Here is a 56,390-nt window from a genome sequence, read left to right as displayed (position 1 = left end):
ACGGCGGCGGCATCGACGGCACCTACAGCGCCCGCGTCCAGCAGTCCGTCACCGAACTCAACGCCAACATGGGACTGAGCGCGGTCTATCCGGGCAGCGCCCTGTGGCCGAAGGTCATCAAGGGCCTGTTCAACATGGACGCGTACGTCACCGTCAGCGGTGGGTCCAGCGTGGTCCGTTCGGTGCAGCAGTGGCTCAACGGCCAGTACGTCCTGCGCAAGGACTTCTACGTCATCCCCTGCGACGGCCACCACTCGCGCGACGTTGCCAAGTCGATGCTCTTCGCCGTCCAGTACGAGATCGGGATGGCGGACGGGGCCGCCAACGGTGTCTTCGGCCCCGGCACCCAGTCCGGTCTCAAGTCACACACCCTGTCGGTCGGCAGCTCCGGCAACTGGGCGCGGCTCTTCACCGGCGCGATGATTCTCAACCAGCGGCCGGTCGCCTTCGGCAACTTCACCAGCGCGGTCTCCACCGCCGTCCAGAGCTTCCAGTCCTTCGCGAAACTCCCGGTCACCGGCAAGGGCGACTTCTCCACCTGGGCCTCCCTCCTCGTCTCCTACGGTGACCAGAGCCGCAACGGCGAGGCCTGCGACGGCGTCACCAAGATCACTGACGCTCGCGCGGCCAGCCTGAAGGCCGCCGGGGTGAAGTACATAGGCCGCTACCTCACCAACCCCAGCGCCACCTCTCTCCCCGAGAAGGCCATCCAGCCCGGCGAGTTGGCCACCATCGCCGCCAACGGCCTGCGCTGCTTCCCGATCTATCAGACGTACGGCCGGGACGCCGACGGCTTCAACTACGCCGCCGGACGGGCCGCCGGCCAGGCCGCCGCCAACGCCGCCGTCGACCACGGCTTCAAGTCGGGCACGCGGATCTTCTTCGCCGTCGACTTCGACGCGCTCGACCACGAGGTGACGTCGAACGTCCTGCCGCACTTCAAGGGCATCGTGGACGCGCTGGCCGCCGACGGCGGACGGTTCGAGGTCGGTGTGTACGGGCCGCGCAACGTCTGCACCCGGGTCGGCGAGGCCGGGCACTCCACCGCCTCGTTCGTCTCCGACATGTCCTCCGGCTTCTCCGGGAACTTCGGCTACCCGCTGCCCGCCGACTGGGCGTACGACCAGATCGTCACCCGGACCGTCGGCTCCGGCGCCGGTGCCATCGAGATCGACGTCAACATCGCCTCCGGCCGCGACACCGGCCAGGCTTCCTTCAACGCGCCCCGGCCACCGCGCCCCGACGTCGCCTTCGACGGCTCCTTCCTCAACGCACTGCACGAGGACCTCAGCCGCTACATGCGCAGCATCGGCTACGAGGACGACGGCGGCACGGGCGCCGACGCCCGCCTGTTCACCCACACGCAGTGCTTCGAGACGATCATGTCGCACGACGCGCAGACCACTCAGCTGTCCCGTGCGTACACCATGCGCAAGGCGATGATCCAGACCTCCGCGTACTGGGAAATGCGGCACTACGACCTGATCGACCAGGGAGTGGACCACCAGGTCGCCTCGTACCACCTCAACGGCGTCGGCATCGTCAAGGACTCCTCGACCGGCATCGCGCAGATCAGCGGCGAGGTCGGCATCCGCGCCTGGAACCACTGCATCGACAAGGGCTTCGTCACCGGCACTCGCACCGACCCGACCAAGGACGCCGACATCTGGGCGATGTGGCAGAAGGTCAACAAGGACAACGCCTTCGCCATGCGGACCGTGCCGCTGATCCACCTGTGGGGCGTCGCGGGCAAGCCTGGGGGTAAGAACCCGCCGGCCGGCGAGACCACCCTGCGTGCCATGAGCCTGGACTACACCGAGGGCGAGACTTTCGAGATCATCCGCCGTTACCAGGGCTGGGGCGACCAGGCCGAGGCCGATGCCGCCAAGCGGATGGGTCTATACCACATCTTCGAGAAGTACAACAACCTTGTCCGACAGCTCGTCGGCGGATGAGGTGATCGCCATGACCTCCTCGTATCCCGCCGCCCTGCCCCTGCTGCTCGGCATCGTCGTCGCCGCCGTGGCGGCCATCGGTCTCCTCGGATACGGCTTCCCGGCGATCGGCCGGGGGGCCGTGGCGGGCGGCGGCGCGGCGCTCGCCGGAGCCTTCGCCGCGGTCGCCTACGTCTGGGGCCTGGTGTCGCTCTTCCTCGACGAGAGCGGCACCGCCCAGGCCTGCCAGGACGCAGACCCCGCGCTGTACGGGCAGGTGAGCGAGTACCGCGTGTCCTACCTGCCACCCGCCCTCGACTGCCGCCTGTCGTCAGGTGGTTCCTACGCGGCGGCCGTCCCGGACTTCATCACACCCGTGATGACGGTCTGTGCGGTGATCGCGGTGACGCTCGCCCTGATCGCCGTCGCCGAACGCCGCCACACCACCGCATCCGAGCATCCCGAGAAGAGGACCACGTGAGCGCCACTCCCGCCTCCCCGCTGTCCCGCAGAGGCCTTCTACTGCGTGCCGCCGCCGTCGCCACCGCCGCGGTAGCGCTCCCGCAGTCACAGGCGCTGGCCTCCGCGGCATACGCCGCCGAACCCAGGGACTACACCTTCCCCAAGGCCGTCCGCGACGGCGTCGCACGGGCCGAGGCCCGTAACGAGCGGCTCCTCACCGGAACCCGCTCGGCCAACGGCTGGGCCATGGAGATCGCCGCCGACCAGGGCGGATCGATCGCCTCCCGGCCCGTGCCGGGCACTGCGGTGACGGACCTCCAGGTCCGGCTAGGCGCTCCCGAGACCGTCCTGGTCCACCTCGTCCGCCGCTTCCACTATGAGATCGCCGAGCTCCAGCCCGGCGAGGCCATGGGCTGGGCGGCCCCGAAGGGGCTCCGGGGGCCCGCCCGCAACCTGGCCTCCGGCACCGCCGTCCGCATCCGGCCCGGCCACTACCCGCCCGGCACCAAGGGCGGCTACTTCCCCCTGGAACTCGCGGTTCTCCGCGACATCCTCGCCGAACTCGACGGCGTGGTCCGCTGGGGCGGTGACGACCGCGCCGTCGACGAAGCCCTCTTCTACCTTGCCGTCGGTCCCGACGACACCCGCCTGGCAGCCGTAGCCGAACGCCTCCGCGTCGGCGAGGCCACCTCCGGTCAGGGCGCCGGCACCCTCGTGGACGTCCACGACAAGCGCCGCCGCTCAGCCGCCGAGGCTCTCGCGCGCCGCCAGCGGAACGCGGCCTGACGCCGCTTCGCGCGCAGCCCCCGGTAGTACTCGATGGATCGTCAAGGAGAAGACAGTGAAAAAGTCTCTCCGTCGTGGCAGCAGCGGTGGTCGCGATGGGGGCGTTCGTGACCCCTGCCGCCCATGCCAACACGGAGAGCATCGCGCATCCCACCCGTGGAAGCGCTGCGTCGCTGATGCCGGTGGCGTGGTCCGGACGTGGTGGAGAACCCCGTGGCGACTCTGCAGGTGTGAGACAGCCCTCCTCGGGCTGTCGATCTGGTGCCCGATCGACCCGGTCGGGGCGGCAGCCGGAGACGGCCGGGGCCGCCACCCCCCACAGGAGAGGCCCCGGCCGTCGCGCGGCACGGGCCGCGCGGCGACCCGTACTTCCTACAGCGCCTCGGGTGCGTTTTCTGTCACACCCCGCCGTGTCACGGCTTAGTTGCATCTCGGGCGGACGTGGACGGCGAGTGGTTTCAGGTCGTAACGTCGCCTTCGCGCCAACGCGCAGGCGGCAAGACCACCGCAACCACCTGCGGTTCTTGTGACCGCGACCACCAATTGAGCAACCACGACGGCGAGAACCCGGTCCGCGAGAGCGGCGCCGGTCGAGGCGCAGAAGGGCGCGCGGTGCTGGGGGACGACGCGGAGCTGACCGCCGCGGTGCGTGCGGCACAGGACGGAGATGAGACCGCGTTCCGGACTGTGTACCGAGCCGTGCACCCACGGCTGCTCGGATACGTACGGACGCTGGTCGGCGACCCCGACGCCGAGGACGTGACCTCCGAGGCGTGGCTGCAGATAGCCCGTGACCTGGAGCGGTTCACCGGCGACGCGGACCGGTTCCGCGGCTGGGCCGCCCGTATCGCCCGCAATCGCGCGCTGGACCACATACGCATGCGCGGGCGCAGGCCCGCGATCGGCGGGGACGAGACCGAACTGACCGGTCGGGCCGCCGAGTCCGACACGGCCGGCGAGGCCATCGAGGCGCTCTGCACCGACGGCGCGTTCTCCCTGATCTCCCGGCTGCCCCAGGACCAGGCCGAGGCGGTCGTGCTCCGCGTGGTCGTGGGGCTCGACGCGAAGACCGCCGCCGAGACGCTCGGCAAGCGCCCGGGCGCCGTCCGCACGGCGGCCCACCGGGGCCTGAAGCGGCTCGCCGAGCTGCTCGGCGACGACCCGCAGGCCGATCCGGAATCGGCCGGGGTGCTCGACGCCCTGCCGCCCCAGCGAGAACCGTGCGGCGGTGCGGTGACGTCCGCAGGAGTGACGCACAGCGTCGCGCGGACGCAGAAGGATGTGTGATGGCCGACGAGCAGTACGGGTGGCTGGACCGCGAAACGGCGGAGCGTTTGCTGAGCGGAGAGTCACCGGAAGCTGTCGACGACGCCGATCGACGCAAGGCCGAACACCTCGCCAGGACGCTCGGCGCGCTCTCCGCCACACCCCCGCTGACCAGCGAGGAACTCCCCGGTGAGGCCGCGGCGGTGGCCGCTTTCCGCAAGGTGCGCGAGGAACGCGCCGGCACCGGTGCGGCCGGTGCGGCGAGCGGCGGCCAGGACGCGTCCGCGGGCACCGATGCCCAGCTGGTCCGTCTCGGAACCCCGCTCGGCAGCGGCTCGGCAGCCGTCCGCCGGCCTCGCCGGGCCCGTCCCGCGCGCCTCGCCCTGGCCGCCGCCCTGGCTGTCGGCATGGTCGGCGGGGTCGCCGTGGCGGCCGGAACCGGAGCCCTGAGGGCACCGTTCGGCGGCGACGAACCCCACCCCGGCGCCTCGGTCTCCGCCGCCGTCAGCCCTCCGGAGCGCCCGCTGGTGTCGCCCTCGCCGAGTGACGCCGTACAGGGCGGGTCCGGCCCGGACGACGTCCCGAGCGGTACACCGACGGGCGGGGCCGAGGGCGAGGGCAGGGACGAGGCGCGCGGCGGCGCGACACCGGAGCCCGACCCCGGCGGCCGGGGCGACGGGACCGCCGGTGACCGCGGCGAGATCACCTCCGCCTGCCGCGACCTCCGCGAGGGCAAGCGGCTGGACTCCGGCCGCGGGCGCGCCCTGCGGGACGCGGCGGGCGAGACGCGCGTGGGGAAGTACTGCGAGCGTGTCCTGGCCGGCACCGATCCCCGCTCCGCGGAGCGGAACGACGAGGGCAAGGGGCAGGGACAGAGCAGGGGCAAGGGCCAGGGCAAGAGCCAGGAGCATGGCAAAGGCCAGCGCCAAGGCCACGGCCAGGGCCAGGGGCGGCACCAGGACAAGGACCGGGATCGCGGGCAGGACCGTAAGCAGGACAAGGCCGACCGGAAGACCGGTAAGCGGGCCGCGCGCAAGGGTGACGCCGGGGACGACGCGGACAGTGGCTGGTCCAAGCGTGCGAGTACCCCCCTGCGACCTGCGGTTTCGCACGCGGTGAAGATCTCTTGGCCAAGGGTGTGACGTTTTCGGCTGCCCCGGCGCAGTAAAGAGTGAGCCGACTGGTCATCGGCTTTCGCACAGAGCCGGGGTTCCCCCCGTACCTACGGCTCGTGCACCTGAGCGGGGGGGGGGGGAGGGGGCCCCCCCCCCCCCCCCCCCCCCCCCCCCCCCCCCCCCCCCCCCCCCCCCCCCCCCCGCCCCACCCTCTCCTCCCGGCTCCTCACCAGGACACGACGACCTTGTCGCCGTTGCGGACCCGCGCGTACAGCTCGGCGATCGCCGCCTCGTCCCGGACGTTGACGCAGCCGTGCGAGGCGCCCGCGTAGCCCCGGGCGGCGAAGTCGGGCGAGAAGTGCACGGCCTGGCCGCCGCTGAAGAACATCGCGTAGGGCATGGGCGAGTCGTAGAGCGTCGAGACGTGGTCGCGGGACTTCCAGTAGACGGAGAAGACACCCTCCCGGGTCGGTGTGTACTCCGAGCCGAAGCGGACGGCCATCGTCGACAGGGTCCGCCCGTCGATCATCCAGCGCAGGGTCCTGCTGGTCTTGTCGACGCACAGCACGCGGCCGCTCCGGCAGCGCGGGTCCGGCGGGTCGGCCGGCTGGCCGCCCATCAGGTACAGGTCCCACCGGCCCGGCTCGCGGGTCATGCCCAGCAGCCGCTGCCAGGTGACGGTGTCGGTCCTCCCGGTGCGGGGCAGCCCGCGCTTGCCCTGGAAGCCGCTGACCGCCTCGGCGGTCCGCTCGTCGTAGGTCCCCGTCGGTCCTTCGAAGAGCCAGGCGACCTGCCGCAGCCGGGCCTGGAGTTCCCGGACGTCCCGGCCGGTGTCGCCGGGGGACCACAGCACACGGGGCGCGGCGCGGGGCTTGTCGTCGTCACCGGGCGGGGCGGGGGCGGTGCTCGCACTGCCGCCTCCGTCGTCGTAGCCGCCGTCGTCGTCACCGGAGCTGCGGGCCGGGGACGGGGTGCCGTCGGGCATCTCGATGTGCACCGGCGGCCGGCCCTTGCCCTCGCCGCCGGGGGCCTGCACCGTACAGCCGGTCAGCGCGGCCAGTACGGCGACCGCCGCCGCGATCGCTCTCCCCATGCCCCTGGTACGCACACGGCCCCCCAGTCGTCTCACCGGCGTGCCCCGGATGTCACCTGAGATGTTCCCCGGGCGTGACCCGCCGCGAACCACGGGGCATGGTGGTGAGCGAGGTCACTGCTCTGCGGGAGGCAACCCACCATGGCGCGTGAGTCGGAGTCCGGACTGCCCATCGAGCCGGTCTACGGGCCGGAGGCCCTGGAGGGCTGGGACCCGGCGGAGAAGCTGGGGGAGCCCGGGGCGTACCCGTACACCCGCGGCGTGTACCCGTCGATGTACACCGGCCGCCCCTGGACGATGCGCCAGTACGCCGGGTTCGGCACGGCGGCCGAGTCCAACGCCCGCTACCGGCAGCTGATCGCCCATGGCACGACCGGACTGTCGGTCGCCTTCGACCTGCCCACCCAGATGGGCCACGACTCCGACGCCCCGATCGCGCACGGCGAGGTCGGCAAGGTGGGCGTGGCCATCGACTCGATCGACGACATGCGCGTGCTGTTCGGCGGCATCCCGCTGGACCAGGTCTCCACGTCCATGACGATCAACGCCCCCGCGGCCCTGCTGCTGCTCCTCTACCAGCTGGTCGCCGAGGAACAGGGGGTGAGCGCCGGCAGTCTGACCGGCACGATCCAGAACGACGTGCTGAAGGAGTACATCGCGCGGGGTACGTACATCTTCCCGCCGAAGCCGTCCCTGCGGCTGACCGCCGACATCTTCCGGTACTGCCGGGCCGAGGTCCCCAGGTGGAACACGATCTCGATCTCCGGCTACCACATGGCCGAGGCGGGCGCCTCGCCCGCACAGGAGATCGCCTTCACCCTGGCCGACGGCGTCGAGTACGTCCGCACGGCGGTCGCGGCCGGCATGGACGTCGACGACTTCGCCCCGCGCCTGTCGTTCTTCTTCGTCGCCCGGACGACGATCCTGGAGGAGGTCGCCAAGTTCCGTGCCGCGCGCCGGATCTGGGCGCGGGTGATGCGCGAGGAGTTCGGCGCGCAGAACCCCAAGTCGCTGATGCTGCGCTTCCACACGCAGACCGCCGGGGTGCAGCTGACGGCCCAGCAGCCGGAGGTGAACCTGGTCCGGGTCGCCGTGCAGGGCCTGGCGGCGGTGCTGGGCGGCACCCAGTCGCTGCACACCAACTCCTTCGACGAGGCCATCGCGCTGCCCACGGACAAGTCCGCGCGCCTGGCCCTCCGTAGCCAGCAGATCCTCGCCCACGAGACGGACGTGACGGCGACCGTCGACCCCTTCGCGGGCTCCTACGCCGTCGAGAGGATGACGGACGACGTGGAGGCCGCGGCCGTCGAGCTGATGACCAAGGTCGAGGAGCTGGGCGGCGCGGTCGACGCCATCGAGCGCGGCTTCCAGAAGAACGAGATCGAACGCAACGCCTACCGCATCGCCCGGGAGACCGACTCCGGAGAGCGGGTCGTAGTCGGCGTCAACCGCTTCCAGCTGGACGAGGAAGAGCCGTACGAGCCGCTGCGCGTGGACCCCGCCATCGAGGCCCGGCAGGCGGAGCGGCTCGCGAAGCTGCGGGGGGAGCGCGACCAGCCGGCGGTGGACGCGGCCCTGGACGCGCTGAAGAAGGCCGCCGAGGGTGCGGACAACGTCCTGTACCCGATGAAGGACGCGCTGCGGGGCCGTGCCACGGTCGGCGAGGTGTGCAACGCCCTGCGGGAGGTGTGGGGGACATACGTACCGAGCGACGCGTTCTGATCCTCCTGCCGCCCCTGTGCGACACTCGCTCCCATGTTCGGTGTCATCGATCTGCCCACCTACCTGGCGGGCCTCGTCCTGATCGTTCTGCTGCCCGGTCCCAACTCCCTGTACGTCCTGTCCGTCGCAGCCCGGCGCGGTGTGCGGGCCGGGTACACCGCCGCGGCCGGGGTCTGGTGCGGGGACACCGTGCTGATGACGCTGTCGGCGGCCGGGGTCGCGTCCCTGTTGCAGGCCAACGCCGTGCTGTTCGGGATCGTGAAGTACGTCGGGGCCGGCTATCTGGCGTGGCTGGCGCTGGGCATGTTGCGGGCCGCGTGGGGAATGTGGAGGACGCGTGTGGAGCGGTCCGGTACGGAGGCTTCCGCGCCCGCCGGGGAGCGGCCCTTCCGCCGTGCCTTCGTCGTCAGCCTGGTCAACCCCAAGGCGATCCTCTTCTTCGTCGCCTTCTTCGTGCAGTTCGTCGACCCGGGGTACACCTATCCCGCCCTGTCCTTCGTCGTCCTCGGCGCTCTCGCCCAGCTCGCCAGCGTGTTCTACCTCAGCGCGCTGATCTTCGGCGGCACCAGGCTGGCCGCCGCCTTCCGACGCCGCAGGCGTCTGTCGGCGGGGGCGACCTCGGCGGCGGGCGCGTTGTTCCTCGGGTTCGCGGTGAAGTTGTCCCTCGCCAGTGCGTGACTAGAGACCGGAGCGCCCCACGTACTGCCGGCCCGGCAGCGGCTCGGTTGGCCGGTGATGCGGGAACTGTTCCGGTCCGTGGCACGGCCGCTCGGCGCGGACGGCGAGCTCTTCCGAGGGCTGCGGGTACTTGCCCTGGACGGGATGCTGCTGGCCGTGCCCGACTCTGCGGGCAACAACGACAACGGACGTGCCATGACTCGATCCCCTCAGGGAATCGAGCCTCCATCAGACCCGGAGCAGTTCACAGTGCTGCCCTCGGCCATAGCCGTTCCCCACACTCGCATCGACTGTCGTCATGATGCACGCACACAGCACTCGGCCCGCACGAGGGCATCGCGTTAGGAGTTCTTAGCGTGGCACTCTCGGCGGATCGCTCAGCACCGCCCGCAGCCGCGGCGTCAGCGGCTTCTCCACGTATCGGTTCATGAGCCACGCCAGCAGCAGCATCGAGGCCACCGTCAGGGCGAAGGTCTCCGCCGACGCCAGACCCAGGCCGCGGTGCAGGGCGTGGATGACCACCCAGCCGAGGTGCTCGTGTATCAGGTAGAACGGGTATGTCAGCGCCCCCACCACCGTCAGCCAGCGCCAGTTCGCCCAGTTCAGCCACTCCAGTGCGATCACCGCGACCGCCACGAAGCCGAACGTCACCACGAGCACGATGCCGAAGGAGGAGCGGTAGGAGAAGCCGCCCGCGTCGGTTGCGTGCCACAGCCCTCGCACCGCGAAGTGCTGTCCTATCAGCCAGCTCACGGCGACGATGCCCCAGGCGTAGGCGTCCCGCCGGTCGAGGTGCACGAGGTAGAGGCCGACGCCGCCGATGAAGAAGGGGGCGTACTCGGGCATCAGGACGATGTCGAGCAGCGGCATGTCCGCGTTCTGCGCGATCACGGCCGCCAGCGTCCAGACTGCGCAGAACATGATCACTCGGCGGCGGCTCGCGCCGGGCAGCACGACGCACAGCGCGAAAAGCGCATAGAAGCGGATCTCCGCCCACAGCGTCCAGCACACCCCGAGCACCCGGTCCACGCCGAGCGGCATCTGCAGTAGGGTCAGGTTCACCAGCGCGTCGCTTGGTGAGACCGCCTTGTAGGCCACCACCGGCAGCGCGAACACCGCCGTCACGAGCACCACCGCCACCCAGTAGGCGGGCAGCAGCCGGGAGGTGCGGGAGGCGAAGAACGACTTCAGGGGCCGCCCCCAGCCGCTCATGCAGATCACGAATCCGCTGATCACGAAGAAGACCTGGACCCCCAGGCAGCCGTAGGCGAAGTACTCGTGCAGGGTGGGGAACTGCTGCTCGGGCGAGCTGCCCCAGGCCTTGGTGACGTCGCCGTCGCGGCCGCCGTAGTGGTACGCCGCCACCATCAGCGCGGCGATCAGCCGCAGCCCGTCAAGGGCACGCAACCGGGTCTGACGGGGTGGCCGTGCCGGCTCCGGCCGCCTGGTGGTCTCGGGGGCCGGGCGGACGGTCATGCTGGTCACGAAAATCCCCTCGACGGGTCGTCCTGCGGTTCTGCTGCTTCTGTGGGTGTGCCATCAGTCGCCAGTGGGCGCCTCAGCACATTAGTCCGAAACACAGGAACGACGTCGTTGACCGGCGAACGATTCGCCGCCCGACCCCGAGGCGTTCATCTGGACGTCTTTTTCGGTTCAATTCTCCCAACATCTCCGAACCAAAAGGCAGGAGTCGCTGCGTCAGTTTGTCGAGGGTGCAGCCTTTTCCGGGCTGCGCAACCACGGCTCGATCGACAAGGCGTGGGTCAACGAGCCGAGAGCGGGGAAGCTGGCAACCAGCGTACGGCAATCTGACGATCTGTCATAAACCGTTCAGCCCTCCTACACCTAGTAACCGCACGGGCCCCACACTTCTCCATGCACTCCTTCAGGCACGGCGATCAAGGACGTCGTGTTTCTGCTTTCCGAAGGAGCAACGCATGCGAAGACACTCGATACGTCACACGTCGATGGCCCTGGCTATATGCGGCCTGTTCGCGGTGCTGGCCTACCAACCGCGAACGCGGCCCCGACGCCGATCACGGATCCCGGGAAGTCGAGAGCGCTCGCCGCCGAGTCGGGTACCGACCGCACCGGCGGTGTCTACTACGACAAGGCCGGACAACTGGTCGTCGCCGTCACCGACGAAGCCACCGCGCGGGCCGTCCGCGCCGAGGGCGGTGTCGCCAAGATCGTGAAACACAGCACCGCTGCGCTGACCTCCGTCCGCGCCACCCTCGACCAGCGGATCGCCGACACCGACCCGATTCCCAACACCTTCTGGGGCGTCGACCCGAGCACCAACCAGGTGACCGTCGAGATCTTCGACGGTGTGTCCGCCGCCGACGAGAAGCGGCTCATGAACCTCGTCGCCGACTACGGCGACGCGGTGCACGTCGCGAGGGTCCCCGGTGTGATCAGGCCGAACGCTTACGAATCCGTCGGCGGCATCGGCATCTATTAGAAGGACGGCAGCGCGGAGTGCACTCTCGGGTTCAAGCGCGCCGGCGCCGTCAGCGGCGACCTCGTGGGCGAGGTGCTCTCGCCGAGTGAGACCGTCACCTACACCGACGGCACGATCCTGAAGAACATGATCAAGACTTCACTCTGCAGCCTCGGGGGAGACAGCGGCGGTCCGGTGTGGTCGGGGACCTATGCCCTCGGCATCCTGTCCGGGGGCAACACGCCCCCTGACGCGACGTGCAACAGCACCGTGAGCGAGTACCGGTCCTACGCTCAGCCGGTGCACTGGGTGCTGGCGCACCACGGGCTGAGCGCGTTCTGAGCCGATCGCCGCGCCACCGTGGGGGCATGCCGTGGTGGCCGACGGTGGCCAGGCTTGTCAGCCGCGAACGGCGTTCCGGCGTAGTGGGCGACTCAGGCCTTGGCCGGTTTTCGGTTGGGCGCTGTCCGTGATCCTACGGGCTCCGCCCCCGCCTCGCCGTGAGATCAACGGGGTAATCCGATGGTTCCCCCATCCTTTCCTCAGTCGTACGGTCGTTTTTGCTCTGGTTGGCTCAACGGCGAACGGCGTTCTTCAACGCCCGCGCTCGCCGCGCCGCCCGGCGTACCGTCGCGTTGCGCGGGATGAACGCCAGCTGAGCCGGGACCGCGCCTGGCAGCGCCAGCGAGGTGAGACGGCGGCGCTTGAAATAGCGCCAGGTGTGCTGGTTGAGATGCCTGGCCAGGTACTGTTCGGCCGCCGGCCGCAGATCGGGGTAGATCTTCGACTGCATCGCGTAGCCGACGGTCTGGACCAGCTTGGTGAGCATCTCCACATCCATACCGCGCCGTCGCTCGGTGACCGCGGCTCGGTCCCCGAGGTCGGGCAGCAGGGCGTCGACGATGGTCACCGGCACGCGGTTGCTGTTCTCGTATGGCGTCAGCCGCTCCAGGAGCGTGCCCGTGCCGATGCGGGCGACCGGCAGTTCGTACAGCGCCGAGGCGGTGAACAGCGCGGTGGAGAAGCAGCCGACGACCAGCGCGGGCTGCATCCGCTGGTAGAGCACCTCGGCGAGGGCCGGCGTGTCGAGCACCGTGAGGTCCGCGTCCAGCTTCCGGGCCTCCTGCTCCAGCGCCTGCGACCAGCTGGGCGGGGCCGAGGGATGCGGCTTGAACACCACACGGCGGTGGCCGAGTCCGACCGCGCCCCGCAGCATCCGCACATGGAGGTCTTCCTCCTCCTCGGACGTCAGGATGCCGAGCGCGGAGAGGTACTGGCCCAGCATCAGGGCCGGTCCGTCGATCTCCGGCAACTCGCTTCCTGTCTCGCTGAGTTCGGCGAGCACCTTCAGGAATGCGTCCGTCGTCACGATCTGCGGCTCGACCCCGAACTCGGTGAGCAGCAGCGGCTTCAGGCCCGATACCAGATCGAGGTGAAGCACCCGCCGTACGCGGGTGCCGACCAGCGGGTCGATCTTGAAGCGGGTCGGGCCGTAGCTCATCAGCCCGTCCGCGTACACGTCCACGGGGGCGCCGCCGAAGATCTGGCAGATGGCGAGCGAGGGGTTGACCTGGATGGACTCCACCGCCAGCTCCACGCGGTCGTCGCCCAGGTCCCACAGCAGCCGCAGATAGCGTTCGAACAGCAGCTGGTCGTCCGGGCGCGGGGACCAACCGCCCGGATGGAAAGGGGAGATGGCGTCGTTCCAGGACAGGACGCCGTCGAACCGGTCGCGCAGCTGCTCGAAGCCCGGGGACTGGTCGAAGGCCCGGGACAACTCCGGAGCCGCGCTGTTGTTGCTGATCAGCAGCAGGCGCCGGTCCGCGAACCCGAAGCAGTCGGAGTCGATCGCGGCGGCCAGTGTGGCGGCGCCGAAGAGGGTGGACGCGCAGAAGATCTGCGTGGTGCGGCGGGCGCCGCCCGTGGCGGGCATGGTGGTCGCGGTCATCAGGCGGCGGCCTCCCCGGCCGTGGAGGGCCTCCGGCGCAGTCGGCGCAGCTGGGAGGCGCGAGCGTGGTCCATGGAGTTCAGTGTCTCGTTGAGCAGGTCCTGCGGCATACGGCGCAGGGCGGAGGCGCTCAGCGAACGGAGCTTGCGGGCCACCTGTGGCTCGAACTTGTCTATTGTCGCGAGGTGGTGGTTGATGATCGCGCAGTAGGTGCGCACCGCCTTGGGCAGGAACCGGTCGGCGTCGGGGTCCTCGGCGGTCTCCGCCAGAACCCGGTCGAACGAGCGGATGAAGTCGAGCTGCCGCGTGTCTCCGATCTGGGTGAGCGAGGAGGTCACTCCCCGGCGGTAGAAGATGCCGAGCAGGTCCGGCACCGCGAACGACCCGGCCTTGCGGTGCAGCGCCCAGATCCACGGCCGGTCCTCCGCCGTGCGCAAGTCCTCCGGGAAGTGCAGCAGCCCCTCGTCGACCAGCCTTCGGTGGTAGGCGCCTGCCCAGGAGTATGGGTAGTCGACCGGCGTGGAACGTTCCGCTGGCAGGATCACGCTACGGGGCGAGACCACGACGCCGCGCGGACCGAAGGGCACGCGGTGCACCGTGCGCTGCGCGCCCGTGCACCGCACGTGGTCGGTACGGATGAAGTCGCAGCCCAGGGACTCGATACTGGCGAGGAGCTGTGCGAAGTATCCCGGTGCCACCCAGTCGTCGCCGTCGAGGAAGGTCAGGTACTCGCCCCGCGCTGCGTCGATTCCGGTGTTGCGCGCGGCGGACACCCCTTTCTCGTTGCGCCTGATGAGCACCGCACCCGGCAGTTCGCGTTCGGCGCGTTCGAGGATTTCCTTTGTCCCGTCCGTCGAGCAGTCGTCGACGAGAATGAACTCGAAGTCCTCGCGGGCATTTGCACGCAGAGATCTGATGGCGTCCGGGGCGTATTGCTGCACGTTGTAGAACGGCACGATGACGGAGAGCTTGACCACGCGTAAGACGTTATGAGGCCGCCCGGCATTCGTCCTGACGGTCTGGTTGATACCAGGTGAACTCCGCGTGGCAAAGTCATGAATCAGACCTGCCGGCGGGTCGATCAGGCCCGGAATCCCCATTCGGCGATGTGCTGTTAACCGTTTGTTGTGTTCCGGTTGGGCCGGACCTAGAAATGGCTTCCTAGCGTCGGGGACGTGCCAACAAGTGCAACGAAGGCCCTGCGGGTGGCCGTCCTCGCGGATTCCGACACCCGGTGGAAATGGGGCGCGCTCACCGCGAACCGCGTCGCGCCGGAGACCACCGGACGTCCGGACCTGCGTCTGGACGGCTACCTCCTGCGAGGCCGCGCCACCCCCACCCCCCGTCAGCTCCAGGAAGTCGGCGTCCAAGCGGACTCGCTCCGCGAGGTGACCGCCGTCGAGTTCCTGCGCACCATGGCCGAGGAGTCCTACGACGTCCTCGTCCTCGCCCTCGTCGGCGGCGGTGTGCAGGCGATGCTGCACGGCCTGGGGTGCGTCTGGGAGAACCGGACCTCGCGGCCCGTCGTCGTCACCGGCTACGTCGGTGTCGTCTACGAGAAGCTCGCCGACGGCCTGCTGCTGCGGCACGGCGCGGACCTCGTCCTCGCCAACTCCCGCCAGGACGCGGACCGTTTCCGGGCCGTCTACGAGGGAGTGGGCGCCGACGCCTCGTCGGTGACCGAGGTGGCCCTGCCGTTCCTCGGTGGCGCTCCCTACACCGGTGAGCCCGACCCTTCCGCGGAGCAAGGGCGCAGGCCCTACACGGTCGTCTTCGCCGCCCAGCCCTCCGTCCCGGAGAGCCGCAAGGACCGTGCGTACCTGCTCGACCGGCTGGTCCAGCACGCCCGCAGGCACCCCGAGCGCGAGGTACAGCTCAAGCTGCGCTCCAAGCCGGGCGAACACACCACCCACATCGAGGAGTTGCCGTACCAGAAGCTGGTGCAGCGCCTCGATCCGCCGGCCAACTTCCGCCTCGTGTACGGAAACATGGGCGAGGTCCTCGACCGCACCGACCTGCTGGTGACGGTCAGCTCCACGGCCGCCCTGGAGTCGCTGCACCGCCGTGTCCCCACGGCCGTGCTGACCGACCTCGGTATCCGCGAGTCGCTCGGCAACCACCACTTCGTGGGCTCCGGCTGCCTCGCCTCCTGGGACCAGCTCGACGCCGGGCACCGGCCGGTCCCCGACGAGGAGTGGGTCTCCCGGCAGGGCGTCGCGGCGGAAGGCTGCTACGACTCCGCCTTCGACGCGGCCCGCGAACGCATCGCGAAGCTGCTCGGCCGGCCCGGCGGCCTGCCTCCGCTGACCCCGTACTACACACCCGTCACCGCGCCCGGCTACCTGCCCGGGATCCTCGCCCGCCACCACCTCGGCCCGGACGGCACCCCGCTGCCCGGCGCGCCCGCCGCCGGCAAGGAGCCCGGACCGGTCCGGCAGATCGTGCGCCGGGCGGCGCGCGGCGCCTACCGGCACGGCGTGCAGCGCGTGGCGCCCGTCATCCGGCGGATGGGCGAGCTGTGAGCCGCCCGATCCTACGTCAAGGAGCAGAGACCATGTCCCACCCGGAAGCGGGCCCCAGCGCCTCGGCCCGCCGCGTCCTCGCGGTGATCCCCGCGCGCGGCGGCTCCAAGGGCGTGCCCGCGAAGAACCTCCTGCCGGTCGGCGGTGTCCCGCTGGTGGCCCGGGCGGTGCGGGAGTGCCTCGCCTCCCGGCTGGTGACCGACGTCGTCGTCTCCACCGACGACCAGGCCATTGCCACCGCCGCCCGCGAGGCCGGCGCGGAGATCGTGCTGCGTCCCGCCGCGATCGCCGGGGACACGGCGACCTCCGAGGCCGCGGTGCTGCACGCCATGGACGCCCACGAGGCCTCGCGCGGGGCGCAGGTGGACGTGGTGCTGCTGGTGCAGTGCACCAGCCCGTTCATCCTCCGCGAGGACGTGGACGGTGTCGTGGAGGCGATCGCCGGGAACGGCGCCGACACCGCGCTGACCGTGGCGCCCTTCCACGGGTTCGTCTGGCGGGACGCGGAGTACGCCGAGGCCCTGGTGGCGGCCGGCTCCGTCGCCCGGACCGGCGCCGAAGCCGGCGGCTACGGCATCAACCACGACAAGTCCTTCCGCCCGCGCCGCCAGGACCGCCCCCAGGACTTCCTGGAGACCGGCGCCGTCTACGGCATGGACGCGCCGGGCTTCCGCAAGCACCGGCACCGCTTCTTCGGCCGCACGGAACTCGTGCGCACCGACCCCGCCCGGGTCCTGGAGATCGACGATCCGCACGACCTGGCCCGCGCCCGGGCCCTGGCCCCGCTCTTCGACGCGAACAGGCCCGGCGCGCTCCCGACCGCCGACGACATCGACGCGGTCGTCCTCGACTTCGACGGCACCCAGACCGACGACCGGGTGCTCGTCGACTCCGACGGACGGGAGTTCGTCTCCGTGCACCGCGGGGACGGACTCGGCATCGCGGCCCTCCGCAGGAGCGGCCTGAAGATGCTGATCCTGTCCACGGAACAGAACCCTGTGGTCGCCGCCCGGGCCCGGAAGCTCAAGCTCCCGGTCCTGCACGGAATCGACCGCAAGGACCTCGCGCTGAAGCAGTGGTGCGAGGAGCAGGGCATCGCGCCGGAGCGCGTGCTCTACGTCGGCAACGACGTCAATGACCTCCCGTGCTTCGCCCTCGTGGGCTGGCCCGTGGCGGTCGCGAGCGCCCACGACGTCGTGCGCGGCGCCGCACGCGCGGTCACCACCGTCCCCGGTGGCGACGGCGCGATCCGAGAGATCGCCAGCTGGATCCTCGGCCCCTCTCTCGAAGTCCCCGCCAAGTCCCACACGTAAGGACATCTCTGCCATGAGCACCAACTCCCGTATCCGCCGGTTCGGTTCGCGCGAGGTCGGCCCGGGCCGCCCGGTCTACGTCTGCGGTGAGATCGGCATCAACCACAACGGCGATCTCGAGAACGCCTTCAAGCTGATCGACGCCGCCGCCGAGGCCGGCTGCGACGCCGTCAAGTTCCAGAAGCGCACCCCGGAGATCTGCACCCCGCGCGACCAGTGGGACATCGAGCGCGACACGCCCTGGGGCCGGATGACCTACATCGACTACCGCCACCGCGTGGAGTTCGGCGAGGACGAGTACCGCGCGATCGACGACTACTGCAAGTCGAAGAACATCGACTGGTTCGCCTCTCCGTGGGACACCGAGGCCGTCGCCTTCCTGGAGAAGTTCGACGTCCCCGCCCACAAGGTCGCCTCCGCCTCCCTCACCGACGACGAGCTGCTGCGCGCCCTGCGCTCCACGGGCCGCGCGGTGATCCTCTCCACCGGCATGTCGACGCCCCGGCAGATCCGTCACGCGGTCGAGGTCCTCGGCTCCGACAACATCGTGATGTGCCACGCCACGTCGACCTACCCGGCCAAGGCCGAGGAGCTCAACCTGCGCGTCATCAACACGCTCCAGCAGGAGTACCCGAACGTCCCGATCGGCTACTCCGGCCACGAGACCGGCCTGCAGACCACCCTCGCCGCGGTCGCCCTGGGCGCCACCTTCGTCGAGCGTCACATCACCCTCGACCGCGCCATGTGGGGCTCCGACCAGGCCGCCTCCGTGGAGCCGCAGGGCCTCACCCGCCTCGTCCGCGACATCCGCACCATCGAGGCCTCCCTCGGCGACGGCGTCAAGAAGGTCTACGACTCCGAGCTGGCCCCGATGAAGAAGCTGCGCCGCGTCGCCGGTGTGGTCGCCGAGGCGGAGATCGCCACGGCGGCGGGCGAGCCGGTCGGCGTCTGAGCGCACCACCCCCACACCACCCCTTACGACGGGACGGTCGTACGTCGATGAGCCCCCGCGCCGGGAACGCCGGCCCCCACACTCTCGCCTTCGTCGAGAGCCCGGTACAGCTGCTGAACGTGCTGGAGTGGGCGCACGCGCACGCGCCCGGCGTGGGGCTCACCCTCGTGGTGCTGTCGCCCGTCGACCCGATGACGCGCGGCCAGCTGCGGCGGATGTCCGACCTGGCCCGCGAGGAGGGGCACGAGGTCCGCTGGGAGGAGGCGCGCGGCGGGCCCCTGGCGCCCTTCCAGACCATCGGCGGCCTGGCCGGCCTGCTCCGCGGAGCGCGCCGGATCGTGCTGGGGGACCCCTTCTCCCGCTACGTCCAGCTGCTGCTGACGATCACCCGCGCCCGTGACCTGGTCGTCGTCGACGACGGCACGGCGACGATGGAGTTCGTCGGGCAGCTGGCCCGGGGCGAACGCCTGATGCGCTGGCACCGCAAGGGCGGCCGCCCCGGCCCGCGGGACGTGATCTTCGCGCCGGTGTCGGCCGCGGCCCGCCGCCGGCTGACCCCCGGCGACCGGCGGAACGTCGAGGTCTTCTCCTCCATGCCGCTGGAGCAGACCCCGGCGGGCGTCACGGTCACCGCCCACACCTTCGCCTGGACCCGCTCCCGCTTCGGCCCGCCCCGCATCACCAAGGGCGCGGACCTGGTGGGCACCTCCCTGGTGGAGACCGGGGTGGTGGACGACGGCCGTTACCTGGAGGCCGTCCGCGCCCTGGCGAGGGCCCATGGCGCCACCCGCTACTTCGCCCACCGCCGCGAGAGCACCGACAAGCTCCACCGCCTCGCCGTCGAGACGGGCCTGGAGATCGTCCGCCCCGAACTCCCCCTGGAACTGATCGCCCGCCGGGGCCCCATCGGCCGCACGATCCTCAGCTTCCCCTCCACGGTCGTCCACACCCTCCCCCTCGCCCTGTCCGGCACGGAGGTCCGCGTCGCGGTCTGCGACATCGACCCGGCGTGGCTGACCGAGACCGCGTCACCGCGGGCCCAGGGCTTCCTGTCGGGGGTGACGGGCACGGCGCGGGACGTCCACCGCCTGGCAGCGGTGCAGACCGTCTGAGCGGTCCGCGCACGACGCGCGTCCGGTCAGATCGCGGTCCGGTGCCGTCCAGCGCAGGGCGCCGGAGAGCCCTGGACGGGGGTGCCCCCTGCTCGGCCGAGGCCGGGAGCCCGGGGAGGCGCCAGGCCGCGCGATCCGGGCGGGCACAGCGCAAGGGCCCCTCGGGGCCGCGGGCTGTGGGCGGGGCGGCCCGGCTGGTCCCGGGAATCATGTCGTGCCCCCTGGCCGGTCCTCACGCTGCCACCACTCCACGACCGACGGGACTCGTTTCCATCGGCGCGCGGGGCGTGAGGGCTTCGGTGGTTCCACTTAGAAGGCTTCTGATGGATCTCCGCGGCGTCGCGGCGTTCGGCACGCTCCCCCAAGCTCTTCGAGCAGGGGGGACCCCCACTCGCCGCACCGGACAAAAGGCCTGGTAGCTCCGCTACAAGGCCTTCCGCCCGGCACGCCGAGAGCACGCACCGAACGCCGCTAATTCTTCCACGGAGATCCATCAGAAGCCCCCTAGCCGCGACCGCTCGGCCGGAAAGCGCCGGGCGGGGCGAGTTCCGGCTTGCGGGCCAGCAGGAACGCGCGCGGCCGCTGCTCCTCGCCCTGGGGCTCGCGCAGGACCCGGGCGTACAGCTCCAGGCCCGCCTTCGTGAGGAGGTCCGCCACGGATTCCGGCGTGCGCCAGTGGTAGTCGAGCGAGATCTCCCGGCCGTAGCGCTCGGACGCGCGCAGACGCCCGTTCTCGTCCCCGGACTGGAAGCCGAGCAGGACGGGCGCGCCCGGCGCGAGGACGCGGTGGAACTCGGCGAACGCCGACGGCAGGTGCTCGTCCGGCACGTGGATGATCGAGTAGAGCGCGACGATCCCGCCGAGCGTCTCGGCCGGCAGGTCCAGGGCCGTCATCGAGCCGACGTGGAAGCGCAGCTCCGGGTGCGCTCGGCGGGCCAGGGCCACCATGCGGGGCGAGATGTCGATCCCGAACACCGGCAGGCCGAAGCCGTGCAACCGCGCCGCCACGTACCCGGGGCCGCTGCCGAGGTCGGCGACCGGAGCCCGCGGAGACTCCCCGGGCGCCCGGGCCAGCTCCACGAACGCCGTGAGCAGGGCACTCTCCAGTGGTTTCCCGGCCAGGCTGTCGGGGTGCTCGGCGGTGTACGCCTCGGCGATGGCGTCGTAGGAGACCTGCGTGGACTGGAGGAACTCGGGAGGGCGCACGGGCGCACCCTAGCGGTGGCGCGGGTCCGGCTGATGAACACGCCCGTGTTCGCCGCGCGGGGCGTGGTATCCGTGGAAGAGGATGGATGGATACCGGAATCGTGACGCAGATGTGGCCGAAGTCACACTCCGTGGGGTGGGGTGACCGTCCAGGCCCTGAGGGCTGGCGATTTTACCCATCTCAGTTGATGGCTATGCGTCCGGTGGTCATATTTTCTTCCCCTAACGGGTTGAAGTTTTGTTGATCGGCGGTCGGCCGACCGCCCTGGCGCCCTACCCTTCAAAGGGTGAAGCAATTGATGTCAATGGAGTCCGAGGTCGATCTTCCCGGGGGAGCCGTGCTTCCCGGCGCGCTGCCCGACGCACTGCGCGCCGAGCTCATCGCGTTCCGGCGCGACCTGCACATGCACCCGGAGCTGGGCAACCAGGAGTTCCGCACGACCGCCGCGATCAAGGAGCGGCTGGAGCGGGCCGGCCTCAAGCCGCGTGTCCTCACCGTGGGGACCGGACTCGTCTGCGACATCGGTGTGGAGGGCGAGCAGTGGGCCGGTGGCCCCAGCATGCTCGCCATGCGGGCCGACATCGACGGCCTGCCCATCCCGGACACCAAGGCCGAGTGCCCCTACCGCTCGACCGTGCCCGACCGCGCGCACGCCTGCGGCCACGACGTGCACACCACCGTCGTCCTCGGCGCCGGCCTCGTCCTCGCCGAACTGCACAAACAGGGCCTGCTGCCCCGCCCCGTCCGGCTGATCTTCCAGCCCGCCGAGGAGGTGCTGCCCGGGGGTGCCGCCGACGTCATCAAGTGCGGGGCGCTGGAAGGGGTCGGCGCGATCATCGCCCTGCACTGCGACCCCCGGGTGGACGCGGGCAAGGTCGGGCTCCGGGAAGGGCCGATCACCTCCGCCTGCGACCGGCTGGAGATCGGCCTCGACGGCCCGGGCGGCCACACCGCGCGCCCTCACCTGACGACCGACCTGGTCACAGCCGCCGCCCGGGTGGTCACCGACGTGCCCGCCCTGGTCGGCCGGCGCTTCGACAGCCGCAGCGGACTCGCCATCACCTGGGGCCGCATCGAGTCGGGGCACGCGCCGAACGTGATCCCGCAGCACGCCGAGCTGTCCGGCACCGTGCGGTGCCTCGACATCGACGCGTGGCGGCAGGCCCCCGACGTCGTGGTCGGCGCGATCGACGAGGTCGCCAACCTGCACCGCGCCAAGTCGGAGATCAACTACGTGCGGGGCGTCCCGCCCGTCGTCAACGAGCCCGGCGTGACCGAGCTGCTGCGCGACGCCATGATCTCCCGGCGCGGGGTCGAGTCCGTCGAGGGCACCGAGCAGAGCCTCGGCGGCGAGGACTTCTCCTGGTACCTGGAGCACGTCCCCGGCGCGATGGCCCGCCTGGGCGTCCGCACCCCCGGCGAGCGGCACGTCCGCGACCTCCACCAGGGCGACTTCGACGTCGACGAGTCGGCCATCACGGTCGGAGTGGAGCTCTTCACGGCAGCGGCCCTGGTCAACGGCCTGCGCTAGTCCTTCCAGGAGGCACGGGGAGCTCCCACCTTCTTGGGCGCACAGGAAACGGGCGTGCCTGAAGCCACCTCCTTGGGCGCACAGGAAACCGAGCGCGCCTGAAGCCACCCTCTTGGGGGCGCGGGGAACCGCGCGACCAGCCACGACGGCGCCGCACGGGAACGACAACCCCGCGCCCCCGGTCGGCCCGTCAGTCCCGGCGACGACGCCCCCGGCGACGACAACGCCGGCCCTCGACCACCCCGGCGGCGTCTCCGGTTGCGGGCGGCGCAGCCCCACGGCAGCCTGGAGCCCGTGACGAGCAGGCACGCGCCGTGTGCCCGAGTGCACCTTTCGGCCCCGTTCGACCCCGTGGTTCACAAGGGCGTAACCGGCCATCGGCACGAATGGATAACGGCCCCGCTGCGACCCGTTCCCAGGAGTGTCTACGCGCGTTAATGTGCGCCGAACCGAGCACCCGCTGCGGGGCTTTGCAGAATGGGGAACTTCAGATGCGTCGGATTTCCAAACTGACCCGCGTCGCGGTGGGGGTCGCGTCGCTCGGGCTCGTCGCCACGGCGTGTGGCGGCACCAGCAGTGACAGCGGCGACAGCGACACCAGCGACCGCGGTGTCGCCATCGCGTACGACGTCGGCGGCAAGGGGGACCAGTCCTTCAACGACGCCGCATACGCGGGCCTGACGAAGGCCAAGGACGAGTTCGGCTACAAGACGGCCGACATCGAGCCCACCGAGGGCGAGACGGACGCCGACAAGGAACAGCGCCTCGGCTCGCTGGCCAAGCAGGGCTACAACCCGGTCATCGGTGTCGGGTTCGCCTACGGCCCGGCGATGAAGGCCGTGGCCTCCAAGTACCCGGACACCACCTTCGGCATCGTGGACTCCGTGGTCGAGGGCGAGAACGTCGCCTCCCTCGTCTTCGCCGAGGAGCAGGCCTCGTACCTCGCCGGTGTGGCCGCCGCCAAGGCCACGAAGTCGGACGTGGTCGGCTTCGTGGGCGGTGTCGACATCCCGCTGATCCACAAGTTCGAGGCCGGCTACAAGCAGGGCGTGGAGGACACCAAGCCCGGCGTGAAGGTGCTGTCCCAGTACCTGACCCAGACGGCCGAGGAGGGCGGTTTCTCCAGCCCCGACAAGGGCAAGGCCGCCGCTGAGGGCCAGATCGAGAAGAAGGCCGACGTGCTCTACGCGGCCGCCGGCCTGTCCGGCCAGGGCGTGATCGAGGCCGCCGCCAAGGCGAAGGTCTGGGCGATCGGCGTCGACTCCGACCAGTACAAGCAGCCCCCCCTCGCCCCGTACAAGGACTACATCCTCACCTCGGCCCTCAAGGACGTCGGCGGCGCGGTCTACGCGCTGTCCAAGTCGGTCGAGGACGGTAAGCCGCTGACCGGCACGCAGACCTTCGACCTGAAGGTCGACGGCGTCGGCCTGTCCGAGTCGAACCCCGAGTTCGCCGAGGTCGAGGGCCTCAAGGAGGCCGTGGACAAGGCCAAGCAGGGCATCATCGACGGCTCCATCACGGTGAAGACCGAGTAGGGCCGCGGTCGCAGGGCGACAGAGCGGGCGGACACCCCAGGTGTCCGCCCGCTTCGTGGTTCCAGGGGGAGCGGGTCACCCAGCGCCACCCCCCGTTCGCGGTCGGCGACCCCGGACCAGGGTCGGGTGATGGCTTGGCCACGGGCGCATAACAAGGTGGACAGAAGGGGTTTTCAGGCAGGTCTACGCGCGTTAATCTGCGGCGAAGCCAGCGTCGATGCTGAACCGTCCCCGGCGCTGAGCTACCCCGGGGCAGTGCGAGCACCTCCCCACGCCGCCCGGTGCGTGAACGCTCGCGCACTCCCTGGATCCGCCCGTACGACAGGAGCACCCACACATGCGCCGGATTTCCCGGATCACGGTCGCAGGCGCAGCGACCGCCTCCCTGGCCCTCGCGCTCTCCGCCTGCGGCAGCACCTCGACCTCCGGGTCGTCGGACTCGAAGGGCGACAAGGGTCTCGCCATCGCGTACGACGTCGGCGGCAAGGGCGACCAGTCCTTCAACGACGCGGCCTACGCCGGCCTCGAGCGGGCGAAGAAGGAGTTCGGGTACCAGACGGCCGACGTCGAGCCCACCGATGGCGAGACGGGCGCCGACAAGGAGCAGCGCCTCTCCTCGCTGGCGAAGCAGGGCTACAACCCGGTCATCGGCGTCGGCTACGCGTACGCCTCGGCCGTCAAGGGCGCCGCGGAGAAGTTCCCGGACACCACCTTCGGCATCGTCGACGACGCCACGATCAACACCAAGAACGTCGCCGACCTGGTCTTCAGCGAGGAGCAGGCCTCCTACCTGGCCGGTGTCGCCGCCGCCAAGAGCACCAAGTCGAACGTCGTCGGCTTCGTGGGCGGTGTGGACATCCCGCTGATCCACAAGTTCCAGGCGGGCTTCGAGCAGGGCGTCAAGGACACGAACCCGAAGGTCAAGGTCCTTTCCCAGTACCTGACCCAGACGGCCGAGGAGGGCGGTTTCTCCAGCCCCGACAAGGGCAAGACGGCCGCTGAGGGTCAGATCGAGAAGAAGGCCGACGTGGTCTACGCGGCCGCCGGCCTGTCCGGCCAGGGCGTCATCGAGGCCGCCGCCGCCAAGAAGGTGTGGGCCATCGGTGTCGACTCCGACCAGTACCAGCAGGAAGCCCTTGCCAAGTACAAGGACTTCATCCTCACCTCGGCGATGAAGGACGTCGCCAAGGCGGTGTACAACCTGGCGAAGTCGGTCGAGGACGGCAAGCCCGAGACCGGTATCGTTCGTGGCGATCTGAAGACCGGCGAGGTGGGCCTGTCGAACTCCAACCCGAAGTTCGCGGACGACGCCGAGCTCCAGGCAGCCATCAAGACGGCCAAGGAGAAGATCATCAGCGGCGAGATCAAGGTCAAGAGCAGCTGACGAGCGACTGCCTCGAAGCAGGCGGTAACCCCCGGGGTTACGTCCGCCCATCGGGGTGCGGGGAGGCTGCTCCTCGTACCCCGTCGGCGCGGGGCGTCGGACCCCTTTGTATGCCGTAGGGGCGCTACGCGCGTAGACGGCCCCCGTCCCCAGGAGAGTGCGCCATCAACGCGTCCAGCAGCCCTCCGGCCGGAGCGGCGGTCAACGAAAACGAATCGGTGACCGCCGTCGAACTCGCCGGGATCACCAAGCGTTTCCCCGGTGTCGTGGCCAACCACGACATCCACCTCAGCGTCCGCAAGGGCACCGTCCACGCCCTCGTCGGCGAGAACGGCGCCGGCAAGTCGACGCTGATGAAGATCCTCTACGGCATGCAGAAGCCGGACGAGGGCACCATCGCCGTCAACGGCGAGCAGGTCAGCTTCTCCTCGCCGGCCGACGCGATCGTCCGCGGCATCGGCATGGTCCACCAGCACTTCATGCTCGCCGACAACCTCACGGTCCTCGAGAACGTCGTCCTCGGCAGTGAGAAGCTCCACGGCATCGGCGCCAAGGCCCGCCGCAAGATCAAGGACCTCTCCGAGCGCTACGGCCTCGGCGTCAAGCCCGACCTCCTGGTCGAGGAGCTCGGCGTCGCCGCCCGGCAGCGCGTGGAGATCCTCAAGGTCCTCTACCGCGGCGCCACCACCCTCATCCTCGACGAGCCGACCGCCGTACTCGTCCCGCAGGAGGTCGACGCGCTCTTCGCCAACCTGCGCGAACTGCGCTCCGAGGGCCTGTCGGTCATCTTCATCTCGCACAAGCTCGGCGAGGTGCTCTCCGTCGCCGACGAGATCACCGTCATCCGCCGCGGCACCACCGTCGGCACGGCCGTCCCCGCCGAGACCACCCCGCGCCAGCTCGCGGAGATGATGGTCGGCAGCGAGCTGCCCACGCCCGAGACGGCCGAGTCCACGGTCACCGACCGCCCGGTCATCAGCGTCGACAAGCTGCGCCTGGCGGCCCCCGGCGGCAAGGCCCTCCTCGACGACATCACCTTCACCATCCACGCGGGCGAGGTCCTCGGTATCGCCGGAGTCGAGGGCAACGGCCAGACCGAACTGGTCGACGCCCTCATCGGCCTCAAGCACGCCGACTCCGGCACCATCCGGCTCGCCGACGAGGAGATCACCGCCTGGCCCACCCGCAGGCGCCGCGAGCAGGGCATCGGCTACATCCCCGAGGACCGGCACCGCCACGGCCTCCTCCTGGAGGCACCCCTCTGGGAGAACCGCATCCTCGGTCACGTCACCGAGAAGCCCCTCGCCAAGGGCGTCTGGCTGGACCCAAAGGCCGCCCAGGAGGACACCCGCCGCATCGTCGAGGCGTACGACGTGCGCACCCCCGGCATCGACGTCACCGCCGCCTCCCTGTCCGGCGGCAACCAGCAGAAGCTGATCGTCGGCCGCGAGATGAGCCACAAGCCGCGCTTCCTCATCGCCGCCCACCCGACCCGGGGCGTGGACGTCGGCGCCCAGGCCGCCATCTGGGACCACATCCGCGAGGCCCGCCACGAGGGCCTGGCCGTGCTGCTGATCTCCGCCGACCTGGACGAGCTGATCGGCCTGTCCGACACGCTGCGCGTGATCTACGACGGCAAGCTGGTCGCGGACGCCGACCCGGCCACCATCACCCCCGAGGAGCTCGGCTCGGCCATGACCGGTGCCGCCGCAGGGCACCTCGAGCACGACGACACCCCCGAGACCTCGAAGGCAGACGCCCCCGAGTCTCCGGAAGACGAGGCCCGCTGATGAAGAAGTTCGACAAGGAGCGCGTGCTCCTCGCGGTGGCCGGGCCGGTCATCGCGCTAGCCGTGGCCTTCGTCCTGAGCGCGATCGTGCTGATCGCGTCCGGCAAGAGCCCGTTCGAGCCGTTCGCCTTGATGTTCGAGCAGCTGGGCTTCTCCGACATCCAGGTCCTGATCATCAACCAGGCCTCGATGTACTACATCGCGGCCCTCGCGGTGGCCATCGGCTTCCGGATGAACCTGTTCAACATCGGCGTCGACGGCCAGTACCAGCTCGGCGCCATGATGGCCGCCATCGTCGGCGCGCACATGAACCTGCCAGCCGTCCTGCAGGTCCCGCTGCTGCTCCTGACGGCCGTCTTCACCGGCGCCTTCTGGTCCGGCATCGCCGGTGTCCTCAAGGTCACCCGCGGCGTCAGCGAGGTCGTCGCCACGATCATGCTCAACGCGGTCGCCACCTCCGTGATCGCCTACCTGTGGCTGCCGACCGTCTTCGGTGTGAAGGTCGGCAACAACAACACCACCGGCGAGATGTCCGAGACCGGCTGGATCCCCGGCATCCCCATGGGCCCGGCCGGCGAGATCTACGGCCTGGTGGTGCTCGCCGTCCTGCTCGGCATCGGCTACTGGGTCGTCCTCAACCGCACCCGCTTCGGCTTCGACCTGCGCGCCTCCGGCGCGTCGCAGACCGCCGCCGCGGCCAGCGGCGTGGACCCGGGGCGCATGGTGCTCAGCGCCATGCTGATCTCCGGCGGCATCGCGGGCCTCGCCGGCCTGCCGATCCTGCTCGGCGACACCCACACCTACAGCCTGAACTTCCCCACCGGTATCGGCTTCCTCGGCATCGGCATCGCCCTGCTCGGCCGCAACAGCCCCGTGGGCATCGCCTTCGCCGCCCTGCTGTGGGCCTGGCTCGACAAGGCCTCGCCCGAGCTGGACTTCCACGGCTACGACAAGGAGATCGCGGTCATCATGCAGGGCCTGATCGTGCTCTCGGTCGTCGTCTCCTACGAGGCCGTCCGCGAATGGGGGCTGCGCCGCCAGCAGCGCCGCGTCGGCGCCGAACTCGCCGCCGGTCACGTCCTCGGCGCTCAGAACACGAAGGAGGTGGCTGGCCGATGACCACCGCGTCCGACGTCAACCAGCCCACGCTGCAGCCCGCGGCGCCGACCGGCCGCCGCCTGTCGTGGCCCGTCCTGCTGCTCATCATCGCCGGCGGACTGGCGCTCACCTCGATCGTCCGCCTCATCACCGGTGCCAACGGCATCACCAACGTCAGCCAGATGTCCACCGCGCTGCAGCTCGCCGTGCCGATCGGCCTCGCCGGTCTCGGCGGCCTGTGGGCCGAACGCGCGGGCGTGATCAACATCGGCCTCGAGGGCATGATGATCCTCGGCACCTGGTTCGGAGCCTGGGCCGGCTTCCAGTGGGGCCCGTGGACCGGTGTCCTGGTCGGCATCGCCGGCGGCGCGATCGGCGGTCTGCTGCACGCCTTCGTCACCGTCACCTTCAACGTCAACCACATCGTCTCCGGTGTGGCCATCAACATCCTCGCCCTCGGCGCCACCCGCTACCTCGCGCCCCTCGCCTTCGAGGGCCACACGGGCGGCTCCGCCAAGCAGTCCCCGGCGGTGGAATCCCTCGGCAACTTCACCGTGCCGGGCCTGTCCGACGCGCTCAGGGACCTCAACGACCAGGGCTGGTTCTTCGTCTCCGACATCGCCGGCCTGCTCGGCGGCCTGGTCACCGACGTCTCCTGGCTGACCCTGATCGCCATCGGGCTGATCCCCGCCACCTGGTGGATCCTGTGGCGCACGGCCTTCGGCCTGCGGCTGCGCTCCTGCGGTGAGAACCCGGTCGCCGCCGAGTCCCTCGGCGTCAACGTCTACAAGTACAAGTACATCGCCGTCGTCATCTCCGGCGGTCTGGCCGGCCTCGGCGGTGTCTTCCTGTCCATCGTGGCCAACCCCTTCTACCTGGAGGGCCAGGTCAGCGGCCGCGGCTTCATCGGCCTCGCGGCGATGATCTTCGGCAACTGGATGCCGGGCGGCCTCGCCCTCGGAGCCGGCCTGTTCGGCTACACCGACAGCCTCAACCTGCGCGGCGGCTCCGCCAACGTGCACGCCCTGCTGCTGCTCGGCGCGCTGCTGCTGGTCATCGGCGCCATCTGGCTGGTGGTCCGCAAGAAGTACGTCCCGGCCGTGGTCACTCTGGTCCTGGGCGCCCTGGTGTTCGCCTGGTACGCCACCACCGACGAGGTCCCGAACCAGGTCGTCTCCGCCACGCCGTACGTCATCACCCTGGTGGTCCTCGCGCTGTCCGCCCAGCGTCTGCGGATGCCGAGGGCGAACGGCATGCAGTACCGGAAGGGGCAGGGCAAGTGACCGACGCCGACCCGGCCGTCGACTGGGAGAAGCTGCGCGCGGTGGCCCGGGACGCCATGTCCCGGGCGTACGCCCCGTACTCCGGCTACCCGGTCGGCGTGGCCGCCCTCGTCGACGACGGCCGGATCATCTCCGGCTGCAACGTCGAGAACGCCTCGTACGGGGTCGGCCTGTGCGCCGAGTGCGGCCTGGTCTCCGAGCTGCACAACACCGGCGGCGGCCGTCTGACGCACTTCACCTGCGTCGACCGCGACGGTGCCGCGCTCGTCCCGTGCGGCCGCTGCCGCCAGCTGCTCCACGAGTTCGGCGGCCCGGACCTCCTGCTGGAGACCCCGGCGGGCATCCTGCCGCTGTCGGAGATGCTGCCCCAGGCTTTCGGCCCGGGCCACCTCAGCACGTAATTCCCGTGCGGCCTCTCTGAGTCGCTGAGCGACCGGCTCAGAGAGGCCGCACGGCTTCTGGAACCGTTCCTGTGGACTGAGCAGAAGTGAGTCCGCTCAGCCGCACGCCCCGAACGGTCTTGGGCGTACTGGTCCCCGGCGTACTCAGCCCCGGGGCAGCGACACGGATCCCGTCCGTGGTCCGGGCCCGGGAGGCCGGTTCCCTGTGCGACCTGACCATGTGGGTGTAGCCAGAGGCGACGGGGAGGCCCCGAACCATCACTCCGGTGGAGCGGGGGCCCCGCACACCGGCGCCACGCCCGGTGTCCCAGATCGCACGACCACCGTAGCCCGAACGGCCCAGCACACCGCAAGCCAGGAAGCCGACCATCACACGATCGAGCTGACTCGACCTCGTGCACACCTCCTGGCGAACAGCTACCCACCCTCGGAAGGAAGCCCAAGCCATGGCCATGGACGCCATCTCCGTCATCCGCACCAAGCGGGACCGCGGTGAGCTCAGCGACGAGCAGATCGACTGGGTCATCGACGCGTACACCCGCGGGGAGGTCGCCGACGAGCAGATGTCCTCCCTCGCGATGGCCATCCTGCTCAACGGCATGAACCGCCGTGAGATCGCCCGCTGGACGGCCGCGATGATCGCCTCCGGCGAGCGCATGGACTTCTCGTCCCTGTCCCGCCCCACGGCCGACAAGCACTCCACGGGCGGCGTCGGCGACAAGATCACACTGCCGCTGGCCCCCCTGGTCGCCGCCTGTGGCGCGGCCGTCCCCCAGCTGTCGGGCCGGGGCCTCGGCCACACCGGCGGCACCCTGGACAAGCTGGAGTCGATCCCCGGCTGGCGTGCGCTGCTGTCCAACGAGGAGATGCTGAACGTCCTCGACACCACCGGCGCGGTGATCTGCGCGGCGGGCGACGGCCTGGCCCCCGCCGACAAGAAGCTCTACGCCCTCCGGGACGTCACCGGCACCGTCGAGGCCATCCCGCTGATCGCCTCCTCGATCATGTCCAAGAAGATCGCCGAGGGCACGGGCTCGCTGGTCCTGGATGTGAAGGCCGGCACCGGTGCCTTCATGCGGACGCTCGAGGATGCCCGCGAACTGGCCTCCACCATGGTCGGCCTGGGCACCGACCACGGTGTGAAGACGGTCGCGCTCCTCACGGACATGGACACCCCGCTCGGCCTCACGGCCGGCAACGCCCTGGAGGTCCGCGAGTCGGTGGAGGTCCTGGCGGGCGGCGGCCCCGCGGACGTGGTCGAGCTGACGATCGCCCTGGCCCGCGAGATGCTCGACGCGGCGGGTGTCAGGGACGCCGACCCCGCGAAGGCCCTGGCCGACGGCTCGGCGATGGACGTCTGGCGCCGCATGATCACGGCCCAGGGCGGCGACCCGGACGCGGCGCTTCCGGTGGCCCGCGAACAGCACGTGATCAAGGCCCCGGCCTCGGGTGTCCTCACCCGCCTCGACGCCTACGACATCGGCGTCGCCGCCTGGCGCCTCGGCGCGGGACGTGCCCGCAAGGAGGACCCGGTCCAGGCGGGCGCGGGCATCGAGATGCACGCCAAGCCGGGCGACGAGGTCACCGAGGGCCAGCCCCTCCTGACCCTCCACACGGACACCCCGGAACGCTTCGAGTACGCGCTCGGGGCGGTCGGGGGCTCCTACGACATCGCGGCGCCGGGGACGGACTTCACGGCATCGCCGGTGGTGCTGGAGCGGATCGCCTGACCTGGGCCTTTCTCGTCCGGCGAACGGAACCGGTCGGGACCGGCGGACCGCCGCCGGTCCCGACCGGCGCGTCGGATGCGCACCAATGAGCGCGCTTGAGGGCGACCACGTACTGCGCGCTTGAGGGCGACCACGTGCTGACGCACAACGCGCGGGACGAGCCGGTCCGGCTCCGCGAGCACACCGGCGCTCTCCCCGGGGGGCAGAGCCGAGATCATCGACACCCCGCGAAGGTGATCCTCGCGGTGCCCGGACGGTCACCCCCCGATGAGTTACCGCCGCCCGCCCGGTCTACCGATCGTGGACGCCATGACACCGCCCGTGCTCGTACTGGCCGGCCCTGTCACCCGGGACGAGGTGAGAGGGCTGAGCGACGACGTACGGGCACTGCTGCACACCGGCGGTGCCCGGGTCGTGGTGTGCGATGTCGGGAGCCTCGGGCCACCGGGGCTCGCCACCGTCGACCTGCTCGCGCGGCTCCAGCTGGCCGCCCGGAGGGAGGGAGGGCGGATACGGCTGCGCGATCCCGACCCGGCCCTACGCGCCCTGCTCGACCTCGTCGGTCTCCGCTTCGAGGTGGAGGGGCAGGTCGAAGAGCGGGAACCAGCGCTGGGTGTCGAGGAAGCAGTGGAACCCGGTGATCCGGCCGTCTGAGATCTCCAGCACCTGGACGGCCCACGGCGTGAAGCCGCCCTTGTCCGGGTCCGGCTTGTACTGGGCGAACCCCGGCAGGCCGTTGACCTGCACGGGCACCAGCCGGGAGCCCGCGCAGGGCGCGCCGAGGGTGGTCATGAAGCCGGTGATGTCCCGCACGCCGGTCAGCCACAGGTCGAACGGCGGCATCGTCATGACCGCGTCCTCGTGCAGCAGGGTGGTCAGCGCCGACATGTCGTAGCCCTCGAAGGCCGCCACATAGCGGTCCAGCAGCTTCTGCTGGTCCTCGTCCAGCGGGTCGGACACGACCGCGTCGGCGCCCGCCTCCTGCCGCTCGGCGAGGGTCGCGCGGGCCCGCTGGAGGGCGCTGTTGACCGACGCCACCGAGGTGCCCAGCAGCTCGGCGACCTCGCTGGCCCTCCAGGCCAGCACCTCGCGCAGGATCAGCACGGCCCGCTGCTTGGCCGGCAGCCGCTGAAGGGCGGCCATGAAGGCGAGCCGCACGGACTCCTTGGCTATCGCCGCCTCCGCCGGGTCGTCGGTCGTGGGCAGCACACGGGCGTCCGGCATGGGCTCCAGCCAGGTGTTGTCCGGGCGGGGGGAGAGGGCCGCCTGGGCGAGCGGGGTGGACTCGGTCAGGTCCATGGGCCGGGCGCGCTTGTTCCCCGCGGTCAGCATGTCCAGGCACACGTTGGTGGCGATGCGGTAGAGCCAGGAGCGCAGGCTGGAGCGGCCCTCGAACGTGGCGTAGCTGCGCCAGGCGCGGACCATCGTGTCCTGCACCGCGTCCTCGGCCTCGAAGGAGGAGCCGAGCATCCGGTAGCAGTACCCCGTCAGCTCGGTGCGGTGTGCCTCCAGCCTGGTGTCCAGGTCTGTCGGTGTCGCCGTGCCGTTCGTCATCGTCCACCCACCCCTGTGGAAGTTCCGTCACGCGCCTTCGCGTCCCAGCACTTGGGAAGCTACCGCAGCCCACTGACAACGGCCCTTCGAGCGCACGAGGGCGCAGGTCGCAGCACGTGATCCAGACCGGCCCGGAGCACGTCACACACGCCGCACCGCCACCGGATCCGCCTCACGCCAGCCGCCCCACGCGAGCCGGCGTCACGCGAGCCGCCCCACACGATCCGCGTCACGCGAGTTGCTTCACCGACATCAGCAGATGCCGGTGCCCCCCGTCGGCCGCTCCGTGCGCGTCCACGGCGTGCAACAGCGCCCGCTGCCCCGCCCCCAGCAGCTCCAGCCGTACGCGCGGGCTCTCGAAGGACGTCAGCGCGTCCAGCAGGTAGGCCGGATTGAACGCCACCGGCATCTCCTCGGCGCCGGTCAGCGTGGCCGGCAGCCGCTGGGCCGCCACGTCGTCCCCGTAGCCGGCGCCCAGCAGCACGAATCCGTCGGCCGAGAAGTCCAGCCGTACCGGACTGTTCGCCTCGGCCACCACCGCGACCCGCCGCACCCCCTCCGCGAGCCCCTCGCGATCCACCTCGGCGACCGCGGCCCCGGCCATGCCGAACAGCGACGTGTACGCGGGCAGCCGTCCGTCCAGCAGCCGCAGCGCGGTCCGGGTCGGTCCGCCCGCGAACCCGATGAGGCCACCGCCCCCGCCCGGCTCCCGTCCGATCACCACCTCGCCGCAGCGCCCCAGCGTCCGCGCGAGGTCCAGCAGCCGCCGTGCGGGCAGCAGCGCCTCCACGGCACCCTCGCCGGCCGCCACCCCCGGCTTCCACTCCAGCCGCCGCACGGCGTAGCGGTAGCGGTCCGAGGCGGCCAGCGTCATCTCCCCGCCCTCGAGGCGCAGGTGGACGCCCGTCAGCAGGGGCAGTGTGTCGTCGCGGCCGGCGGCCACGGCGACCTGGGCCACGGCGGTCGCGAACGCGGCGGCGTCCACCGTGCCGTAGGGCGCGGGCGGCACCGGCAGGGCCGGGTACTCGGCGAGCGGCAGTGTCGACAGCCCGAAGCGTGTGCCGTCGGCCTCCACCGCGAACCGCGAGGCCTCCAGCGCACAGCTCACCGGACCCTCCGGCAGGACCCGGCAGACGTCCACCAGCCGCCGCCCCGGGACGAGCACCCGCCCGGCCACCGCGACCTCCGTCCCGGCCTCCACCCGCACCGCCGCCTCGAAGTCGAACCCCGTCACGGCCAGCCGTCCCGCGTCCGCCTCCAGCAGCAGCCCGCCCAGCACCGGCACCGGCGTCCGCGCGGGCAGGGCGCGCACGGCCTGGCCCACGGCCTCGGCGAGCGCCGTACGGTCGATGCGGAACTCCATGGAAAATCCCCCTGCTCGGTCCGGTGGTCAGCGGACGCGGACGTTATCCGCACCCTCTGACAACCGGCCCCGACCAGGGGGAACAGTCCGGCTTCGAGATTCAGGCAGCCGTCGTCAGGCGTCGCTGCGTCCGTGCCGCCCGGGTCCCGAACACCGTGATCGTCACGACGCCCAGCACGGCGAGCAGACCGATCCCGACCGTCCCGGCCCAGCCGCCCGCGTGGAAGGCGAGGGCGCCGACGGTGCTGCCCGCGCTGGAGCCGACGTAGTACGCCGACTGGTACAGCGCGGACGCCTGGGCGCGGCCGTGGGAGGCCGTCTTGCTGACCGCCGAGGAGGCCACCGCGTGGCCCGCGAAGAAGCCCGCCGTGATGAGGACCAGGCCCAGCAGGACCAGCGGGAGCGAGCCCGCCAGGGACAGCAGCAGACCCGCCGCCGTCGTGCCGGCGCCCGCGTACAGCGCGCCCCGGCGGCCCAGCCGGCCCACCAGGCGTCCGGCCGTGGACGCCGACACCGTACCGACGAGGTACACGAGGAAGATCGAGCCGATGATGCCCTGCGGCAGCGAGAACGGGGCCTCGGTCAGCCGGTAGCCGATGACCGTGTACACACCGCCGAACACCGTCATGAACAGCGCGCCGATGGCGTACAGCCGGCACAGCAGCGGGTTGGACAGGTGGTCGCGGACCGTCCGGGCCAGGACGCGCGGCCGCAGCGAACCGGCCTTGAAGTTCTTCGGGGCGGGCAGCAGCAGCCGGAAGGCCACCGCGCAGGCCACGGCGAGCGCGCCGATCACGCCGACGGCGATCCGCCAGCCCCACTCCTGCGCGACCCAGCCGGTGATGACCCGGCCGCTCATCCCGCCGACGCTGTTGCCCGCGACGAACAGCCCGATCGCGGTGATCAGGGCCTTCGGGCTGACCTCCTCGGCGAGGTACGCGGTGGCCGACGCCGGCAGCCCGGCCAGGGCCGCGCCCTGGAGGGCCCGCAGCGCGACCAGGACACCGAGGGAGGGGGCGAGGGGCACCAGCACACCGACGGTCACCGCCACGGCCAGCGAGGCCGTCATGACCGTACGCCGTCCGAAGCGCTCGGACAGGGCGCTCATCGGCAGCACGAACAGCGCCAGCCCGCCCGTCGCGGCGGCCACCGTCCAGCTCGCGTCGCTCGCCGTCACCCCGAACTCACCGGAGATGAGCGGGAGCAGCGCCTGGGTCGAGTACAGCAGCGCGAAGGTCGCCACACCCGCGAGGAAGAGGGCGAAGCTCATCCGGCGGTAGCCGGGCCCGCCCGGGGACACACGTGAGTCGGTGGCAGGGACAGAGGCATCGGCGCCCACGATCGTGGACGCCCCGGTACTGGCGGGAGACATGCCTCGAACGTACGGACGCCTCCACTGATCCGTCCAATGCACGGAACGGCCATAATCGTTCCCATGGTGCATCAACCGAGTTCACGGCCTCGCCTGTCACCGTCCAGTGACACAGAAGACATGGCGGAGATGTCGAAGGTGCTGGCGCCCCGCCTCGCGTACTTCGCCGGCGTCGCCCGTACCGAGCACGTCACCCGTGCCGCCCAGGAGATGAACGTCCCCCAGTCGACGCTCTCGAGGTCGATGGCCCGTCTGGAGCAGGACCTGGGCGTCGACCTGTTCGCCCGCCGCGGCCGCACGGTCTCCCTCACCCCGGCCGGCCGCACCTTCCTCACCTCCGTCGAGCGGGCCCTGGCCGAGGTCGAGCGCGCCGCCGAGGAGGTACGCGCCGACGCCGACCCCACCAGCGGCAAGGTCGCCTTCGGCTTCCTGCACACCATGGGCGCCGAGACGGTCCCCGGCCTCCTCCACGCCTTCCGCGCCGACCACCCTCGCGTCCGCTTCAGCCTCGTCCAGAACTACGGCGAGGCCATGCTGGAACGGCTGCGGGCCGGTGAACTCGACCTGTGCCTGACGTCGCCGGTCCCGGACGCCCCCGACCTGGTGGCGCGCCGCCTCGACGAGCAGAAGCTCCGTCTGGTCGTCCCCGCCGACCACTCCCTCGCCGGGCGCCGCCGTATCCGTCTCGCCGAGGCCGCCGACGAAACCTTCGTCACCCTGGAACCCGGCTACGGCCTGCGCCGCATCACCGACGACCTCTGCAAGGAGGCCGGGTTCAAGCCCCGCATCGCCTTCGAGGGGGAGGAGGCGGAAACCCTGCGCGGCCTGGTGGCGGCGGGCCTGGGCGTGGCCCTCCTGCCCCCGCCGGCGGTCCCGCGCCCGGGGGTGGTGGAACTGACGGTCACGGCCCCCCGGGCGGCCCGCGAGATCGGGGTGGCCTGGCTGGAAGGCCACCCGGACACACCCCCGGTGGCGGCCTTCAAGAGGTTCCTGCTCTCGAGGAGGGGCAGTCTGCTGCCCTAGTCAGGGGCGCGGGGAAGGGCGCGGCAAGCCACGAACGACCCGCACGGGCGAGGGGGCAGGCACCTCCACGGCGCTACCGCCTCGAAGGACTGAACCCGGCCGCGAGCGGCATCCGCAGCCCCAGCGGCGGCGGCGCGGCGAACGCGTCCCGAACGGGCCGGGACATGGCCCGTCCGAACAGCGCCCCCATCACGAAGTCCTCGGCCAGCGCCAGCACTTCGTCCCGGTACTGGGTCAACCCGTGCCCGTCCGCGTGCACTTCGAACCGGCACACCTCGCGGTTCGCTTTCTTCGCCCGCACCGCCAGCCGGAACGACAGCTCGGGATCCGTCCGCCCGTCGTTCGTGCCGTGCACGATCAGCACCTGCCGGCCCACCAGCTGTTTCACCGGTTCGGGTGGCGCCGCGGCGTCCTCCTCCGGCAGCCAGGGAGCAAGCGCGAGCACGGAGTTGACGGCCTCGTGGCCACCCGCCCGCAACCCGGCCCGGGCGCCCATGCCGAGACCCACGAGACAGACGGGCACGTCCCCGTAACGTCGTACGGCCTCGTCCGCCGCCCAGGTCGCGTCCCGGGCGAGATTCGCCTCGGTGCCGTTCCACCCGCGGCAGCGGTAGTGCACCACGTGCGTGGCGAGCCCCTCCTCGCGGCCGGCGCGGGTCAGGCGGCGTCCGAGGGCGCGTACGGAGGCGGTCGCCAGCACGGGAGAGGGTCTGCGACCGGAGACCTCGTCACCGCCGGGGAGCAGCAGCACCACGCCGCTCACCGATGTCGGCTCCGGACCGAGTGTCCTGCCCAGCCGGGCCCTGGGAACCGGCGTCGCTTGGTGTGCCATGACAGAACAGTGTCAGAAGGGTGGGTGTACTCGCCCCGTCGTCGGGGTCACCGTTACGTATCGACGGAAACGTGAAGCATCCGAGCCCGCGCCATCTACGCGCGTAGGAGTTAGAGTGCGGAAATGACGAGCCAGACCATCGCGAACACCCCGACACCGGACCAGATCCGCCGGGCGCCCAAGGTTCTGCTGCACGATCACCTCGACGGCGGCCTGCGCCCCGCCACGATCGTCGAACTCGCCCGCGAGAGCGGCTGTTCCCAGCTCCCCGAGACCGACCCGGAGAAACTCGGCCTCTGGTTCCGCGAGGCCGCCGACTCCGGTTCCCTGGAGCGGTACCTGGAGACGTTCTCCCACACCGTCGGCGTCATGCAGACCCGTGACGCCCTGGTGCGGGTCGCCGCCGAGTGCGCCGAGGACCTCGCCGAGGACGGTGTCGTCTACGCCGAGGTGCGCTACGCACCCGAGCAGCACCTGGAGGGCGGGCTGAGCCTCGAAGAGGTCGTCGAGGCCGTCAACGAGGGCTTCCGGGAAGGGGAGCGGCGCGCCCGCGAGAAGGGCCTGCGCATCCGCGTCGGCGCCCTGCTCACCGCCATGCGGCACGCGGCCCGCGCCCTGGAGATCGCCGAACTCGCCAACCGTCACCGCGACCTGGGAGTGGTGGGGTTCGACATCGCCGGGGCCGAGGCCGGCTACCCGCCCACCCGGCACCTGGACGCCTTCGAGTACCTCAAGCGCGAGAACAACCACTTCACCATCCACGCCGGCGAGGCCTTCGGGCTGCCCTCCATCTGGCAGGCCCTCCAGTGGTGCGGCGCCGACCGGCTCGGGCACGGGGTGCGGATCATCGACGACATCCAGGTCCACGAGGACGGCCGGGTCGAACTCGGGCGGCTCGCCTCCTACGTCCGGGACAAGCGCATCCCGCTGGAGCTGTGCCCGAGCTCCAACCTCCAGACCGGGGCGGCGTCCTCGTACGCCGAGCACCCCATCGGGCTGCTGCGCCGGCTGCATTTCCGTGCCACGGTCAACACGGACAATCGTCTGATGTCGCACACCAGCATGAGCCGGGAATTCGAGCACCTTGTCGAGGCGTTCGGTTACACGCTCGACGACATGCAGTGGTTCTCCGTCAATGCGATGAAATCAGCGTTCATTCCTTTCGATGAACGACTGGCCATGATCAATGACGTGATCAAGCCCGGTTATGCCGAGCTGAAATCCGAATGGCTGTTCCGGCAAACCGCCTCCACCAGCGATTCTTCGCCCTCGGAAGGGTGACCTGGGGGGTATCGGAAGACAGCGAATGCGGGCGGCGTTCACAATCCGTCCGCATTTCGATGTTTGCGGCGGGTGGCGCGGGGTGTTTACGGTCGCTGGACCGCTCACACCCCCTCACCCCATTTCGAGGACGCATTTCATGAAGCAGTCTGCTGCCAAGTCCCTCGGTGTCGCCGCTCTCGGTGCCGCCTTCGCCGCCGCCGGTGCGGGCGCCGCCAACGCCGCCCCGGCCCTCCCGGACACCGCCCAGACGCCGGAGACCGTCACTCAGGCTCTCCCGGCGGAGCAGCTCTCCCAGACGCTGCCGGGCTCGGGTGAGGCGCTGGGCCAGGAGCAGACGGCGGCCGGTGCCGGTCTCGCCGGCGCCCATCCGGTCGCCGAGCAGCTGCTCGCCGAGGGCCCGACCGGCCCGGCCGCCAAGCTGCTCGGCGGGCTCCCGGTGCAGGGCCTGCCCACGCACGGCCTGCCGGTGAACGGCGTTCCGGTCGGCTGATCCTCCCGCCGAGGCTGACCCCTCCCGCCGAGGGCGGACACCACACGCCGACGGGGCGCACCCTGGACACAGGGTGCGCCCCGTCGGCGTTCACGCGCGTCGGCGCTACCAGGCCGTCTGCGCGTTGTTCTGCACCTTGTCCTCCGAGGGCAGCAGGATCCACAGCGCGATGTAGAGCAGGAACTGCGGACCGGGCAGCAGGCACGAGACCAGGAAGATCACCCGCATCGTCGTCGCGGAGGTGCCGAAGCGCCGTGCCAGCGCGGCGCACACTCCGCCGATCATGCGGCCGTTGGTGGGGCGGGCGAGGCGGGACATGTGCGACTCCTTCAACGTCGGTGTGTGAGGTCTCCGGTCCGAGTACCCCATCTGCACTCCACGCTACGGAGACGAAGGGGGTAAAGCGTCGCTCCATGGGGCGATCCCGACCCTGGGAATCGTCGGGGTCCGACCCTGAGGCGGCTGTTCCTCCGCGGGCAGGGGCGCGAGGGACAGGCCGGCGGTGCGGCGGCGCAGCCAGGAGCGGCCGGCCGGGACGAGCACGAGATGCGCGAGGGCCACGCCCGCGGTGTTCAGGAACAGCGAGTCGACGTCGACGACCTGGCCGGGAACACCGGTCTGCAGCAGTTCGATGCCCATCGAAAGCAGCGCACCGGCCGCGACGGTGCGCAGCAGGGACGCCAGCGGCGAGCCGGCCAGTCTGCCGCTCGCCATCGGCAGCAGCACGCCCAGTGGGGCGAGCAGCGCCAGCTTCTCGCCGATGTGACGGGCGGCCTCGTACCAGCCCAGGGCGAGATCGGTCCGGATGCCGGCGAAGGGCCGCAGATTGGCGGGCATCACCCAGGGCACGTCCAGCGGCCGCAGCGTGTACCAGGCGACGAACGCGAGGTGTGCGACGAGGAGGACACCTCCTGTCACCCGGATGCGGAACGCGGCGCTGCCGCCGATGGAGCCTTGACGCTGCACGCCCCCCTAGACGCGGCCTCCGGCGGGATCGGTTCCGCGAGGGGCACCGGTCCGCCGGTGAGGCATGCGCCACAGCCCGGCGGATCCCGGCCCGATCACTCCCCGGCCGGGTCCTTGGAGGGCGGTTCCTTGCTGCCCGGGCGGGCCCGCACCTCGTCCGTGCACGCGTAGCGGCGCGGCGAGTCGGCGCCGGGGCCGCCGAGCACCACGGAACCGTCGCCCTGGCCGGCCGCGAAGTCGGAGAAGGTGCAGACGACCTGCGCGAGGGCGTACGAGGTGAGGCTGTCCGGTGCCGCGCTCAGCCGCAGGGTGTCCTCCGGGTCGCCGGGCCGGGGCCCGCCCACGGTGATGCCCGCGCGGACGTCCGTGCTGTAGCCGGCCTCCTTCTCGGCGGGCGACGGCGGTGTGGCGAGCTGGTCCAGCAGCCCCTGCGCCACCAGCATCCGCCGCTCGGAGTCGGCCGCGCCGTCCGGCACCCGCACGGTCCGGTCGACGGTCACCAGCGAGGACCCGCACAGCAGGAACACCTGCACCGGCAGCCCCCGGGCGGCCTGCGTCGGCACATCCGGCTCGGCGAGGGAACACCGCACCCGCGACGGCGCCGGCCCGAAGTTCGTCGGCACCTCGGTGGCCCGTATGCCGCAGCCGGTCAGCAGGAGGGCGAGTACGGACACGGCACCGATCCGGGCCCAGGACACGAGACGTGCGGTCATCAGGCGTCCTCCTTCGAGTCCTCGCCCTGGCCCCGGCCGGTGTCGGCGGCGGGCTTCCGCTCGCCCTCGGCGGGCTGTTCCCCGGGTTCGAACGTGTGGCGCGGTATCCGCAGGGTGAACACCGCGCCCGAGTCGGGCGAGTTGGCCGCGGTGATCTCACCACCGTGGATGTGGGCGTTCTCCAGGGCGATGGACAGGCCCAGGCCGCTGCCCTCCGAGCGCGGCCGGGAGGCGCTGGCCTTGTAGAAGCGGTCGAAGACGTGCGGCAGGACGTCCTCGGGGATGCCGGGCCCGTGGTCCTGCACCTCGATGACGAGCGAGTCGTCCTCCTCGCGGACCGACACCCGCACCGGCGAGCCGCCGTGCTTGAGCGCGTTGCCGATGAGGTTGGCCAGGATGACGTCCAGGCGGCGCGGGTCCAGCCGGGCGTGGATGCCGCGCTCGGCGTTCAGCTCGACCGCGTCCAGCCAGGCGCGGGTGTCGATGCACGCGGTGATCTGGTCGGCGATGTCGACGTCGTCCAGCACGAGCCGGGCCGTGCCCGCGTCGAAGCGGGTGACCTCCATCAGGTTCCCGACCAGGTCGTTCAGCCGCCGCGTCTCGCTGACCACCAGCCGTACGGCCGGCTCGATCATCGGGTCCATGCTGCCGGTCTCCGCCTCCAGCTCCTCCTCGAGCACCTCCGTCACGGCGGTGATCGCGGTGAGCGGCGTCCGCAGCTCATGGCTCATGTCCGCCACGAACCGCCGGGACGCCTCGTCCCGCGCGGCCATGTCGGCGACCCGTTTCTCCAGCGCCTCGGCCGCCTTGTTGAACGTCCTTGACAGATCGGCGAGTTCGTCGGTGCCCGACACCCTGAGCCGGGTGTCCAGTTTGCCCTCGCCGAGCCGCAGCGCCGCCGCCCCGAGCCGCTGCACCGGCTTCAGCACGGTCGTCGCCGCGGCCTGCGCGAGCAGCGCCGAGCCGATCAGCGCGAGCCCGGTGGCGATGCCCAGCGACCAGGCCAGCGAGTTGAGGTCCTTGGCCTCCGGCTCCAGCGACTTGAGCATGTACCCGGTCGGTCCGCCGCCGGTCACCCGCGTGCCCGCCACCAGGTACGGGGTGTCGTCGTCGATGATCCGCTGCCAGTACAGGTGGTACGGGTGCTGGTCGGCCCCGTCGGCCTTCTGCGCCTTGTTCACCGCCGTACGCAGCGAGACCGGCACGTCCCGCAGCGAGAAGCCGCTCAGCCCGCCGGAGCTGCCGTAGACGGTCCTGCCGTCGGGGTTCCGGGCGACGAGCAGCACGCTGAAGCGCTGGTCGCTGCCCGCCATCTGGCCCGCGGTGTGCTGCAGTTCGTCCTGCGTCGGACGCTCGGGCAGCGAGGCCGCCCGGTTCTGCATCTCCTGCTCGAAGTCCCGCAGCACGGCGTCCTGGGTACGGGTGAGCACGGCCTCGCGGTTGAGCCAGTACGCGATGCCGGACGCGGACACGGCCGCCGTCAGGGCCACCAGGCCGAAGACGACGACCAGCCTCAGCCGCAGGCTGGTGAAGCGCAGCCGCGACAGAAATCCTTTGCGCGCCGCGGTCCAGCCGCGGTCCCCCCCTTGGTGCCGCTGTGTCACTGAGGCGGGTCCAGCCGGTAGCCGACACCCCGCACGGTACGGATCAGCGTCGGGGACGACGGCACGTCCTCGACCTTGGCGCGCAGCCGCTGGACGCAGGCGTCCACCAGCCGCGAGTCGCCCAGGTAGTCGTGCTCCCACACCAGCCGCAGCAGCTGCTGCCGGGACAGCGCCTGCCCCGGCCGCCGGCTCAGCTCCAGCAGCAGCCGCAGCTCGGTCGGCGTCAGCTGGAGGTCCTCGCCGTTCTTCGTCACGGTCATCGCCGAGCGGTCGATGACGAGGCTGCCGAACGTCGCCGCGTCGTTGGACTCCCGCTCGCCGCGCCGCAGCACGGCCCGGATCCGGGCGTCGAGCACGCGCCCCTGCACCGGTTTGACGACGTAGTCGTCGGCGCCGGACTCCAGCCCGACCACCACGTCGATGTCGTCGTTGCGCGCGGTCAGCAGGATGATCGGCAACTGGTCCGTGCGCCGGATGCGACGGCACACCTCGAACCCGTCGATGCCGGGCAGCATCACGTCCAGCACGATCAGATCCGGGCGCTGCTCGCGCAGCAGCTTCAGACCGTCCTCACCACTGGCAGCGGTCGCCACGCGGTGACCCTGGCGCGTCAGTGAGAGCTCCAGGGCCGTCCGGATGGCGTCGTCGTCCTCGATCAGCAACAGGGAAGGCACGGGCTCATTCTGGCCCATGGAGGGGTCGGGGTTCGACCGGTGGGTCCGAGACAGTGGCGCCGGTACCGCCGGCCGCTGTGAAGGACCCGTGTTCCCGCTGGGCCCGGCCCCTGTGACAGGTCTGTGACAGTCGGCGGACACGGCCATGAAAGTGCGGCGCCAAGCTTTTCGGCACAGGCAAGGAAGCCCGCCCCCAACGGCGGGCCGCACACCGGAAGTCCACGACGGGGGGCGCGAGATGAACACGCTGCACGGCATCAGCACCAGCGCAGTGATCACGCGCCTGCACGACGTGAACCGGGGTGCCGAGAAGTCCGGTGCCGATGGGGGCCCCTCCCGCGCGAGCGGATTCGAGCGTGGGGGAGGGCGGGGGTGCGCTCGGGGCACCGGGCGTCAGCACACCGGGTTCATGACGGTGGTTGACGCACACACGGGGGAGAACAAGGGGACGGGGGCGGCTCACGGGGGAGCCGCGTACAGGGAGGACCCGGGGGAGCGCCGCTCGCTGGCGGAGGCGGAGTTCACCGCCTACGTCCAGGAGCGCCGCGCCTCCCTGTACGCAACCGCCTACCACCTCACCGGCGACCGCTTCGAGGCCGAGGACCTGCTGCAGAGCGCTCTGTTCTCGACCTACCGGGCGTGGGAGCGGATCAGTGACAAGGCGGCGGTCGGCGGATACCTCCGCCGCACCATGACCAACCTGCACATCAGCGCCTGGCGGCGCCGCAAGCTCAACGAGTACCCGACCGAGGAACTGCCGGAGACGCCCGGCGACACGGACGCGATGCGCGGCACCGAGCTGCGCGCGGTCCTGTGGCAGGCGCTGGCCCGGCTGCCCGAACTCCAGCGCACCATGCTGGTCCTGCGCTACTACGAGGGCCGCACGGACCCGGAGATCGCGGACATCCTCGACATCAGTGTCGGCACGGTGAAGTCCAGCATCTGGCGGTCGCTCCGCCGGCTGCGCGAGGACGAGGTCCTCAGCTTCGGCCGTGACGAGGAGGACGCCTTCGGCGAGCTCGTCGCCTGAAGGCTGGGGGAAGCACCACAAGGGGGCCCACGGGGGCCACGGGGGAACTGCGGAGACGCTGGGGGGCGTCTCCGCAGGAAGGTGGGGGACACGGGGGAGCACCACGGGGGAAGCACGGAAGCGGGACTGGAGGGCCGGGGGGTCCGTCCAGTCCCGCTTTCTCTTGTGCCGCCTTCTTCCGGTGTCTCGCCGGCGCCTCGCCGCTCAGGCCGCCGTACGCAGACTCGCGCACCGGCCCGCCGCCGCGGCCGCCAGCCGGCCCATCGCCTCGTCACGGTCGCAGGCGTGCGCGCCCAGTGCCGTCTGACGGGCGACGATGGTGCGCTCCAGCCGCATCAGGCGCCAGCCGCGGCGCAGCAGGAAGGGCACCGACTTGCGGCCCTCCCGCAGATCCCGCAGGAAGCGGCGCCGGAACGTCCTCACCGGGCCGCGGCTCAGGCACAGCGCGTCGGCCAGGACGCCGAGTTCCCGGCAGCGCGTGACGATCTCCGCGGCGAAGATGCCCTCCGCGATGAACAGCGGCGTCCGCCCGGTCTCGACCGTCTCCGCGCCGGTACGGGCGCTCAGCGCGATGTCGTAGACGGGAACATCCGTACGGCCCGTGCGGCACAGCTCGGTGATCGCCGCGACGGCCGCGTCCGCGTCCCAGGAGCCGGGATGGTCCCAGTCGATGTCGGAGCTCCCCGCCACCAGGGGCAGTGTCGGATCGGCGCCCTCCTTGTAGAAGTCGTCGAGCCGCAGCACCGGGAGGCCGGAGCGGGCCGCGAGGAGGGACTTGCCGGAGCCGGAGGGGCCGCAGAGCAGCACGACTCGCGTGGGGATGGGCAGAGGGGAACTCACGGGACACCAGTGTGAGGCATCCACAGTGGGCCGTAGACCCCGCGGGTCGCCTTTGATGCGCGCGTCACACCTCAACTGCCCTTCGTGTCGAATCGATTACCCAGTGCGTCAGAAGGTGGCAGCGATGGCCCGACACGACTCTCCCGAGAAGCCGGCCGCCCGGCGTGCCCTGGCCGTCCTCGCGACCGCGGGGGCGGCCCTGGGCGCGGGCACGGCGACGGCGGTGGCGGACACGCAGTCCGTCCTGGGGGGCAACACCCGGCCCACCTCCCTCGGCAAGATCGACCCCCAGTCCGGCCTCCAGGCCGCGACCGGCACCGTCGGCTATGTCACCGGCCCGGTCGCCGGCCTCAAGCCCAACCCGCTCGCCCGGCACGGGAGTCGACCCGCTCGACAACGGCGTCGGCACCCAGCTCGCAGACTTCAAGCCGGTGACGTCCCAGGCGCTGACGGGCCCGGTGGCGCAGGCGCAGTCGATGGCGAGCATTCCGGTGGTGGGGCAGGCTGCGGGGCTGCTGTCGCGGTAGGCCCGCCAGGGTGACAGGCGCGCAGGAGAGAAGCCCCGGCCCTCCCGGACGGAGGAGGGCCGGGGCTTCCGTGCATGAGAGGCGGCTAGTAAGAGGAGCCCGAGGCGCCCAGCGAACCCGTCGGGTGCCAGACCGTCTTCGTCTCCAGGAACGCCGTCATGCGGTCGATGCCGGGCGTCTCCGTGTAATCCACAGGCTGTGGACGCAGGACGCGCTTGAGGTTGTCGGCCGCCGCGATCTCCAGTTCCTTCGCCAGGGTCTCGTCGGCGCCCGCGAGGTCGATCGCGTTGACGTCCTGGTGGGCGGCGAGCGGGGTCGCGATCTCCGCCGTGCGGCCCGAGAGGACGTTGACCACGCCGCCGGGGACGTCCGAGGTGGCCAGGACCTCGGCCAGGGACAGGGCGGGGAGCGGGGACTGCTCGCTCGCCACCACGATGGCCGTGTTGCCGGTGGCGATCACCGGGGCCAGCGCCGACACCAGCCCCAGGAAGGACGACTCCTGGGGCGCCAGCACCGCGACCACGCCCGTCGGCTCGGGGGAGGACAGGTTGAAGAAGGGGCCCGCGACCGGGTTCCCGCCGCCGGTCACCTGGGCGATCTTGTCGGTCCAGCCCGCGTACCAGACCCAGCGGTCGATCGTCGCGTCCACGACCGCCGCGGCCCTGGACTTCGACAGACCCTCGGCGTCGGCCACCTCGCGCGTGAACTGGCCGCGGCGGCCCTCCAGCATCTCGGCGACGCGGTAGAGGACCTGGCCGCGGTTGTACGCCGTCGCCCCGGACCAGCCGCCGAACGCCTTGCGGGCGGCGACCACGGCGTCCCGGGCGTCCTTGCGGGAGGACAGGGGCGCGTTCGCCAGCCAGTTGCCCTTGGAGTCGGTCACCTCGTACACCCGGCCGCTCTCGGAACGCGGGAACTTGCCTCCCACGTACAGCTTGTAGGTCTTGAGGACACTCAGTCGCGCGTCAGACATCGAGGTACGCCTCCAGGCCGTGGCGGCCGCCCTCGCGGCCGAAGCCCGACTCCTTGTAACCGCCGAACGGCGAGGTCGGGTCGAACTTGTTGAACGTGTTGGACCAGACCACGCCCGCGCGGAGCTTGTTCGCCACCGCCAGGATGCGGGAGCCCTTCTCCGTCCAGATACCGGCGGACAGGCCGTACGGCGTGTTGTTGGCCTTGGCGACCGCCTCGTCCGGCGTGCGGAAGGTCAGCACCGACAGCACCGGGCCGAAGATCTCGTCCCGGGCGACGGTGTGCGCCTGGGTGACGTTCGTGAACAGCGTGGGCGCGAACCAGTAGCCGCTCTCCGGCAGTTCGCACGCCGGGGACCAGCGCTCGGCGCCCTCCGCCTCGCCCTGCTCGACCAGCGAGGTGATGCGCGTGAGCTGCTCCGCGGAGTTGATCGCGCCGATGTCGGTGTTCTTGTCCAGCGGGTCGCCGAGGCGCAGCGTGGACAGCCGGCGCTTCAGGGACTCCAGGAGCTCCTCCTGGATCGACTCCTGGACCAGCAGGCGGCTGCCGGCGCAGCAGACCTGGCCCTGGTTGAAGAAGATGCCGTTGACGATGCCCTCGACGGCCTGGTCGACGGGGGCGTCGTCGAAGACGATGTTGGCGCCCTTGCCGCCCAGTTCGAGCGTGACCTTCTTGCGCGTCCCGGCGACCGTGCGGGCGATCTCCTTGCCGACGGCGGTGGAGCCGGTGAAGGCGACCTTGTCGACGTCCGGGTGGGCGACCAGCGCCGCGCCCGCGTCGCCGTAGCCCGGGAGGATGTTGACGACACCCTTGGGCAGGCCCGCCTGGCGGCAGATGTCCGCGAAGAACAGCGCCGACAGCGGGGTGGTCTCGGCCGGCTTCAGCACGACCGTGTTGCCGGTCGCGAGCGCCGGGGCGATCTTCCACGCCAGCATCAGCAGCGGGAAGTTCCAGGGGATGACCTGGCCGGCCACGCCGAGCGGCCGCGGGTCCGCGCCGAAGCCGGCGTGGCCGAGCTTGTCGGCCCAGCCCGCGTAGTAGAAGAAGTGCGCCGCGACCAGGGGGAGGTCCGCGTCGCGGGTCTCCTTGATCGGTTTGCCGTTGTCGAGGGTTTCGAGGACGGCGAGCTCGCGGGAGCGCTCCTGGATGATCCGCGCGATGCGGAACAGGTACTTGGCGCGCTCCGAGCCGGGCAGCGCCGACCACTTCTCGAACGCCCTGCGCGCGGCCTTCACCGCGCGGTCGACGTCCTCGGAACCGGCCTGGGCGATCTCGGAGAGGACCTCCTCGGTCGCGGGCGAGACCGTCTTGAAGACCCGGCCGTCGGCCGCCTCCGTGAAGTCGCCGTCGATGAACAGGCCGTACGAGGGCGCGATGTCGACGATCGCGCGCGACTCGGGGGCCGGGGCGTATGCGAATACCGAAGCCATGGTGATCAGTCCACCGTCACGTAGTCGGGACCGGAGTAGCGGCCGGTGGCCAGTTTCTGGCGCTGCATCAGCAGGTCGTTCAGCAGGGAGGAGGCGCCGAAGCGGAACCAGTGGTTGTCCAGCCAGTCCTCGCCCGCCGTCTCGTTGACCAGCACCAGGAACTTGATGGCGTCCTTGGACGTGCGGATGCCGCCGGCCGGCTTCACGCCGACCTGGATGCCGGTCTGCGCCCGGAAGTCGCGCACCGCCTCCAGCATCAGCAGCGTGTTCGCCGGGGTCGCGTTGACCGCGACCTTTCCGGTGGAGGTCTTGATGAAGTCCGCGCCCGCCAGCATCCCGAGCCAGCTCGCGCGGCGGATGTTGTCGTATGTCGAGAGCTCGCCCGTCTCGAAGATGACCTTCAGGCGCGCCGAGGTGCCGCAGGCCTCCTTCACGGCGGTGATCTCGTCGTACACCTTCATGTACCGGCCCGCGAGGAACGCCCCGCGGTCGATGACCATGTCGATCTCGTCGGCGCCCGCGGCGACGGCCTCCCGGACGTCGGTCAGCTTGACGTCGAGCGAGGCGCGGCCGGCCGGGAACGCCGTGGCCACCGAGGCGACCTTCACGCCGCTGCCGGCGACGGCCTCCTTGGCCACGGCCACCATGTCGGGGTAGACGCAGACCGCGGCCGTGCTGGGCGTCGTACGGTCGGTCGGGTCGGGACGGGCCGCCTTCGCGCCGAGCGCCCGGACCTTGCCCGGGGTGTCCGCGCCTTCCAGCGTCGTCAGGTCGACCATCGAGATGGCGAGGTCGATCGCGTACGCCTTCGCGGTCGTCTTGATCGAACGGGTGCCGAGGGAGGCCGCACGCCCCTCGAGCCCGACCGCGTCGACTCCGGGAAGCCCGTGGAGGAAGCGGCGCAGCGCGCTGTCGGACGAGGTGACGTCCTTGAGGGGGTGAGCTGCGGTGAGTGCAGAACTGGGCATGGTCACCAGACGAGCATATCTACGCGCGTAGCGGCTGTACAGCCCCCCGGTCGCCTTGAGGTTCTTCGGCGGCCCGCGGCGGTTTCGCCGTGGGGTGAGGGACGGAGGGACGAGAGGGAGAGGGGGCGGGGCGCCCGTGACATGCGGGTCCGGCAGAATCGAGGCATGACGAGCCCCGAGTCCCAGTCGCCCGCGCCGCAGCCCGAGGACCCCCAGTCCAAGGACCGGGTCTACCGGTCGGTTCCGGCCATCGCCGGTGGCGTGATGCTGCTGGCCATCGCCGGGTGGCTCGGCATCGACGCGGTGGTCTCGGGCGTGGGGCGCACGCCGTGGATGACGCTCGCCGTGCTCCTCCTCGTCGTCCCGCTGGTCGTCGCCTTCACGCTGCGGCCCGCCGTGTTCGCGGGCGAAGACCGGCTGAGGATCCGCAACCCCTTCCGCGTCGTCGTGGTGCCCTGGGGCCAGGTCGCCGCGCTGAGGTCCGCGTACTCCAACGAGGTCCTCACCGAGTCCGGCGCGAAGTACCAGCTGTGGGCGGTGCCCGTCTCGCTGCGCGCCCGCAAGAGGGCCGCGCGGCGCGAGATGCGGGCGACGGCGCAGGCACGGCGGCAGATGGGGCGGGACGAGGGCCGCGGCAGTGCGCTCGGGACGGGTGCGGGGCTGGGGGCCGGCCTGGGCGCCGGTGCCATGTCCGACGGCCCCGTGCGGGCGGAGACCGACCGGATCATGGACGAGCTGCTGAGGCTGCACGAGGCACGGCACCAGGCGGAGTCGGCGCGGGGTGAGGTGACCGTGCGGTGGGCCTACGAGATCGTGGGGCCGTCGGTCGCCGGGGCAGTGCTGGTGCTGATTCTGCTGTCGGTGGGGTGACGGGGGCGTCCGCCGGGTGCGGTCTGCGAGAACCTCGGGTGTCCGGCCGGGGGCTCTTCCGGGCGCCTCGGGGGACGCGGCGGCAGTGGCAGCGGTGCGAGGCTGCCCGGAAGAGTTCCTGGTCGTGGGGGGGGGCGGGGGGATTTCTCAGATGCCTGCCGCCGTCGACAGGTCGCGCTTGACCGCCTCCAGGAGGTCCGTCGCCTTCGCGCGGGCCTCGGGGAGGTCCGCGCGGGTCGCGACCGGGATCACGACCTCCAGGTAGCACTTCAGCTTCGGCTCCGTGCCGCTCGGGCGGACGATCACCCGGGCCCCGTCGAGGGTGTAGCGCAGGCCGTCCGTGGGCGGGAGGTCGTCCGTGCCCCGGGTGAGGTCGTCGGTGCGGGTGATGCGCAGGCCGGCGAGTTCGGTCGGGGGCTGCTCGCGCAGGCGGGTCATCGCGGCCGCGATGAGCGAGAGGTCCTCCACGCGGACCGACAGCTGGTCCGTCGCGTGCAGGCCGTGCTCCACCGCCAGGTCGTCGAGGAGGTCGGGCAGGGTGCGGCCCTCCTCCTTGAGCTGCGAGGCCAGTTCCGTGATCAGGAGCGCGGCCGTGATGCCGTCCTTGTCGCGTACGCCGTCGGGGTCCACGCAGTAGCCGAGGGCCTCCTCGTAGCCGTAGCGCAGGCCCTCGACACGGGCGATCCACTTGAAGCCGGTGAGGGTCTCCACGTGGGGGAGGCCCGCCTTCGCGGCGATACGGCCGAGGAGGGACGACGAGACGATCGACTCCGCGAAGACGCCGGTCGCGCCGCGGCGGACCAGGTGGGCGGCGAGCAGGGCGCCGACCTCGTCGCCGCGGAGCATCCGCCAGTCGGTGCCGTCCGGCACGGCGACGGCGCAGCGGTCCGCGTCCGGGTCGTTGGCGATGATCAGGTCCGGGGCGGTCTCGCGGGCCTTCGCGAACGCCAGGTCCATCGCGCCCGGCTCCTCCGGGTTGGGGAACGCGACGGTCGGGAAGTCCGGGTCGGGGTCGGCCTGCTCCGTGACGAGGGCCGGTTCCGGGAAGCCGGCGCGGGCGAAGGCGGCGAGGAGGACGTCCTTGCCGACGCCGTGCATCGCCGTGTACACCGTGCGGGCGGTGCGGGGGGAGTCCGTGGCCAGGACGGCGTCCGTGCGGGCGAGGTAGGCGTCGAGGACGCTCTCGTCGAGGGTGTCCCAGCCTTCGGTGGGGCGCCGGACGGTGGTGAGGGACGGGACGGCGGCGATCTCCGCCGCGATGTCGAGGTCCGCCGGGGGAACGATCTGGGAGCCGTCGCCGAGGTACACCTTGTAGCCGTTGTCGCGGGGCGGGTTGTGGCTGGCGGTGACCTCCACGCCGGCGACCGCGCCGAGGTGCCTTATCGCGAAGGCGAGGACGGGGGTGGGGAGGGGGCGGGGGAGCACGGCCGCGCGGAGGCCGGCGCCGGTCATGACGGCGGCGGTGTCGCGGGCGAAGTCCTCCGACTTGTGGCGGGCGTCGTAGCCGATCACGACCAGGCCGTCGTGATGGCCCTGCTTCCTGAGGTACGCGGCGAGGCCGGCGGCGGCGCGGATGACGACCGTGCGGTTCATGCGCATGGGGCCGGCGCCGAGTTCGCCCCGGAGACCGGCGGTGCCGAACTGGAGCGTGCCGCTGAAGCGAGCGGCGAGTTCCGTGTAGTCCTGCGCGTCGATGAGGTGGGCGAGCTCGGTGCGGGTGTCCGGGTCGGGGTCCTCGGTGAGCCACGCCTGGGCCTGTGCGATGAGTTCGTCGTGCACGGTCGGTGTCAGCCTCTCCGTTGGTGGTGGGGTGCGGGTGCGGGTGCCTGCGGCGGCCTGCGCGGGTGGGGTGGGGTGCGCGTAGCGCGTGACGCCGGGTGGTGGGTCGGGGACGTGTCGGGGGGTGTCCGTCCTCGGAACGGCGCGATGGGGTCGGACACCGACTCGCTGTCCGTTGACGCGCCGACCGCTGCGGGCGGACACCCCCCGACACGTCCCCTTCTCGCCGTACGCGGGTGCGGGCGCGTCGGGTCCCGCCCAGCTGTGGACGACGTCCCCTTGTGTCCTCCGGCGGGTGCGGGCGCTTCGTGGCCCCGCCCCGCTGCGATCGGCGTCCCCTTGCGTCGTCCGGTTGCGTCGTCCGGCGGGTGCGGGCGTGTCGTGGCCCCGCTCAGCTGCGGAGGACCGCCGGGTCCGCGTAGCTGGAGGGGGCGCGGTGGGCTCCGCCGGGTGGCGCGGCGTCCGGGGCGCCTGGGTTGCTCAGAGGCGGCCGAGGACCTGCGTCAGGAGGGAACCCATGCGGGTCGCGGAGTCGCGGCCCGCCTGAAGAACCTCTTCGTGGTTCAGGGGCTCGCCCGTCATGCCCGCGGCCAGGTTCGTGACGAGGGAGATGCCGAGCACCTCGGCGCCCGCCTCGCGCGCGGCGATCGCCTCGAGGACCGTCGACATGCCCACCAGGTCCGCCCCGATGACGCGGGCCATGCGGATCTCGGCCGGAGTCTCGTAGTGCGGGCCGGGGAACTGGGCGTAGACGCCCTCCTCCAGCGTGGGGTCGACCTCCTTGCACAGGGCGCGCAGGCGCGGCGAGTAGAGGTCGGTGAGGTCGACGAAGTTGGCGCCGATGATGGGGGAGGTGGCGGTGAGGTTGATGTGGTCGCTGATCAGGACCGGCTGGCCGGGGCGCATGCCCTCGCGCAGGCCGCCGCAGCCGTTGGTCAGGACGACGGTCTTGCAGCCGGCCGACACGGCCGTACGGACGCCGTGGGCGACCGCTGCCACACCGCGGCCCTCGTAGTAGTGCGTGCGGCCGAGGAAGACCAGGGCGCGCTTGTCGCCGATCCGGTACGAGCGGATCTTGCCTCCGTGGCCCTCGACCGCCGGCGGCGGGAAACCGGGCAGTTCGGTGACCTGGAGCTCGGCCTCGGGGGCGCCCAGGGCGTCCACGGCCGGGGCCCAGCCGGAGCCCATCACGAGGGCGACGTCGTGGGTCTCGGCGCCCGTGAGTTCGCGCAGGCGGGCCGCGGCGGCGTCGGCGGCCGCGCGGGGGTCGCCCTGGATGTCGTCCGGAAGAAGAGATGCGTTCACGCCGATGAGGGTAACCGCTGATTGCCTACGCGCGTAGATGGCGGAGCTCACGGGGTGGCGATCGTTGTCTTGTCGTTTCCGACGAAGAGGGCGCCCGGAGGCCGGGCGTCAGCAGGGGCGCTTGCGGAGTTCCATGACGTAGTCGTGGGGGGCGCCGGCCGACTCGGCCGCGTCGGCGATCTCGCCGAGGTAGCGGGCGGAGGGCAGGCCGCCCTCGTACGCGTTCAGGGTGAAGGCCCAGGCCGGCTCTTCACCGTCCAGGGTGTGGACCCGTACGCGTGTCCGGCGGTAGATGTCGAGGCCCACGCCCTCCCAGCGGTCCAGCGACTCCTCGTCCATCGGGGCGATGTCGTACAGGGAGACGAAGACCTGGGAGAGCGGGTCCTCCACGATCGTCGGCAGTGCGCCCTCCCAGCCCATGTGCTCGCCGCCGAAGGTCAGTCGCCATCCGTTCAGCCAGCCGGTGGCGCGCAGCGGCGAGTGCGGGGCGCGGCGGGACATCAGCCGCGCGTCGAGGTTGCCGGCGTACGCGGCGTAGAGCGACATGGGGGAAGGGTACGGCAGGTCGTCCGGCGTCACTCGCGTAACGGAGCCGCATCGGGCGGGCCCCGGCGCGGTGCCACGGTGAGGGGTGCGGGACAATGGAGTACGTGACTCGGATCGTGATCATCGGTGGCGGACCCGGCGGATACGAAGCGGCGCTGGTGGCCGCCCAACTCGGTGCGGAGGTGACCGTCGTCGACAGCGACGGTCTGGGCGGGGCGTCGGTGCTCACCGACTGCGTCCCGTCCAAGACCCTGATCGCCACGGCCGAGGTGATGACCACCTTCGACTCCTCCTACGAGGAGCTGGGCATCATCGTCGCCGACGACACCCCGCACCTGGAGCAGGCCGCCCGTGTGGTGGGCGTCGACCTGGGCAAGGTCAACCGGCGGGTGAAGCGGCTCGCGCTCGCCCAGTCGCACGACATCACGGCCTCCGTGACACGTGCCGGGGCGCGTGTCCTGCGCGGGCGCGGGCGGCTGGAGGGCATGCAGGCGCTCGACGGGTCACGCAAGGTCGTGGTGCGCGCCGCCGACGGCAGCGAGGAGACCCTGACGGCGGACGCGGTGCTCATCGCCACCGGCGGGCACCCTCGGGAGCTGCCCGACGCGCTGCCCGACGGTGAGCGGATCCTGAACTGGACCCAGGTGTACGACCTCGACGAGCTCCCCGAGGAACTGATCGTGGTCGGGTCGGGTGTGACCGGCGCCGAGTTCGCCGGTGCCTATCAGGCGCTGGGGTCGAAGGTGACGCTCGTGTCGTCGCGCGACCGGGTGCTGCCGGGTGAGGACCCGGACGCGGCCGTCGTGCTGGAGGACGTCTTCCGGCGGCGCGGCATGAACGTGATGGGGCGTACCCGGGCGCAGTCCGTCAAGCGGGTCGGGGACCGGGTCGAGGTGACCCTCTCCGACGGGCGGGTCATCACCGGGTCGCACTGCCTCATGGCCGTCGGTGCCGTGCCCAACAGCGCCGGCATGGGGCTGGAGGACGCCGGGGTCCGGCTGCGCGAGTCCGGTCACATCTGGACCGACAAGGTGTCGCGTACGACCGCTCCGGGCGTGTACGCCGCCGGTGACGTGACCGGGGTGTTCGCCCTGGCGTCCGTGGCCGCCATGCAGGGACGGATCGCCATGTACCACTTCCTGGGCGACGCCGTGGCCCCGCTGAACCTCAAGACCGTCTCGTCGAACGTCTTCACCGACCCGGAGATCGCGACCGTCGGCTACACCCAGGCCGATGTCGACGCCGGGAAGATCGACGCCCGGGTCGTGAAACTGCCGCTGCTGCGCAACCCGCGCGCCAAGATGCAGGGCATCCGCGACGGCTTCGTCAAGCTCTTCTGCCGTCCGGGGACCGGGATCGTGGTCGGCGGTGTCGTCGTGGCGCCGCGCGCCTCGGAACTGATCCACCCCATCTCGATCGCGGTCGACAACAACCTGACGGTCGAACAGATCGCGAACGCCTTCACCGTCTACCCCTCCCTGTCGGGCTCGATCGCGGAGGTGGCACGGCAGTTGCACACCCGCAAGGCGGAGGGCGAGGGCTGAGACCGAAACCGACTCCTCGCTGGTCACGGGGAGTGTTCGGTCATGCGTGCGGCATAGGCGGCGGGACTAGGCCCTATATCACTTCCCGCTGCTCCGTACGCACATCTTCTGCTATTCAGCGCAAACTGCTGAAAGCAGACGGTCGCTGGCGTTACTGTCAGTTTCGTGTTCGCTGCAGAACGTCGCCAATTGATCCTCGAAATGGTGCGAGCGAACGGGGCCGTGTCGCTCCGTGAGCTCGCCCGCGTCGTCCAGACCTCCGAAGTGACCGTACGGCGGGACGTGCGCGCGCTGGAGGCAGAAGGACTCCTCGACCGCCGGCACGGCGGTGCGGTACTGCCGGGCGGTTTCACGCGGGAGTCCGGCTTTCCGCAGAAGTCTCATCTCGCGACCGCCGAGAAGACCGCCATCGCCGACCTCGCCGCGAATCTCGTGGAAGAGGGGGAGGCGATCGTGGTCGGGGCGGGTACGACGACCCAGGAGCTGGCCCGCCGGCTCGCCCGGGTGCCCGGACTGACCGTCGTCACCAACTCACTGCTGGTCGCCCAGGCCTTGGCCCATGCCAACCGGGTGGAGGTCGTGATGACCGGCGGTACGCTCCGCGGCTCGAACTACGCGCTGGTCGGCAGTGGTGCGGAGCAGTCTCTGCACGGGCTGCGGGTGTCGCGGGCGTTCCTGTCCGGGAGCGGGCTGACCGCCGAGCGGGGGCTGTCCACGTCCAACATGCTGTCGGCGTCCGTCGACCGGGCGCTGGTGCAGGCGGCCGCGGAGGTCGTGGTCCTCGCGGACCACACCAAGCTCGGGACGGACACCATGTTCCAGACCGTGCCGACGGACCTCATCACCCGCCTCGTGACGGACGAGCCGCCCGCCCACGACGACCGTGCGGCCACGGAGCTCCAGGCACTGGCCGACCAGGGCGTGCAGATCGCCGTGGCCGGGGGGCAGGGGGGTTCCGCGGGGCCGGCAGGCCCCGGGGGTGATGCCGTCCCGGCGCGTCAGCAGCGCCGGGATGTGCCGTTGCCCGGGCCGCGGCGGCAGGCGCCGGGGGGTGGAGGCGGGTTGCGGTCCACGGCGATGCTGGGGGATCAAGGGGCCGGGGCGGAGCGGGCGCGGGTGGCGGATCTGCGGCGGCGTTGAGCGTCGGTGGTGGGTGAGGCGCTGTGCATTGCCAGGTGCTTCGGCATCGTTGCCGGAGCCGGGTGGCGCAACCCGGCGCAGCGGTGCCCCGCTGCGCCCACCCGGGCCGCCCCAGCGGCACGACTGCCCGCAGCTCGGCAATAGCCACGGCGGGGGCCCGAGCCGGGGGCGCGCCTCCAACGTTGGTTCGTCCGGACCTCCGCCTCCGTCCTTTTTCTCTCCGATCGCCGCGCCTGACGTTCCCAACACACCCATCTCCCCCC

The 56,390-nt window shown here is 71.3% G+C and carries 50 protein-coding genes and 1 pseudogene (1 of these 51 running past the window's edge); 30 read left to right on the top strand and 21 right to left on the bottom strand.

Annotated features, from left to right (window positions below):
* The 5 genes from ACZ5TL_RS27425 to ACZ5TL_RS27405 all read left to right on the top strand — a co-directional run.
* Positions 1 to 1,955, top strand: partial view of a glycoside hydrolase domain-containing protein gene (locus tag ACZ5TL_RS27425; RefSeq protein ID WP_468593069.1) — the 3' portion only. 283 nt of this gene lie to the left of the window's left edge; the window shows 1,955 of its 2,238 coding nt (coding positions 284-2,238); the start codon falls outside the window, past its left edge; its stop codon occupies positions 1,953 to 1,955.
* A gap of 10 nt (positions 1,956 to 1,965) precedes the next feature.
* Positions 1,966 to 2,415, top strand: a complete 450-nt coding sequence (locus tag ACZ5TL_RS27420) for a hypothetical protein (protein WP_468593068.1) — start codon at positions 1,966 to 1,968, stop codon at positions 2,413 to 2,415.
* Complete coding sequence (locus ACZ5TL_RS27415) at positions 2,412 to 3,182, top strand: hypothetical protein (protein ID WP_468593067.1); 771 nt, start codon at positions 2,412 to 2,414, stop codon at positions 3,180 to 3,182. The genes ACZ5TL_RS27420 and ACZ5TL_RS27415 overlap by 4 nt, the downstream gene beginning before the upstream one ends.
* 612 nt (positions 3,183 to 3,794) lie before the next feature.
* A complete protein-coding gene (locus ACZ5TL_RS27410; protein ID WP_468593186.1) occupies positions 3,795 to 4,469 on the top strand; it encodes an RNA polymerase sigma factor in 675 nt (224 codons plus the stop codon).
* Entirely contained in the window at positions 4,469 to 5,590 is a 1,122-nt protein-coding gene (locus ACZ5TL_RS27405) for a hypothetical protein (protein WP_468593066.1), read from the top strand. The genes ACZ5TL_RS27410 and ACZ5TL_RS27405 overlap by 1 nt, the downstream gene beginning before the upstream one ends.
* A 199-nt stretch (positions 5,591 to 5,789) precedes the next feature.
* On the opposite strand, the gene ACZ5TL_RS27400 is transcribed toward ACZ5TL_RS27405, so the two are convergent.
* Complete coding sequence (locus ACZ5TL_RS27400) at positions 5,790 to 6,656, bottom strand: L,D-transpeptidase family protein (protein ID WP_468593065.1); 867 nt, start codon at positions 6,654 to 6,656, stop codon at positions 5,790 to 5,792.
* Between the two features lie 141 nt (positions 6,657 to 6,797).
* Between ACZ5TL_RS27400 and ACZ5TL_RS27395 the strand changes: the two genes are divergently transcribed.
* Together ACZ5TL_RS27395 and leuE are read left to right on the top strand one after the other, a co-directional pair.
* A complete protein-coding gene (locus ACZ5TL_RS27395) occupies positions 6,798 to 8,378 on the top strand; it encodes an acyl-CoA mutase large subunit family protein (protein ID WP_468593064.1) in 1,581 nt (526 codons plus the stop codon).
* Between the two features lie 33 nt (positions 8,379 to 8,411).
* A complete protein-coding gene (leuE, locus tag ACZ5TL_RS27390; RefSeq protein ID WP_468593063.1) occupies positions 8,412 to 9,056 on the top strand; it encodes a leucine efflux protein LeuE in 645 nt (214 codons plus the stop codon).
* 351 nt (positions 9,057 to 9,407) lie between these two features.
* Here leuE and ACZ5TL_RS27385 read toward each other — a convergent pair whose 3' ends face one another.
* Positions 9,408 to 10,532: an acyltransferase family protein gene (locus tag ACZ5TL_RS27385; protein ID WP_468593184.1), complete on the bottom strand. Its 1,125-nt coding sequence runs from the start codon at positions 10,530 to 10,532 to the stop codon at positions 9,408 to 9,410.
* 505 nt (positions 10,533 to 11,037) lie between these two features.
* Here ACZ5TL_RS27385 and ACZ5TL_RS27380 point away from each other — a divergent pair.
* Together ACZ5TL_RS27380 and ACZ5TL_RS27375 are read left to right on the top strand one after the other, a co-directional pair.
* A complete protein-coding gene (locus ACZ5TL_RS27380) occupies positions 11,038 to 11,517 on the top strand; it encodes a S1 family peptidase (RefSeq protein WP_468593062.1) in 480 nt (159 codons plus the stop codon).
* 63 nt (positions 11,518 to 11,580) lie between these two features.
* Positions 11,581 to 11,838 carry a chymotrypsin family serine protease gene (locus ACZ5TL_RS27375; protein ID WP_468593061.1) on the top strand — a complete coding sequence of 86 codons (258 nt, stop codon included), beginning with the start codon at positions 11,581 to 11,583 and terminating at the stop codon, positions 11,836 to 11,838.
* A 232-nt stretch (positions 11,839 to 12,070) separates the two neighbouring features.
* Here ACZ5TL_RS27375 and ACZ5TL_RS27370 read toward each other — a convergent pair whose 3' ends face one another.
* Together ACZ5TL_RS27370 and ACZ5TL_RS27365 are read right to left on the bottom strand one after the other, a co-directional pair.
* On the bottom strand, positions 12,071 to 13,444 hold the full coding sequence (locus tag ACZ5TL_RS27370; protein WP_468593060.1) for an alpha-2,8-polysialyltransferase family protein: 1,374 nt from the start codon (positions 13,442 to 13,444) through the stop codon (positions 12,071 to 12,073).
* The gene (locus tag ACZ5TL_RS27365) at positions 13,444 to 14,421 is read right to left on the bottom strand and encodes a glycosyltransferase family 2 protein (protein ID WP_468593059.1); all 978 of its coding nucleotides are present in this window, start codon (positions 14,419 to 14,421) and stop codon (positions 13,444 to 13,446) included. The genes ACZ5TL_RS27370 and ACZ5TL_RS27365 overlap by 1 nt, the downstream gene beginning before the upstream one ends.
* A gap of 198 nt (positions 14,422 to 14,619) precedes the next feature.
* Between ACZ5TL_RS27365 and ACZ5TL_RS27360 the strand changes: the two genes are divergently transcribed.
* The 4 genes from ACZ5TL_RS27360 to ACZ5TL_RS27345 are packed head-to-tail and all read left to right on the top strand — an operon-like array spanning position 14,620 to position 19,343.
* Positions 14,620 to 15,966 (top strand): DUF6716 putative glycosyltransferase, encoded by a 1,347-nt coding sequence (locus tag ACZ5TL_RS27360; RefSeq protein ID WP_468593058.1) that lies wholly within the window; start codon positions 14,620 to 14,622, stop codon positions 15,964 to 15,966.
* A gap of 32 nt (positions 15,967 to 15,998) precedes the next feature.
* The gene (locus tag ACZ5TL_RS27355) at positions 15,999 to 17,279 is read left to right on the top strand and encodes a cytidylyltransferase domain-containing protein (RefSeq protein ID WP_468593057.1); all 1,281 of its coding nucleotides are present in this window, start codon (positions 15,999 to 16,001) and stop codon (positions 17,277 to 17,279) included.
* Between the two features lie 13 nt (positions 17,280 to 17,292).
* Entirely contained in the window at positions 17,293 to 18,231 is a 939-nt protein-coding gene (locus ACZ5TL_RS27350) for an N-acetylneuraminate synthase family protein (RefSeq protein WP_468593055.1), read from the top strand.
* A 47-nt stretch (positions 18,232 to 18,278) separates the two neighbouring features.
* The gene (locus tag ACZ5TL_RS27345; protein ID WP_468593054.1) at positions 18,279 to 19,343 is read left to right on the top strand and encodes a ferritin family protein; all 1,065 of its coding nucleotides are present in this window, start codon (positions 18,279 to 18,281) and stop codon (positions 19,341 to 19,343) included.
* A 504-nt stretch (positions 19,344 to 19,847) separates the two neighbouring features.
* Here the strand turns inward: ACZ5TL_RS27345 and ACZ5TL_RS27340 are convergent.
* Complete coding sequence (locus ACZ5TL_RS27340; protein WP_468593053.1) at positions 19,848 to 20,549, bottom strand: class I SAM-dependent methyltransferase; 702 nt, start codon at positions 20,547 to 20,549, stop codon at positions 19,848 to 19,850.
* Positions 20,550 to 20,848: 299 nt separating this feature from the next.
* On the opposite strand from ACZ5TL_RS27340, the gene ACZ5TL_RS27335 reads away from it, so the two are divergent.
* From ACZ5TL_RS27335 to ACZ5TL_RS27295, 9 genes are all read left to right on the top strand, one after another.
* Entirely contained in the window at positions 20,849 to 22,081 is a 1,233-nt protein-coding gene (locus tag ACZ5TL_RS27335) for a M20 family metallopeptidase (RefSeq protein ID WP_468593052.1), read from the top strand.
* 491 nt (positions 22,082 to 22,572) lie between these two features.
* Positions 22,573 to 23,616 (top strand): BMP family lipoprotein, encoded by a 1,044-nt coding sequence (locus tag ACZ5TL_RS27330; RefSeq protein WP_468593050.1) that lies wholly within the window; start codon positions 22,573 to 22,575, stop codon positions 23,614 to 23,616.
* A 337-nt stretch (positions 23,617 to 23,953) separates the two neighbouring features.
* Entirely contained in the window at positions 23,954 to 25,000 is a 1,047-nt protein-coding gene (locus tag ACZ5TL_RS27325; protein WP_468593049.1) for a BMP family lipoprotein, read from the top strand.
* A 218-nt stretch (positions 25,001 to 25,218) separates the two neighbouring features.
* Entirely contained in the window at positions 25,219 to 26,790 is a 1,572-nt protein-coding gene (locus ACZ5TL_RS27320) for an ABC transporter ATP-binding protein (protein WP_384165777.1), read from the top strand.
* On the top strand, positions 26,790 to 27,908 hold the full coding sequence (locus tag ACZ5TL_RS27315) for an ABC transporter permease (RefSeq protein WP_468593048.1): 1,119 nt from the start codon (positions 26,790 to 26,792) through the stop codon (positions 27,906 to 27,908). Before ACZ5TL_RS27320 ends, ACZ5TL_RS27315 begins: the two co-directional genes overlap by 1 nt.
* Positions 27,905 to 29,170: an ABC transporter permease gene (locus ACZ5TL_RS27310; RefSeq protein WP_468593047.1), complete on the top strand. Its 1,266-nt coding sequence runs from the start codon at positions 27,905 to 27,907 to the stop codon at positions 29,168 to 29,170. The genes ACZ5TL_RS27315 and ACZ5TL_RS27310 overlap by 4 nt, the downstream gene beginning before the upstream one ends.
* On the top strand, positions 29,167 to 29,571 hold the full coding sequence (locus ACZ5TL_RS27305) for a cytidine deaminase (protein ID WP_468593046.1): 405 nt from the start codon (positions 29,167 to 29,169) through the stop codon (positions 29,569 to 29,571). The genes ACZ5TL_RS27310 and ACZ5TL_RS27305 overlap by 4 nt, the downstream gene beginning before the upstream one ends.
* Before the next feature lie 446 nt (positions 29,572 to 30,017).
* Complete coding sequence (locus ACZ5TL_RS27300; protein ID WP_468593045.1) at positions 30,018 to 31,301, top strand: thymidine phosphorylase; 1,284 nt, start codon at positions 30,018 to 30,020, stop codon at positions 31,299 to 31,301.
* A 267-nt stretch (positions 31,302 to 31,568) separates the two neighbouring features.
* A complete protein-coding gene (locus tag ACZ5TL_RS27295) occupies positions 31,569 to 31,955 on the top strand; it encodes an STAS domain-containing protein (protein ID WP_468593044.1) in 387 nt (128 codons plus the stop codon).
* Here ACZ5TL_RS27295 and ACZ5TL_RS27290 read toward each other — a convergent pair.
* The 3 genes from ACZ5TL_RS27290 to ACZ5TL_RS27280 form a co-directional block, all read right to left on the bottom strand.
* Entirely contained in the window at positions 31,839 to 32,855 is a 1,017-nt protein-coding gene (locus ACZ5TL_RS27290; RefSeq protein ID WP_468593042.1) for a sigma-70 family RNA polymerase sigma factor, read from the bottom strand. The two genes, ACZ5TL_RS27295 and ACZ5TL_RS27290, sit on opposite strands and share 117 nt — an antisense overlap.
* 229 nt (positions 32,856 to 33,084) lie before the next feature.
* Positions 33,085 to 34,218, bottom strand: a complete 1,134-nt coding sequence (gene dnaN, locus ACZ5TL_RS27285) for a DNA polymerase III subunit beta (protein WP_468593040.1) — start codon at positions 34,216 to 34,218, stop codon at positions 33,085 to 33,087.
* Between the two features lie 100 nt (positions 34,219 to 34,318).
* Positions 34,319 to 35,590, bottom strand: a complete 1,272-nt coding sequence (locus tag ACZ5TL_RS27280; protein ID WP_468593039.1) for an MFS transporter — start codon at positions 35,588 to 35,590, stop codon at positions 34,319 to 34,321.
* Positions 35,591 to 35,653: 63 nt separating this feature from the next.
* Here ACZ5TL_RS27280 and ACZ5TL_RS27275 point away from each other — a divergent pair, with 63 nt between their 5' ends.
* A complete protein-coding gene (locus tag ACZ5TL_RS27275; protein ID WP_468593037.1) occupies positions 35,654 to 36,613 on the top strand; it encodes a LysR family transcriptional regulator in 960 nt (319 codons plus the stop codon).
* Between the two features lie 73 nt (positions 36,614 to 36,686).
* Here ACZ5TL_RS27275 and ACZ5TL_RS27270 read toward each other — a convergent pair whose 3' ends face one another.
* Entirely contained in the window at positions 36,687 to 37,445 is a 759-nt protein-coding gene (locus ACZ5TL_RS27270; protein WP_468593036.1) for an alpha/beta hydrolase, read from the bottom strand.
* Between the two features lie 123 nt (positions 37,446 to 37,568).
* Here ACZ5TL_RS27270 and ACZ5TL_RS27265 point away from each other — a divergent pair, with 123 nt between their 5' ends.
* Both ACZ5TL_RS27265 and ACZ5TL_RS27260 read left to right on the top strand, forming a co-directional pair.
* Complete coding sequence (locus tag ACZ5TL_RS27265; protein ID WP_468593034.1) at positions 37,569 to 38,726, top strand: adenosine deaminase; 1,158 nt, start codon at positions 37,569 to 37,571, stop codon at positions 38,724 to 38,726.
* A gap of 139 nt (positions 38,727 to 38,865) precedes the next feature.
* Positions 38,866 to 39,219 (top strand): ATP-binding protein, encoded by a 354-nt coding sequence (locus ACZ5TL_RS27260; RefSeq protein WP_468593033.1) that lies wholly within the window; start codon positions 38,866 to 38,868, stop codon positions 39,217 to 39,219.
* Positions 39,220 to 39,324: 105 nt separating this feature from the next.
* Here the strand turns inward: ACZ5TL_RS27260 and ACZ5TL_RS27255 are convergent, their stop codons facing one another.
* The 5 genes from ACZ5TL_RS27255 to afsQ1 form a co-directional block, all read right to left on the bottom strand.
* On the bottom strand, positions 39,325 to 39,537 hold the full coding sequence (locus ACZ5TL_RS27255; protein ID WP_468593031.1) for a PspC domain-containing protein: 213 nt from the start codon (positions 39,535 to 39,537) through the stop codon (positions 39,325 to 39,327).
* A 63-nt stretch (positions 39,538 to 39,600) separates the two neighbouring features.
* Entirely contained in the window at positions 39,601 to 40,185 is a 585-nt protein-coding gene (locus ACZ5TL_RS27250) for a VanZ family protein (protein ID WP_468593030.1), read from the bottom strand.
* Between the two features lie 95 nt (positions 40,186 to 40,280).
* Entirely contained in the window at positions 40,281 to 40,898 is a 618-nt protein-coding gene (locus ACZ5TL_RS27245) for a hypothetical protein (RefSeq protein WP_468593029.1), read from the bottom strand.
* Positions 40,898 to 42,502, bottom strand: coding sequence for an ATP-binding protein (locus tag ACZ5TL_RS27240; RefSeq protein ID WP_468593028.1), 1,605 nt, complete (start codon positions 42,500 to 42,502; stop codon positions 40,898 to 40,900). The genes ACZ5TL_RS27245 and ACZ5TL_RS27240 overlap by 1 nt, the downstream gene beginning before the upstream one ends.
* The gene (afsQ1, locus tag ACZ5TL_RS27235) at positions 42,499 to 43,176 is read right to left on the bottom strand and encodes a two-component system response regulator AfsQ1 (RefSeq protein ID WP_158101933.1); all 678 of its coding nucleotides are present in this window, start codon (positions 43,174 to 43,176) and stop codon (positions 42,499 to 42,501) included. Before afsQ1 ends, ACZ5TL_RS27240 begins: the two co-directional genes overlap by 4 nt.
* A 238-nt stretch (positions 43,177 to 43,414) precedes the next feature.
* On the opposite strand from afsQ1, the gene ACZ5TL_RS27230 reads away from it, so the two are divergent.
* The gene (locus ACZ5TL_RS27230; protein WP_468593027.1) at positions 43,415 to 44,206 is read left to right on the top strand and encodes a SigE family RNA polymerase sigma factor; all 792 of its coding nucleotides are present in this window, start codon (positions 43,415 to 43,417) and stop codon (positions 44,204 to 44,206) included.
* Positions 44,207 to 44,410: 204 nt separating this feature from the next.
* On the opposite strand, the gene ACZ5TL_RS27225 is transcribed toward ACZ5TL_RS27230, so the two are convergent.
* A complete protein-coding gene (locus ACZ5TL_RS27225) occupies positions 44,411 to 45,046 on the bottom strand; it encodes a uridine kinase family protein (protein ID WP_468593026.1) in 636 nt (211 codons plus the stop codon).
* A 124-nt stretch (positions 45,047 to 45,170) separates the two neighbouring features.
* On the opposite strand from ACZ5TL_RS27225, the pseudogene ACZ5TL_RS27220 reads away from it, so the two are divergent.
* Positions 45,171 to 45,573 (top strand): annotated as a pseudogene (locus ACZ5TL_RS27220) (hypothetical protein).
* A gap of 85 nt (positions 45,574 to 45,658) precedes the next feature.
* On the opposite strand, the gene ACZ5TL_RS27215 reads toward ACZ5TL_RS27220, so the two are convergent.
* The 3 genes from ACZ5TL_RS27215 to deoC are packed head-to-tail and all read right to left on the bottom strand — an operon-like array spanning position 45,659 to position 48,943.
* Positions 45,659 to 46,546 (bottom strand): aldehyde dehydrogenase family protein, encoded by an 888-nt coding sequence (locus ACZ5TL_RS27215; RefSeq protein WP_468593024.1) that lies wholly within the window; start codon positions 46,544 to 46,546, stop codon positions 45,659 to 45,661.
* Positions 46,539 to 47,975, bottom strand: a complete 1,437-nt coding sequence (locus ACZ5TL_RS27210; RefSeq protein WP_468593023.1) for an aldehyde dehydrogenase family protein — start codon at positions 47,973 to 47,975, stop codon at positions 46,539 to 46,541. The genes ACZ5TL_RS27215 and ACZ5TL_RS27210 overlap by 8 nt, the downstream gene beginning before the upstream one ends.
* 5 nt (positions 47,976 to 47,980) lie before the next feature.
* Entirely contained in the window at positions 47,981 to 48,943 is a 963-nt protein-coding gene (gene deoC, locus ACZ5TL_RS27205; protein WP_468593022.1) for a deoxyribose-phosphate aldolase, read from the bottom strand.
* A gap of 165 nt (positions 48,944 to 49,108) precedes the next feature.
* On the opposite strand from deoC, the gene ACZ5TL_RS27200 reads away from it, so the two are divergent.
* Positions 49,109 to 49,813: a PH domain-containing protein gene (locus ACZ5TL_RS27200; RefSeq protein ID WP_468593021.1), complete on the top strand. Its 705-nt coding sequence runs from the start codon at positions 49,109 to 49,111 to the stop codon at positions 49,811 to 49,813.
* 147 nt (positions 49,814 to 49,960) lie between these two features.
* Here ACZ5TL_RS27200 and ACZ5TL_RS27195 read toward each other — a convergent pair whose 3' ends face one another.
* The 3 genes from ACZ5TL_RS27195 to ACZ5TL_RS27185 all read right to left on the bottom strand — a co-directional run bounded on the left by ACZ5TL_RS27195 (position 49,961) and on the right by ACZ5TL_RS27185 (position 53,443).
* Positions 49,961 to 51,592 (bottom strand): phospho-sugar mutase, encoded by a 1,632-nt coding sequence (locus ACZ5TL_RS27195; protein WP_468593020.1) that lies wholly within the window; start codon positions 51,590 to 51,592, stop codon positions 49,961 to 49,963.
* A gap of 480 nt (positions 51,593 to 52,072) precedes the next feature.
* Positions 52,073 to 52,897 (bottom strand): purine-nucleoside phosphorylase, encoded by an 825-nt coding sequence (locus tag ACZ5TL_RS27190; protein ID WP_468593019.1) that lies wholly within the window; start codon positions 52,895 to 52,897, stop codon positions 52,073 to 52,075.
* Positions 52,898 to 53,005: 108 nt separating this feature from the next.
* Complete coding sequence (locus ACZ5TL_RS27185; RefSeq protein ID WP_468593018.1) at positions 53,006 to 53,443, bottom strand: gamma-glutamylcyclotransferase family protein; 438 nt, start codon at positions 53,441 to 53,443, stop codon at positions 53,006 to 53,008.
* Between the two features lie 95 nt (positions 53,444 to 53,538).
* On the opposite strand from ACZ5TL_RS27185, the gene ACZ5TL_RS27180 reads away from it, so the two are divergent.
* Entirely contained in the window at positions 53,539 to 54,987 is a 1,449-nt protein-coding gene (locus tag ACZ5TL_RS27180; protein ID WP_468593017.1) for an NAD(P)H-quinone dehydrogenase, read from the top strand.
* Positions 54,988 to 55,152: 165 nt separating this feature from the next.
* Positions 55,153 to 56,127 (top strand): DeoR/GlpR family DNA-binding transcription regulator, encoded by a 975-nt coding sequence (locus tag ACZ5TL_RS27175; RefSeq protein WP_468593016.1) that lies wholly within the window; start codon positions 55,153 to 55,155, stop codon positions 56,125 to 56,127.
* Positions 56,128 to 56,390 lie beyond the last annotated feature (263 nt).

Source organism: Streptomyces sp. NPDC033136, assembly GCF_055578235.1.
Note: the sequence above shows the minus strand (reverse complement) of the source record. Positions and strands in the feature narration are given on the sequence as shown.

Coding starts and splice junctions, on each gene's coding strand:
- ACZ5TL_RS27395 (WP_468593064.1), top strand. CDS start 6,798: ATGGCGCGTGAGTCGGAGTCCGGACTGCCCATCGAGCCGGTCTACGGG.
- ACZ5TL_RS27385 (WP_468593184.1), bottom strand. CDS start 10,532: ATGACCGTCCGCCCGGCCCCCGAGACCACCAGGCGGCCGGAGCCGGCA.
- deoC (WP_468593022.1), bottom strand. CDS start 48,943: ATGCCCAGTTCTGCACTCACCGCAGCTCACCCCCTCAAGGACGTCACC.
- ACZ5TL_RS27260 (WP_468593033.1), top strand. CDS start 38,866: ATGAAGCAGTCTGCTGCCAAGTCCCTCGGTGTCGCCGCTCTCGGTGCC.
- ACZ5TL_RS27330 (WP_468593050.1), top strand. CDS start 22,573: ATGCGTCGGATTTCCAAACTGACCCGCGTCGCGGTGGGGGTCGCGTCG.
- ACZ5TL_RS27280 (WP_468593039.1), bottom strand. CDS start 35,590: ATGTCTCCCGCCAGTACCGGGGCGTCCACGATCGTGGGCGCCGATGCC.
- ACZ5TL_RS27245 (WP_468593029.1), bottom strand. CDS start 40,898: ATGACCGCACGTCTCGTGTCCTGGGCCCGGATCGGTGCCGTGTCCGTA.
- ACZ5TL_RS27315 (WP_468593048.1), top strand. CDS start 26,790: ATGAAGAAGTTCGACAAGGAGCGCGTGCTCCTCGCGGTGGCCGGGCCG.
- ACZ5TL_RS27405 (WP_468593066.1), top strand. CDS start 4,469: ATGGCCGACGAGCAGTACGGGTGGCTGGACCGCGAAACGGCGGAGCGT.
- ACZ5TL_RS27200 (WP_468593021.1), top strand. CDS start 49,109: ATGACGAGCCCCGAGTCCCAGTCGCCCGCGCCGCAGCCCGAGGACCCC.
- ACZ5TL_RS27265 (WP_468593034.1), top strand. CDS start 37,569: ATGACGAGCCAGACCATCGCGAACACCCCGACACCGGACCAGATCCGC.
- ACZ5TL_RS27290 (WP_468593042.1), bottom strand. CDS start 32,855: ATGACGAACGGCACGGCGACACCGACAGACCTGGACACCAGGCTGGAG.
- ACZ5TL_RS27185 (WP_468593018.1), bottom strand. CDS start 53,443: ATGTCGCTCTACGCCGCGTACGCCGGCAACCTCGACGCGCGGCTGATG.
- dnaN (WP_468593040.1), bottom strand. CDS start 34,218: ATGGAGTTCCGCATCGACCGTACGGCGCTCGCCGAGGCCGTGGGCCAG.
- ACZ5TL_RS27350 (WP_468593055.1), top strand. CDS start 17,293: ATGAGCACCAACTCCCGTATCCGCCGGTTCGGTTCGCGCGAGGTCGGC.
- ACZ5TL_RS27370 (WP_468593060.1), bottom strand. CDS start 13,444: ATGACCGCGACCACCATGCCCGCCACGGGCGGCGCCCGCCGCACCACG.
- ACZ5TL_RS27310 (WP_468593047.1), top strand. CDS start 27,905: ATGACCACCGCGTCCGACGTCAACCAGCCCACGCTGCAGCCCGCGGCG.
- ACZ5TL_RS27230 (WP_468593027.1), top strand. CDS start 43,415: ATGAACACGCTGCACGGCATCAGCACCAGCGCAGTGATCACGCGCCTG.
- ACZ5TL_RS27210 (WP_468593023.1), bottom strand. CDS start 47,975: ATGGCTTCGGTATTCGCATACGCCCCGGCCCCCGAGTCGCGCGCGATC.
- ACZ5TL_RS27335 (WP_468593052.1), top strand. CDS start 20,849: ATGTCAATGGAGTCCGAGGTCGATCTTCCCGGGGGAGCCGTGCTTCCC.
- ACZ5TL_RS27275 (WP_468593037.1), top strand. CDS start 35,654: ATGGTGCATCAACCGAGTTCACGGCCTCGCCTGTCACCGTCCAGTGAC.
- ACZ5TL_RS27420 (WP_468593068.1), top strand. CDS start 1,966: ATGACCTCCTCGTATCCCGCCGCCCTGCCCCTGCTGCTCGGCATCGTC.
- ACZ5TL_RS27300 (WP_468593045.1), top strand. CDS start 30,018: ATGGCCATGGACGCCATCTCCGTCATCCGCACCAAGCGGGACCGCGGT.
- ACZ5TL_RS27270 (WP_468593036.1), bottom strand. CDS start 37,445: ATGGCACACCAAGCGACGCCGGTTCCCAGGGCCCGGCTGGGCAGGACA.
- ACZ5TL_RS27255 (WP_468593031.1), bottom strand. CDS start 39,537: ATGTCCCGCCTCGCCCGCCCCACCAACGGCCGCATGATCGGCGGAGTG.
- ACZ5TL_RS27295 (WP_468593044.1), top strand. CDS start 31,569: ATGAGTTACCGCCGCCCGCCCGGTCTACCGATCGTGGACGCCATGACA.
- ACZ5TL_RS27215 (WP_468593024.1), bottom strand. CDS start 46,546: ATGTCTGACGCGCGACTGAGTGTCCTCAAGACCTACAAGCTGTACGTG.
- ACZ5TL_RS27325 (WP_468593049.1), top strand. CDS start 23,954: ATGCGCCGGATTTCCCGGATCACGGTCGCAGGCGCAGCGACCGCCTCC.
- ACZ5TL_RS27180 (WP_468593017.1), top strand. CDS start 53,539: ATGGAGTACGTGACTCGGATCGTGATCATCGGTGGCGGACCCGGCGGA.
- leuE (WP_468593063.1), top strand. CDS start 8,412: ATGTTCGGTGTCATCGATCTGCCCACCTACCTGGCGGGCCTCGTCCTG.
- ACZ5TL_RS27380 (WP_468593062.1), top strand. CDS start 11,038: ATGCGGCCTGTTCGCGGTGCTGGCCTACCAACCGCGAACGCGGCCCCG.
- ACZ5TL_RS27400 (WP_468593065.1), bottom strand. CDS start 6,656: ATGGGGAGAGCGATCGCGGCGGCGGTCGCCGTACTGGCCGCGCTGACC.
- ACZ5TL_RS27345 (WP_468593054.1), top strand. CDS start 18,279: ATGAGCCCCCGCGCCGGGAACGCCGGCCCCCACACTCTCGCCTTCGTC.
- ACZ5TL_RS27355 (WP_468593057.1), top strand. CDS start 15,999: ATGTCCCACCCGGAAGCGGGCCCCAGCGCCTCGGCCCGCCGCGTCCTC.